Here is a 54,958-nt window from a genome sequence, read left to right on the forward strand (position 1 = left end):
CGGAATCGTCGTCCCGGTGCTGCGGCGGGCCGAGGGGGCGGCTGTGCTGAAGGTGTCTTTCCCGCATCCGGGCAACATCCATGAGCCGGACGCATTCGCCGCGTGGGGCGGGCGCGGAGCTGTACGGCTGCATGAGCGCGACGACCCGCGTTTCGCGATGCTGCTCGAGCGGGTCCACACGGCGACCCTGGCGGAGGTCGAGGACGGCGATGAGGTGGTGACGGTCGCCGCGCACATCAGTCGCCGACTCGCCATCCCCGCGCCGCCCGGCCTGCCCCGGCTGCGAGAACAGGCCGACGCTTGGGAGGAGCAACTGCGCAAAGATGCTCAGGAGCTGACGCACACACTGTCGCGTTACGTGGTGGACGCCGCTGTTGCGACCGTTCGCGAGCTGGGCCGTGTCCAGCCGGACATCCTCATCCACGGCGACCTGCATGCCAGAAACATCCTGCGCGCCGACCGTGAGCCATGGCTGGCCGTCGACCCCAAGGGGTACGCGGGAGACCCCGCTTACGACTGCGGAACACTCCTCAAATCGCGCGCGCTGACGCTCCTCGAAACGAACGACCTGCGCAAGGCTGCCCACCGCACCCTTGACATCTTCGCCGAAGCCGCACAACTGGACCGTGAGCGCGTCCAGCGGTGGTCCCAACTCCACGCCGTCCAGGCGGCGTTCTGGGGTCGCCGGCACGGCTTCCGCAGGGCCCGCAGCGGACCACAGCTGGACTGGCTCACCGCATTCGCCGACAGTCTGGCGGAGTTGCTCACGCGACGCACTCGCCGTACTCCTGCTGATGGGAGGGACGCCGCCCGACGAGCTGGTGGACGCCGCCCGACGCGAATCGCTCAAGACCCTGCGGCTGTCGGGGATGCTGGAGACCCTGGATGCCCGCCGCGAGACCGTCGCCTTCGAACGCCGCCCGCGCAAGGCGAAGTTCCCACAGCAGGCCGTCCTGGAAGGCTTCGACTTCCACGCCTCGCCGAAGCTGCCCGCGGCCCAGATCCGCGACCTGGCCGCCCTGCGCCGACTCCGCGCCTGCAAGTCCGTGATCCTGTTCGGGCCGGTCGACGTCGGAAAGACACGCGTCGCCCGGGCCCTCGGACACCTCGTCATCCGCCGGCGCGGTCGGGGGTTTCGTTCAGATCATCAGTCGCGGTCACAGGGGCGTGTCAGTGCTGCGGTCCAGGGTCACGACATGACCGACACAGACCTTCCCGTATTCGATGCGTCGTGGGACCGCTTCGCGTCCTGGCTGTCCGTGCACATCGCTAGGCGGTTTCGTTTGGATCATCGGGCGAACCAGCGGAAGATACCGGCGATGTGGAGTCCGGCCAGATACATGGTCGCGGTCTTCTGCACCGCTCGACGGTGTTGCACTGCTCATATGCCTCACGGTCGAAGGCCGGTGGCCTGCCCCGCCGCGGCCGATGACGTGGTCGTCCGGTTCGCCTGCCGGGGCCCCTTTCTGCGGGCCCCGGCCGCATGCTGGTGAGCACGCACGATCATGGAGTCCACCGACACGGCCCAGCGCAGGTCCACGTGCGGAGCGCGTCTCGACCATTCGGTACTGACGCGCTCCTGGCCCGCGGCGGCCGGGCATACTCCCGTCAGCGGGTGGCGAGGAGCTCGAGCGTGTCGATCACTCGGTTCGAGAAGCCCCACTCGTTGTCGTACCAGGCGACCACCTTCACGTGCCGGCCGTCGACCCGGGTGAGGGCCGAGTCGAAGATGGACGAGGCCGGATTGCCCGTGATGTCGGAGGACACGAGGGGGAAGTCCGAGTACTCGAGGATGCCGGCGAGCGGCCCCTCCGCCGCGGCGCGGTACGCCGCCAGCACGTCGTCGCGCGTCACGTCACGGGCGACGGTCGTGTTGAGCTCGACGATCGAGCCCACCGGAACCGGCACACGGATCGAGTCGCCCGACAGCTTGCCGTCCAGGTTCGGCAGCACGAGGCCGATCGCCTTGGCGGCGCCCGTCGTGGTCGGCACGATGTTGACGGCGGCAGCTCGGGCGCGACGGGCGTCGCGGTGCGGACCGTCCTGCAGGTTCTGCTCCTGCGTGTAGGCGTGCACCGTCGTCATGAAGCCGTGCTCGATCCCGGCAAGGTCGTCGAGCACCGCGGCCAGCGGTGCAAGCGCGTTGGTCGTGCACGAGGCGTTCGAGACGATCGTGTGCACCGCCGGGTCGTACGTGTCGCTGTTGACCCCGAACGCCAGCGTGACATCAGCGCCGTCCGACGGCGCGCTGACGAGCACCTTCTTCGCACCCGCGTCGAGGTGGGCGCCGGCTGCCTTGGCCGACGTGAAGCGGCCGGTCGCTTCGAGGACGATGTCGACACCGAGTTCGGCCCACGGCAGCTGCGCCGGCTCACGCTCGGCGAGCACCCTGATACGACGGCCGTCGACGACGAGGGCGTCCCCGTCGACGGTCACCGGGCGACCGAGCCGGCCGGCCGTCGTGTCGTAGGCGAGCAGCCGCGCGAGGATGGCGGGCTCCGTGAGGTCGTTGACGGCGACGACCTCGAGACTGCTGTCGCGTTCGAGCAGCGCGCGCAGCACGTTGCGTCCGATGCGGCCGAATCCGTTGATGGCGATGCGAGTCATAAGTGCTGTCCCTTCGGTTCGCCACCAGGCTCGCTCGCGGCACCCGCCGGTGACAGTGGCGGGATCGCCACGGTTCAAAAGGATCGCGCCAGATGGCAGGTCTACTCGCCTTGAGCGAAGGTGCGCCGGTACTCGCTCGGCGTGGTGCCGAGGATGCGTTGGAAGTGCAGCCGCAGATTCGCACCGGTGCCGAGACCGACATCGGCGGCGATCTGCTCGACGCTGCGCTGCGAACGCTCGAGCAGCTCGCGGGCCATGTCGATGCGGGCTCGCATGACCCACTGCATCGGCGTGTACCCGGTCTCCTCTACGAAGCGCCGCGAGAACGTGCGCGGCGAGACCGCTGCCTGCCGCGCCAGTATCTCGAGGGTGAGGGGCTCGTCGAGCCGGTGCAGCGCCCACTCGCGGGTGTCGGCGAACCGCTCACCCAGCGGCTCGGGCACGCTGCGCGGCACATACTGCGCCTGCCCGCCGCTGCGGTAGGGGGCCGCGACCAGTCGCCGGGCCGCATGGTTCGACGCGGCCACCCCGAGGTCGCCACGCAGAATGTGCAGGCACAGGTCGATGCCCGAGGCGGCGCCGGCCGACGTCAGCACGCTGCCCTCGTCGACGAACAGAACATTCTCGTCGACCTGAACGAGCGGATGCTTCGCCACCAGCGCCCGCGCGTAATGCCAGTGCGTCGTGGCACGCTTGCCGTCGAGCAGGCCCGTCGCGGCGAGCGCGAAAGCGCCCGTCGAAATGGCGGCGAGCCGCGCGCCCCGGTCGTGGGCAGCGATCAGCGCGTCGACGACGGCCCGCGGCGGATCGTCACGGTCCGGGAACCGATAGCCGGGAATGAAGACGATGTCGGCCCACGCAAGCGCGTCGAGGCCATGGGCGACGTGGTACGAAAGGCCGTCGCCACCGGTCACGAGACCAGGTGCCGCGCCGCACAGCCGCACCTCGTACGGCATGCTCGCGCGCGTCGTGAACACCTGCGCGGGGATTCCGACATCGAGCGGCTTCGCACCCTCGAGCACAAGAACGGCGACGCGACGCAGGCGGGAGGCTGACACGGAGACAGGGTACGCAGGGATGCGGGCTGCGGTTTCGACAGGCGGGCTGCGCCGACTGCGCAGCCACCGGATGGCGCCGAGGTGCCAAGGGGGACGCCTCGGGCACTTACTCCGAGGAAGCGCGGCGGATCTCGATCGTGCGCCTGAGCCGCGCGGGCGTCAAGGTCGCCGATGTGCTGGGCATGGCCGCCGAGTTGCAGGCGGAGGCCACCGGCGACACGGCAGCTGAGGAAACGGAGTCCTCACATGTCGATGTCCACTGGCCGGCACGCCGGCCGCCCAGCCGCCCACGAACCCGATAGCCGCCCCTCGGCCCGCAGGCACGGCGTCGGATTCTGGATGATCGCCTCGGCGTTCCTCGTCAGCATGGTGTTCGGCGCTGTCCCGACGCCGGAGCCGGCGATGGCGCTGGAGGCACCGCGGCGCGAGCCGGCGTGGCCGTGGGACGGCGGGCGAGCGCGTCGGCGGTGGCGCAGTGGCACGGTTTCCACGACGGAAATCCGGTCGACGCAATGCTCTGCGCACACGGCTGGACGGTCATCGAATACACGCAGCTCACACCACACCACGTAGGTTCCGCACACCTGTTGCCTCCGGAATTCACTCTCCTGGCCCCCTTATGTACCCCGGTCGGAGTGCCTGACCGTGCCTCCCGCTACTCATGGCTGAAGACTCGGGGCCAAAGATCCCGCGGAAAGCGAGAACGGTATGGCAGCATTTCCGGTCCACTCACGGCGCCGAATACGTCGCACACATGTCATGGCGGCCGGGTGCGCCACGGCCCTGTGCACGGCCCTGGCAGCCCCCGTCGCCGCGGACGACGGCACGAGCACGACCAAACCCACCATCGTGCTGGTGCACGGGGCGTTCGCCGATGCCTCCAGCTGGAATGGGGTCGTCGAACGGCTCGAACGCCGCGGTTACACCGTCATCGCCCCCGCCAACCCGCTGCGCGGGCTGTACAACGACTCCGCTTACATCGCCTCCGTGCTGGAGAGCATCAAGGGCCCGATCGTGCTGGCGGGTCACTCCTACGGGGGCGCCCTGATCAGCTCGGCCGCCGAGGGCAACCGGCAGGTGAAGTCACTGGTGTACATATCCGCACTGATGCCCGACGTGGGCGAGAGCGGAATGTCCCTGGGCGCCAGGTTCCCCAGCGAACTCGGCACCGCCACGAAGTCCGTTCCGTACCGAGCCGGCGGCGTCAGCGGGACAGACCTGTACCTCAAGCCCGACAAGCTCCATCAGGTCTTCGCCGCCGACCTGCCGGAGAGCACCACGAGGATCATGGCGGTCACCCAACGACCCGCGGCAACGACCGCGTTCTCGGAAAAGGCAAAGGTGGCCGCCTGGAAGCACATCCCGTCGTGGTTCCTCGTCGCGAAGCAGGACAAGACCATCAACCCCGACCAGGAACGCTTCGAGGCCAAGCGCGCGGGCTCACACACGGTGGAGATCAACTCCTCCCACGTGGCCATGATCGCCCACCCTGGAGCGGTCACCGACCTCATCCTCCAAGCCGCCACGGCGGGCGATTCGACCCGGCCTGCGCTGGCCGGCACCGGATCCACGCATGACACCGGGACCGAGACCGCCCTCACCGGCCTCGCCGCCGCCTCGTTGATCGCGGGCGCAGGAGCTGTCCTCCTGAGCCGCCGCCTGAGCCGCCCCGCGCCCTGACGGCGCTCCGGAACGGCGTTCTGTCCTGACATCGGGCAGGGTTACACGATCATGGTCGCTCTCATGGCGCCGTTCAGCCACGGCGCAGTACGCCGCGCGAGCGCCGCACCCGGTGCGCACCCGCGGATCGACCCCCGGTACTGCACCGACGACCGGGATCTCGGCGCCATGGCCCAGGGCCTGCGCGTGGCCCGTGACGTGGAAAACGCCCCCGCACGGGCCACTTGGCGCGGACAAGAAGTCCTGCCTGGGCCGGACCTTTGGCGGAGACAACGGACGGCAGGACAGACGCGTCGGCCACGCATAGGCCACTGACACCGTGGACGCGCAGGTCGGAGCCGCCCACGGCCGTTTCATCCATACCGATCCGGCATGTACCGGCGTAGTGGCTAGGACACCGACGCCACGGTCTACGCGATCGCCGAACGAGCGGCAGAACTCGTACGTACACGCTCGTGACGCAACAACACAGGTCCGAAGCTCGAAGTGTCAGTCATTACCGTCGTTCCAGCTGCGCCAAGGCGGCACCCGGGCCGACCGTCTCCGACACGGCCTACCCGCACCGCGACGCCACCTTCGTCATCGACATCGGCACCCACTGGGCCCCCACCACCCCGCCCGAGGTCGTCCGTCCGCGTTCCGGCGCTCAGAGCCCACCTGTCCGACCCCGGACGCCAGCGGTGCTCGAAGCCCTCGGCGCCTGCTGGATCGTATGCTGCACCTCACCCCAAGAACGCCAGGACAATGGGACGCTCGCCCGGCTGCTCCGCCAGAGGCGGAGCAGAGTTCCTGGTTGCGCCACGGCGGCACAACACTCTGACCATGGACTCTTTACTTGCATACGCGGGTATTCAGCGGTTGTCGATGCAATTTCGGTCGCCTCGCTTGTCGGATTACATCGGACCGTCCGGCCCTCAGCCGCCACCCGGGCGCTTTTGCCCGGGGCTCCGCATGGAACAGGAGTCCGTCATGCTCGCCGCCCGTCTGCACCACTGGAACACCACGCCGACCCTCGAAGAGGTGACACCCCCGGCCCCGGCGTCCGCCGACGAAGTGACGGTCGCTGTCGAAGCCGCCGCCGTCACCCACCTGGACCTGACGCTCACGTCCGGCACGTTCGCCTACCGGCCCGAACTGCCATTCACCCCGGGTACAGCGGGTATCGGCACGGTCGTCTCCGGGGACACCGCGCTGCTGGGCCGCCGGGTCCTGGTCCGTGGCGCCGGTATCGGGCTAGAGCGCCCCGGCACCTGGGCGGAGCAGGTGACCGCCCCGCGGGCGGCGGTGCGGACCATCCCCGACCACGCCGACGCCGCACTCGCCGCCACCTGCTACTCCCCCATGACCACGGGTTGGGCCGCCGTCGACACCGTCGGCCACATCGTGAAAGGTGAGCGCGTCCTGGTCACGGGGGCATCGGGAGCGGTCGGATCCCTCGCCGTCCAGCTCGCCGCTCAGGCCGGCGCCCACGTCCTCGCCCTCGTACGCGACGAAGCGAAAGCCGCGGCAGTGCCCGCGGCCGCGCACGAAATTCTGATCGGCCAAGGACCCGACACGCTGGCCAGGGCCGCCGACAGCGGAGGCATCGACATCCTCCTCGACACCGTCGGCGGAGACACACTCCCCACTTTCCTCACCGCCATGCGCCCCGGCGGGCGAGCCGTCCTGATCGGCTACGTCGCCGGCAAGACCCTCAGCATCGACCTGCCGTCCCTGCTCGCCCGGGACGTCACCCTGCTTCCGATGAACATGGTCCGCCGCCACGTACCCGACGAGGTCTTCCATGGCCTCCTGAACGACCTGACCGACCGGCGCCTGATCCTGAACACCACCACCTACCCCTTCGACCATCTCCCTGCCGCAGTCGAAGCCCGCCACCAGGGCACCGTGGCAGGCACCCTCGCCGTCACCATGTGAACCCAGCGCACCGGCGGCCCCGGGTACTGACCCCATGCTGACCAGTACGGAGTGTTCCGAGCAGCGGGCAGAGTCACCGTTGGCAGCCGTACGGCACGAGGTTCTCCGCCCGCTGTCGCCGACACGAACGACGAAACGGCACGTAGCCGAGCGTGACCGTCCAGGGTCTCACTACCGGCCGGTTGCGGAGTTGTGCCCGAACCCGCCCGCGTGGATGAGCCGCCCGTGGTGGCGGCCTCGATGATCATCGGGCTCGCGGCGCAGGACGATGAGAGCCGCATCGTCTTCAAGGTGTCCGCCGGTGTGGGCGAAGAGATCTCGCTGGATGTGATGCAGCAGCGATTCGGGTCCTGCGTCGCTCCACCGGGCGGCCCGTGTCTCAAGAGGGTAGAAGCCGCCGTCGGCGTCGCGGGCTTCGATGACGCCATCGGTATAGAGCAGGAGGGTGTCGCCGGGCTCGAACGGAATCACATCGATGGTGTATCCCTCGGGCCCCGTCCCGCCGATCCCCAGCGGTGGCGCGGGGTGCAGGCTGGGGACGGTGAGGGCGTCGCCGGGGCTCAGCAGCAGCGGCGGGGGGTGCCCGCAGCTGACTATCCGGGCGGTGTGGTCCCCGTCGGGGACTTCCAGCAGCAAAGCGGTGGCGAAGCGTTCGCCGACCTCATCGGCCGGCTCGAAGTCCGCCAGGTAGCGGGTCGCACTCTGCTCCAGGGCAGCGGACAGCGCGGGCAGAGTGGTGTGTCGGTGTGCGGCCTCCCGGAAGGCTCCCAGCAGGAGCGCGGCCTCACCGATGGCCGACAGGCCTTTACCCCGCACATCGCCGATCATCACCCGCACACCGCCGACGATGCGGGTGGCCGCATACAGGTCGCCGCCTATCTGCGCCTCGTCCTCGGCAGCCAGGTACAGACAGGCGATCCGCAAACGGCCCATCCGCTCCGGCAACGGCCACAACAGGCCGTGCTGGGCCGCCTGCGCGACCGCCCGCACCTGGTCCAGCTGACGCGCGCGTCGCTCGCGTACCACGCAGAAGAACACGATCAGGGCCGACAGCACCGCCAGCGCGAGGATCTGCACCAGCACGTTACGTTGGAACAACACGCCGAAGTGCCAGCCGATGTACGCCTGGGCCGCCACAGCCATGAGCCCGATCAGCCCCGTCAGCCGGGGACCGGCGAACGAGGCCGTGAACGCGGGGGCGGTGACCAGCAGTGGACCGAGGTGGATGTCGGCCGGGACCAACTGGTCCACCACCGTGATCACCACGATGAGCACGATCGGGATCAACAGCAGCGTATGGCTCGACTGCCACAGACGCCGCGCATCAGCCACGCCGTGCCGGACCTCCACGTCCTCCACACTGCCACCATCGCAGTCAGCTGACGAACGCGTCCCGAGCGCGGCAGACAGGCCCCGGCCTGTCTGCCGCACAGACGGTTACCGCGTGCCGGTGAGGTCCCCCATCACCTCGTACAGCTGCGCGAGGTCAGCGGGCCGGAGGGGAGCGGGTGGGCGGCTTCGGCACGCAGGCCGTCAAGCATGAAGCCGACACCGCAGCGCCATACGCCGGGCGCGGCGTCCTTGGAGGCACGGGCCGGCAGGGCGTTGGTACCGAAGATGAACAGCAGGTCCTCGCCGGTGAAGTCCGGGCGCAAGGCACCGGCCTGATGGGCGCGCTCGATGATGCGTGCGACGTCGTCGTGGGAGCGTTCGCAGAGGGTCATCAGGCGTTCGGCGCCCAGTCGGCCGACACCTTCCTCTCCACCCTGCGCACCGCCCACACGGACTCCGCACCGCAGGTCCGCTGAAGTCGCCGGCCGTACCGCGCAGTACGGCGGTCGGCCGACCGGGCCAGGACACGGACGAAGCCGCACGGACGGATCGCCGTACACCAGTCGTCCGCGCCGCCGACGCTGCCGACGCACACGCCCACGCCCCCCAGCCCGCCGACAGTGGGCGGACTGGAGGGGCGCGGCCGTGTGCCGCATGAGCCCGGTATCCGTCGTGAACGCCGACGGCTCTGGCGGCCGAGCCGTCCCGGATGCGCATGGCCAGGGGTCAGGCGCGCAAGGAGTGCACCATGTCGCCGCGGTAGACCGTGCCCCCAGGTCCACTTCGACTTCCCGGCCGCGCAGCGACCAAGAGTGTACGTTCGTCCGCTCTTGTCTGTAGGCTCGCCCGTATGCCGACGGACTACTTCGGGCAAGACCCGCGCACGAACCTGGAACGCATGCTGGCCGGGGATCTCTACATCGCCGACGACCCCGAGATCGCCCGCCGCCAGCAGCAGGCCGTGCGCCTGGCCGCCCGCTACCAGGCCACCTACGCCGAAGATACCGACGCCGCCCAACCGCTCCTCGCAGAGCTGCTGGGTTCCGTCGGCGACGCGGTGCACGTGCGACCGCCCCTGTACGTCGACTACGGCAGCAACATCACCATCGGCGCGCGCACCTTCGTCAACTACAACCTGACCGCACTGGACGTCGCCGCGATCGTCATAGGCGAGGACTGCCAGATCGGCCCGAACGTTCAGCTGCTCACACCCACCCATCCCCTGGAACCGCAGCCCCGGCGCGACAAGCTGGAAGCCGCCAAGCCGATCACCATCGGCAACAACGTATGGCTCGGCGGAGGCGCCATCATCCTGCCCGGCGTGACCATCGGGGACAACTCCGTCATCGGCGCCGGCGCGGTCGTCACCAAGGACGTGCCCGCCAACGTCGTCGCCGTCGGCAACCCCGCCCGCCCGGTCCGCACCCTCTGAACACACCGACATGGCCACCGGACACACCGACCCGCAGCGCCGCGAACGCATCATCGCCGCCACTCTCGATCTCATCGCCGAAGAGGGCCTCGCCGGCGTCTCCCACCGTAAGATCGCCGCACGAGCCGGCGTACCTCTGGGATCGATGACGTACCACTTCAGCGGTATCGACCAGCTGCTGCGCGAAGCCTTCGGCCGCTTCACCGACCATATCGTCGCGGTCTTCGACGCCTACCTCTCCACCCCGACCGATCGTGACCAGGCCAGAACAGCTGTCGCCGAACTCGTCCACGCCCTGTCCGAGGGACCCCAGCGCGACCTCGTTCTCACCCAGGAGCTGTACACCCTCGCCGCTCGGCAACCGGACTACCGGGAACTCACCCACGAATGGATGCGCCGCAGCCGCACCCACCTGGAACAACACTTCGACCCGGACACCGCCCGCCAACTCGACGCCCTCATCGAGGGCCTGACCCTCCACCGCGCCCTGGCTCGCGAACCGCACGACCACGCCCTGACGCTTGAGGCCATCGCCCGCATCACCGCAACCGAGAAGCGGGCTCCCTGACCGCCCGTGCGGCACAGGCCTGACCACTGTGCCGCACGGGCCTGCCTGAACCTGCTTGGGTTCGGCTTCGTCGAGCACAACCCGGACACGGTGTTTCCCGTGCTTCCGGGCTGGGCTGCGCCGGCCGGCAGTCCCGTGCCCGCGCGGCCACAACGCCCAACTCGCCGTCCACGGCGGCCTCCTGTCGTTCCGCGACCACGCCGCGATCGACGAGCACGGCTTGGCGGCTTCCGGCGGCCTCGGAAGCCGGAGTGTCACATCCGATGGGGTCGGCCGACCGCTGTCAACGGCGGCCTGACCACCCGCCCGGCGATCCTCTCCGTACCACCCTCCCACCCGAGACCTACGTCCTGGGTGTGCCGTCCCACCGCCATGTGTTCAGACGAGGGTGTCCTGGCAGGTCACCCCGTCCGGTGGCCCACAGCAAGGTGGGCCACGGTTCCGTCGCCCCCGACGCCTGCGGGAACAGCCGGGCCAGCACCCGCGAGCACAGATCCTCAGGAGGGTTCCACGCGAGCCCGAGCCCTTGCGCCAGGTCGTACGCGTGTACCAGGGTCTCCACGATCCCCATCGCGGCGAAGCCCTCAGGGTCGGAGACGCCGAAGGCGTGGTAGGCGCGGGCCTGCGGGGGTGTCGTCCGCACCATGGCGATGAGCAGCGCACCGCACGCTTCCAGCACCTGCAACAGGCCGGCGGGCCCCGCCGCACGGTCCGCGTGAACGGCGTTCGCCGGGCCGCCAGGCCGCCGACTCTCCCAAACGAAGGGCACCTCGCCGTCCAAAGGCGGAGCCTTGGGGCCCAGTTGAACGGCGTAGGCGAATAGATCGTCGCTGAGGTGTTCGACGGTCTCCCAGCAGTCCCATTCCAGCGAACCGGCCTTGCCGGCCCAGGCCGTGGGGGGCGCCTCACGAAGGAACGCCACAGTCAGTTGCAGGGCAAGGTCGAGGTCGTCCGCAGTGACGGGCGACAGGGAGGACTCACTGTCTGATTGCAACATGACAGAACCATATCGGCGGCCCCGTCGTGGTCTTCAGTGGCGGCAACAGCCCGACCGCCGGGCCGGCTTCCCGCGCGGCGAGGCCGTGCCGGCCCGACGCCGACAGCCCAGTCCGTCAGTTCCGTGGCCAGAGCCCGGAGTGCGGGCACGAGTTCGGGATGGTCCCCGCGCGAAGCCGACTGCGGCAGTTCGGTGACGCCCGATCATCTGTGCGACGCGCCCCGCCTGCGTCTTGAGCACGGGAAAGGCGTCCCGCACGGGGTCCACTGTCGCGTGGACGATGACCTCGTAGGCGCGCATGTAGCCAGGGAGGCATGCGAACAGGCAGCGCAGGGCCAGATTCGCATCACAACTCCTCCCCCCTGCAGAGCACTTCGAAGCCCGCAGCCTGACCGCGCGCCAGTCCGTGCATGCCCGGACGTCAGCCGGCGGTCTCCGGGGTGATGACCAAGGTCTGCAGGGCGCGGATCAAGCAGTCTGCGTCCGAGCCGGAGAGCGGGGCGAGGAACTGACGCTCCATCTCCTGGCGTGCGTGCTCGGCTCGACGGAGGAAGTCCTGGCCCGTCGGGGTCAGCTGCACGGTGTTCTTGCGCCGGTCCTGGGCGCTGCGTCGGCGCTCGACGAGGCCCTTTCCCTCCAGCGCGTCGATGAGCGCCACCATCGTCGTGCGGTCGACGCCGAGCTTGCCGGCCGCCTCCAGTTGAGACAGCGGGGAGTCGGTCGCGAGCACGGTCAGGACTGCCAACTCACGGCCGTCGATCCCGAATGGCGCCAGCGCGTGCGCGGACGCCTCCGTCAGTTGCAGATACGCGTGTTTGAGCAGATAGCCCAAGCGGGAGGCGAGGGGATTGGACGGTGCGTCGCCAGTCATGCCCACCATCTTACCCAAGCACTGATAGTCAGTTCCGCTGACGATCAGCTATCGTGATGGCATCGTCGCCTTCAGGCGGCGGCACGTCGAGCCGAAGGGCGCGTATACGCCGTGAGCGACCAACACCAGGACAGGGTGACGTTCGGCATCAAGACCACCCCGATGCGCGTCACCTACGAGGAGATCCTGCGCGTATGGCAGGACGCCGACGCTCTGCCACAGATTGCGGACGCATGGCTGTGGGACCACCTGATGCCGATCGCAGGCCCAAAGGACGGGCAGATCCTCGAAGGATGGACGCTGTTGAGCGCCCTCGCCGCGCAGACCCAGCGGTTGCGGCTGGGTCTCCTCGTCACGAGCAATCGAATCCGTCAGCCCGCCGTCCTGGGCAAGATCGCCACGACGGTCGACGTGATCTCCCGAGGCCGTCTGGTCATGGGCCTCGGCGTGGGCGGCACCCATCAACCGCCCAGCGCCGGAGGCGTCGCAGGAGAAAACCCCGCCATCGCGGAGTACGACGCCTACGGCCTGACCTTGGTCCCACCCGCCGAGGGCATCGCCCGCCTGGCGGAGACCATCACCATCCTCAAGTCCATGTGGACACAAGAAGTCTTCGACTTCCACGGCCGCTACTACACCCTCAAGGGCAACCGCAACGAGCCCAAGCCCATCCAACGACCGGGCCCACCGCTGCTGGTCGGCGGCTGGGGAACCCGGACCCTGCGCCTGGCAGCTGAGCAGGCGGACATCTGGAACATCCCCGGCCCCCCGCACAACACCCTGGACTACATCACCCAACGCAGCCGCGTCCTGGACACACACTGCGCGGCCATCGGCCGGGACCCGCAGGCGATCACCCGCTCCGTGCAGTACATCGTCTCCTACGACGACCCCGCCGGTGACCGCAAGACGATCCTGGACCTCATCGCCGCCGGCCTGACACACATCGTGCTCAGCCTGCGAAGCCCCTACCCCCCACGGGTCGCACAGTGGCTCGTCGACGAGATCATCACCCCTGTGCGCGAAGCCCAACGCGCCCTGAACTCCGACACCAATCCCTGACCGATGACTTCGCCGCCGAACGGCCGATGCCGCAGCGACTGCCGGACCAAGCATGCGAGACGGGACGGCTGTTCAGTCTGATCAGGCGGTCATCACCCTGCCCGCTCTACAGATCAGCCGGGACCGATCCAACACCGGTCCCACCCGGGGACGAACAACACACCCCGCGCCCAGGCAACGCAGGGCACCCTCCCCCATCAGACCTCCGGGTCCGGCGGGCCGGCGTCCAGAGGGACACGCACCAACGGACCGGACCCAACCGCCCGCGCAGCCCACCGGCACCAGGGCGTGACAACGATCAGCACACCCTCCCCCAGACTTCGTCCGGGGGACCCCCATCCAACCGGGCCGGCGAGCCGATCCGGACGACGGACACGGCGGAGCCGCCCTCGGACTGCTCGCACGGCGCCTGACCCGCTCCGCAGGCGGCGAGGTGTCCTACGACGCCCGGCACGCGCCCGGCGCACGGCTCAAGGTCAGCCTGCCCGCCGGGTGACCGCGTCCCGCTCCGGGGTATCGAGCTACGCAACGGTGCGGCCGCGCTCCCGGGCGTGGGCGTAGCCCATCATGCCGACCAGGACCGCCAGGAGGGCGGCCGACGAACCCGCCGTCCCAAGGTCGAGGCCGCCCTTGGCAACCGGCTTGGTGAGGAAGTCACCCGCTGTGGCGCCGAGCGGGCGGGTGAGAACGAAGGCGAACCAGAACAGCAGCACGTTCGGCACAACGGGCACCCGCATCAGCGCAGCGAGTACGGCGAGCGCACCGCAGACGACGAGGGCACCGCCCGCATACCCCAGGCCGGAGCTGTCGGACAGGAAGTCGCCCATGGAGGTGCCGAGGGTGTTGGAGACGAGGATCGCCGACCAGAACAGGGTCTCGCCACGGAACGTGACGATGTCGCGGATCACGAACGTCATCCCAGTCAGCTTCCAGACCGCGAAGATGGCGATGAGGATCGAGATGAGAATCGCAGCGCCGGTGGGGTAGCCGAGGCCCAGGCCCTGGGGCCCCAGCCGAGCGAAGTAGCACCGTTCGAGAGGTACTTGGTGCTGGCGTCGCGGTTCATGAAGTCGGACATCGTGGTGCCGGCCATGCTCGTGGACAGGATCACCGTCCAGTAGAAGAACGGGTTGTAGCGCCGGGACCTGAGCTGGACCAGCAGGGTCACCACGAAGATCAGGAACAGGGCGATGGTGGTGAGGAAGTAACCCAGCTTCAGGGTCTGGGCGAAGAGGTCACCGGCCGTCTCGCCGAGCGTCGTCGCGGCGATCTTCATGATCCAGAAGGCCAGGGTCACTTCGGGGAGTTTTCGCAGCGCGTACCGACCGCCGCCGCCATCCAGGTCGGTGAGTGCTTCCGACTTCTCCAACGTGGCCGGCTCCTGTCAGTCATGGACAAGGACGCCCGGCGAAGGCGGGCGTCCTTCCGAGGCGGAATGAGCGAGATGTCCGACATCTCAACTCTTCCGCCGCGGGCCTTCGTTGGTTACGTATCCTGCCGCGCCGGACCTGCCGAGCACGCTCGTTGAGCGGGTCACCACGCCGATCGTCACCCGGGAGGGTGACCACCGCGGCAAAGATCTCCTCGCTCGCCGCGCACGCTGACGATCGGCGGCGAGGAGTAGCCGCCTCCCTGGATCGGGTGATCGGGTTGGTGACGGGCCGGCCGACCACGACCGCGGCGCCTGCGGGGTCCAGGCCTGAGGACCGCGGAGCGCCCGGCTTCCTCGATGATCGCTTTTACCACGCGGTCCTGCTGGATCCGCCTGGATTCAGGTAGAGCAGCTTGGCCAGGATGGTCCCGTCCAGACCCTTCGTGATCCGGTCGAGCCGCGCCAAGGGTGTCGCCCCGATGGCCTCCACGGCGGACGGCAAGACATCGTTCTTCGTCAATCCTTCGATGCCCTGTGAACCAGGTGCCATTCCTCGGACGGTACGGACAGCCGTTGGCTTGGTTCTTGTACGATCTTGCGCCCCCAGAGCACGCCGTGCGTCCCTCGTTCAGGTGCAGCTGCCGGCTTGCGGCGACTCGCTGTCGGAACGGGTCAGCGGGCGAAGAGGGTGCTGGCCAGGGCCACGTTGACGGCGGTGCCGCCGAGGATGCTCAGCAGCGCGCTGCGGCGCCACAGGTGCAGCCCGGCGGTGACGGCCAAGGCCGCCAGGGGTGCGGCTGCGCGCGGCTGGGGCAGCGGAAGGTCGCGCAGGCAGTAGACGAACAGGATCACCATGACACCGGCCGGCATGCGGGCGCTGAGGTACTGGACGGTCTTGCTGGCGCGCAGGGGTGCGAGGACGGTGAAGGGCAGGGCCCGCAGAGCCCAGGTGACGGCGGCCGAGACGGCGACGGCCATGAGCAGGTAGGGGGTGTCAGGCATGAGGCAGCCTCTTGCTGGTGGCGAGGTGTTGGGCCAGGAGAGCGGCGGTGAACAGGGTGAAGGCGGCCAGCAGCATCTGGCCGGGGAAGACCAGGCGGGCGGCCAGCGCGCTGAGCAGCGCGAGGACGGGAGTGGGCAGGTCGCCGCGCCGTTCCGCGACGGCGTCGAGGACCAGGACGGCGAACAGGGCGGTCATCGCGAAGTCCAGGCCGGTGACGCGGTCGGGTATCAGTGAGCCGAGCAGGGCACCAGTGGTGGCACCGCCGACCCAGTACAGCTGCATGAACGCCTGCAGCCACAGGATGCGCGCACCGGACCACGACCGGGCCTGCTCGCCGGTGGTCAGGGCGTATGCCTCGTCGGTCAGGGCGAAGGTGCTGTAGGTCCTGGCCAGGCGCCCGTGCACGCGCTGCAGGGGGAAGGACAGCGCGTAGAACACGTGCCGGACGTTGACCAGGAAGGCGGTCAGCGCGACCGTCGCCAGGGGCGCGGCCGCAAGAGCCAGGCCCACGAGAAGGAACTCGAACGAGCCGGCGTAGATGACGGCGGTGAACAGGCTTGCACACCACCAGGGCAGGCCGGCATGGGTGATGAACACTCCGAAGGCGAGGCCGAGCGGCAGCAGGCCCAGCCCCACGGAGCCGGAGTCCTTGAGGGCCGCCAGTGCCTCGGACCACAGCCGAGGCGGGGGCGCGGGGGCAGGACGAGGGGGATCGCTCACAGCGACCGGAGGCATGCGCATGCTGAAATTTTAGGATGAATCTCGCCACATATGGTTGCCAATCATTCCCGTACGCTGCCTCTATGAGCAATGATTTCAGCCTGGACGCGATTGACCGAGAAATTTTGTTTCATCTGCGTCAGGACGGGCGGCTCACCAACGCCGAACTGGCCAAGCGGGTCGGCCTGACCCCGCCGCCGTGTCTGCGCCGTCTCAAGCGGCTGGAGGCGGACGGCGTCATCACCGGCTACCGTGCCGTCATCAATCCCGAAGCCGTCGGCCGCGGCCTGGAAGTCATGATCGACGTCGAGGTCTACGCCAACGACCTCAAGACCATCCAGGCACTGGAGGACACACTGGCCTCCTACGAGGAAGTCGTCGAGTTCCGCCGGATGTTCGGCCGCCCCGACTACTTCCTCCGCGTCGCCGTCGCCGACCACGCCGCCTACGAAGCCTTCCTCACCGGCAAGCTCACCGGCCTGCCCGGGATCCTGCGGGTCGAATCCCACCTGACCATGAAGAAGATCAAGACCGACTCCTGACCGCCACCGCGGGAGCCTTCCCCGTACACCGCCGACGGCGCCGTTCCTGTCGGTGCCGGGGCAGGTGGCCGGCACCGACGCGAAGCTGGGCTGACCGCTTCGGCTGCTGGTGCGTGCCTTTCAGTGGCCCCGGTCGATCCACTCCTTGAGGTGCGGGGCCTCGGGGCCGATGGTGGTCGGCTCTCCGTGGCCGGTGCGGACCACCGTCACGGGCGGCAGGACCAGCAGGCGGTCGCGGATGGAACGGACGATCGTCGGGAAGTGGGAGTACGACCGCCCTGTGGCCCCCGGTCCGCCGGCGAACAGGGTGTCGCCGGTGAAGACCGTACCCAGTTCCGGGGCGTGCAGCGAGATCACTCCCGGGGTGTGGCCAGGGGTGTGCAACACCGTCAGTTCGGTGTCGGCCACGGTGATCCGGCGCATGTCGGAGAGGTAGCCGCCGGGTTCCGGTCCGGGTGGGTGTGCTTCCACAGCAGCCGGTCGTCGAGGTGGATCAGGATCGGCGCACCGGTCGCGTCGGCGAGCGCGGGTACGGCGTCTATGTGGTCGTCGTGGCCATGGGTGCAGCTCCACGACGCCGGGCTCCTCTGGCTCCTCTGGCCTCCTCAGACGCGATCTGCCGAATCGCCGGGCCCGCGGGACATGGCGCGGAGGTCATCGCTGACCGGTTGAGGTACACCTTCGCCACGGCCACACTGGAAGCTGGGAGAGGGTTATTACAGCAGGCCGCTCAGCTCGCCGCCGCGACGGGTGATGCGGCCGGACTCGCGCTCCAGCCCCTGAAGGCGGACTCGTTGCTCCGCATGATGCTTGACGAGGGGATCACCCGGTGGGGACTGCCGGCCAGGAGGCGATGGCGATGATCGCCCTCAAGATGATCGCCATCAACCCGACGAACAGCACCTCGGTGCTGGCGGCCTTCGGTGCGCTGGGCGTCCTGGTGGTGATCTTCGCGGAGTCGGGCCTGCTCGTGGTCGGCTTCTTTCTGCCCGGCGACGCTTTGCTGTTCCCGGCCGGTGTGCTGTGCGCGGGGACCGTGCACCGGGCGCCACAGCTGGAGCTGTGGCAGGTGCTGGTGTGCGCGGCCGTCGGAGCCACGGCCGGGGCACAGGTGGGTTTCCTGCTCGGGCGGCGTGGCGGACGGGCACTGCTGGCCCGCATGTCGAACCGGCGGGTACGGCAGGGGGCGACGCGGGCGGAGGAGCTACTCGCACGGTACGGCTACGGCAAGGCGATCGTGCTCGGCCGCTTCATTCCCATGCTGCGGACCGTGCTGCATCCGGCGGCCGGGGCGCTGGGAGTGCCAGTGCGCACCTTCACCCTCTGGCAGATGGTCGGCGGCCTGCTCTGGTCGCAGACCCTCGTCCTGGCCGGCTACACCCTCGGTTCGTCGGTGCCCGATGCCGACCGCTACCTGCTGCTCCTCGTCGCCGTGATCGTCGCGGTCTCGCTACTGCCGCTGGTGGCGGAGGCACGACGCGTACGGCGCGGTCGGCGGTCGCCCTCGCGCTCGTCCTGAACGCGTGCGGAGCGTCGCTGCTGCGGCGTCGGTGCTGCGGCCGGTGCTACGGGGGCGGTACTACGGCGTCGGCGCAGGTGCCACCCGGCCGGTGCAGCCATGACGGCGGCGGCCAGTGCCACGGCTATGCCCCGGCCGACGAGGCCCTCGATACGGGTGTAGGCGCCAACGATGCCCTACGCCTCTTCAGGCTTCGCCGGCACGCACCGCCACGCGAAACCTGCGGCGATCAGGTAGGCGAGCGCGCCGATGGCCATGCTGGTACGCAGCCCGGTGCTGTAGTCGGTGCCACTGGCGAGCAGGCTGCCTCCCAGCGCCACGCCGGTGGCGCTGCCGATCTGGCGGGTGGTGTTGAACAGGGCGGAAGCGGCCCCTGAGTACGCCGGGGGTGCCGCACTCATCACGGTGGCGGTCGAGCCGGTCAGAGCGAAGGAAGTACCGAACCCTGCGGCCATCATCGGAGCCACCAGCAACCAGTAGGTGGGATCGACTCCCGCCGCGGCCCAGCCTGCCAGCCCCAACGCAGCCAGGAGCATGCCGAAGACCACCAGTGGACGGTCGCCGGTGCGGCGAGTCAGCCGCCCCGACAGCACAGAGGCGAACGTGGTCATGGCCACCGCCGGGAACAGTGCCACCCCGGTCTTCAGGGCGCTGAAGCCGCGCTGGTGCTGGAAGTCCAGGCTGGCGGTGAACACCATGCCGTAGAAGCCGAAGTTGAACAGCAGGCCGACGAGGGCCGCACCGCTCATCGCACGCGAGCGCAGCAGGTTCAGCGGAAGGGCGGGAGACCGGGCCAGTCGCTCGCGCACCGCGAACGCAGCGGTGGCCAACGCGGCGAGGCCCAACCCGGCGAGCACAGCAGGATCCGACCAGCCGCGCCGTCCGGCCTCATTCAGGGCGCCGGTCAGCAGGGCCACCGCCGCCACCACCGCGCACTGCGCCGGCCAGTCCAGAGCCCGGGCGCCGTGCCGGGGCGAGGGTGTCACGTGCCGAAGGGTCAACACCAGGCAGGCCACGCCGACGGGCAGGTTGATGAGAAAAACCCACCGCCAGCCCACCGTGGAGACCAGCAGCCCGCCCAGCAGCGGCCCGGCGGAGGCCGCGATCCCCGCCATCGAACCCCACAGCCCGAAGGCCCGCGACCGTACGGCCGGCGTCGGGTAGGCCTGTTGGAGCAGGGCCAGGGATCCAGGCACGATCAGCGCCGCCCCGAGCCCCTCCACCAACCGGGCCGCCACCAGCAACGGCGCGCTCGGTGCGGACGCGCACGCGGCCGAGGACACCGTGAACACCAGCACGCCCCAGCAGAAGACCCGACGGTTGCCCAGCCGGTCGCCCAGCGCTCCCCCGGTCATCAGGAACCCCGCGAAGACCATGGTGTACCCATCCGTGATCCACTGAATGCCGGTGAGCGAGGCAGACAGTTCCCGGCCCACCACAGGCACAGCGACGTTGATGATCGTCACGTCCAGGATCACCATGAAGTACCCGGCGCACACCGCAAGCAGCGGCGCCAACGCCCGCCGCCCGGACTCCGGGGCCGACTCGGGAGGGGGTACCGACTCATCCCCGGCCGACTCCGCGAACGCCACGCCTCAGCTCCATCCCATCAACGGAGACTCCACGCAAAAAGCCACAATAATGGACATATATAGCCCACGCCCGGGGTCGTGCCGACTCACCGCGCCTCAGGCGAGGAAGAGAGCCCGACGGACTTGGCCTGTCGGAGGCGGGCGCGTGTCCGGCTGCCTCGTCATCGTGGCTGCGCGGGTTTCCAGCCCCAGGCAGTCAGCATTCCGGGAGACAGCCCGGCGGATGCCGGAGAGTCCAGCCACCGCTCGGCTTCGTCGATCGCGGCGTCGTCCACCATGCTCGTCGCCACCATCGCGGCACGGGCCCGGTCCCAGGTCCGGACCCAGAACCGGCTGATGGGGCTGCCCGCCACCAGAGGCGGCACATGGATTTCGGCGGCCACGGACTCCAGCCCGGCCGCAAGGATCAGCTGGGGACAGCGGGGTACCCACGAGACGTCGGTGCCGATCGTCTGACGCAGTCCTTGCCACATCGCCCGCATGGCCAGGGTGTACGGCGTGTCCGGAGCGTCATCGGTCGTCAGGTCCACCGCGTCGCTCAGCACGAGTACACCTCCCGGCGCGAGCAGCCCGGCGAGTCGCTCGACCATCACAGCGGGAGACGGCAGGTGCATCAGCACGAACCTGGCGTGGACGAGATCGAAGAGACCCGGCTCGAAGCGGTCGGAGGTCACATCGGCCTCGAGCGCGGTCAAGCCCGCGACGGGCTCGGACGAGAGGAACCGGATGTCCTGGTCCACCGCCACGACCTCGGTGACGCCCGCTTCACGCAGAAGCAGGCGCGCCACTGTCCCGGTTCCGGCGCCTACGTCCAGACAATGCCAGCCCGGGCCGACACCCAGCTGCCGCAGCCGCGCGATCGTTGTGGCGTCGTAGACGAGGGCTCCGAGGTCGGTCCGCTCCGACTCATCCTCGTCCTGCGGGCGGAACAACTGCTCGCCGTAGCGCCCGGGACTCACGGATCCTTGAGGGACCCTGGAGCCTGCTTCACGTGCCACGCATCCATTGTCGGGGCAAAGCAGGACAGGTACATCTTGTGGGGCTCCGGCATGGAGCCCCGCCCTCGCCCTGCTTACGCCCCCGGCGCCCCGGCGCCCCGCCCAAAGGCCCCACCGCGGCTCGGGCCCGAACGCACCAGGGCTGATGGCGCCGGCCAGGCCACCGCCCCGCTCGGCGCCGCGTGGAGCTGGCCTGTCCCGTGCAGTTGAGCCGAGCGTCGGCCCAGTCCGCGTGGTCGTGCGCGTTGCCGTCGCCGCCGTCCTGCGCCACGAGAGGAGTCTCGTTCCACCAGGCCCCAGCCATTGGTGCTGGACCCGAAGGACAGGTCGCTCAGGTAGGGATTCCCGGTGGGGGCGGAATCGGTACCTCGGTCTTCGTGGTGCCGTACGTCCAGTGCTGCACGCCGCCGCGGATGTAGGTGGCGAGCGGCGAGAAGGTGACGGACACGGGCGTGTCGGTGTCCGTGGGGGCGGTGACGGTCCAGGTCGCCGTGACCGAGTGCCCCGGGGCGACCGGCGTGAAGCTCACCGGTGTGGTGGGGGTGACCGTCCAGCCCTTCGGGGCGGCGGGGTTCAGGGTGAGGCCGGATCAGCGAGAGGACCAACCAGTCTGCCTTGCGGGGACCAGGCAGCTCGTTCGAGCAGGACTGGTGCCGTGCGGAATTGGTGATCAGTGCTGCCGACGGACGGCTAACGTGTCCAGCGACACCTGAAGAACTGCACTGAATCGGAGACGGAGTTGACTGAACGCCTGAACGGAAGGCGCCCCACACTCGAGGACGTGGCGCGCAGGGCAGGGGTGTCGAAATCCACCGTGTCGCGTGTGATCAACGGCGAGCCGAGGGTGCGGGCGGAGGTCGCCGAGCGCATTCGAGGAGCGGTGGCGGAGCTGGGCTATGTAGCGAACCAAGCCGCCCGAAGCCTGGTCACCCGCCGCAACAACGCCATTGCCGTTGTGGTCACCGAACCTCAGAACCGGCTCTTCGTCGACCCCTACTTCGACTCCCATCTCCGTGGCATCCGACAGGAACTCGTCCGCCAAGGAGCCCAGCCGGTACTCCTGTTCATCGAGGAGCCGGACGACTATCCGCGCGTCGGTAACTTCCTCGGCGGCGGCCACGTCGATGGCGCGCTGCTGTTCTCGCTGCGTGCAGACGACCCGTTGCCGGGCATGGTCGAGCATATGGGGCTGCCCGCTGTCTTTGGCGGTCGTCCGGTCCTTGGCTCCGGACACCGCAGCGAGGTCTACACGTACGTCGACGCCGACAACCGCGGCGGTGCCCGAGAAGCCGTTCGGCATCTCGTGTCGCTGGGGCGTCAACACATTGCGACGATTGCCGGGCCGCTCAACCAAGCTGCCGCGATCGACCGCCTGGACGGCTACTGCGACGTGCTCATCGACCCCCCGCCCCAGTTGATCACCGAGGCCGACTTCACACTGCAGGGCGGGGCCGATGCCATGGCTGTGCTCCTTGATCGGTCTCCTGATCTTGACGCGGTGTTCGTCGCCTCGGACCTGATGGCGTCCGGTGCCCTGCGGGTGCTGCGGGAGCGGGGACGCAGGGTACCGGAGGATGTGGCCGTCGTCGGTTTCGACGACCTGGCGCCCATCGCCGAGGCCGCAGAGCCCCCGCTCACGACGGTGCATCAGGACGTCGAGGGAATGGGCCGGTTGATGGCTCGGCTGCTGTTCAACCGCGCGGCGGACAAGCTCGCGTCGGGAAGCGGCACCCACCCGCTGTCATCTGTGGTCACCCCGACCCATCTGGTCATACGGAAGTCGGCCTGACCACCAGCTCGCCCCGTGCAGAGGGCGCGGCCGACGGTGAACCGACACCGGCCTCGATCACCGGGCCGTGCAACGTCATTGGCAAGCCGCTCTGGCGCTCGGAGCGGGAGGCCCGGACGTCCTGATGTCCCGGCCCACTCCACTTGGTTATCCCAGTCGCTCGTCGAGCTCGTGGAATCATCGGCGGCCGGACAGTTGCGGATCTCTGTGAAGGTGGTGGGCGGACGTGGCGGCCGGCTGGGAGTGGGACGACATGTTGTTCTCGGGTACTGCCGCCTACTATCGGCGCGGGAGGCTTCCCTATGCCCCCGGGCTGGTGGACGTGCTCGCCGAGGTTCTGAAGCTCGACGGGCAAGGGCGCCTCGTCGACGTGGGATGCGGACCGGGCATCCTCGCCCTGAGTCTGGCCCACTTGTTCAGCGAGGTCATCGGTGTGGACCCGGACAGGGAGATGATCGCCGAAGCCAGACGTGAGGCCACAGAGCGAGGAGTGGCCGAGAAGGCGCAGTGGGTGCAGGCTCGGGCCGAAGATCTTCCCGCAGGACTGGGAACGTTCACCGTGGCCACCTTCGGCCAGTCCTTCCACTGGATGGATCGCGACCTGGTGGCGGCAACCATCAAGGACATGCTTCAGCCCGGCGGGGCCCTGGTGCACATCTCGGACTTGAAGTCGGAGACCCGCTCCGTCGACGGTCTTCCCTATCCGGCCGAACCCCAAGCGGCCATCGAGGAGCTGGTCAGGCACTATTTGGGACCGGTCCGACGGGCCGGCCGAGGGGTGCTGCCGCACGGGACACCCGGCAATGAGGCGGCGGTGCTAGCCCGGGCGGGATTCTCGGGTCCGCAGCGCCACGTCGTTCCAGGCGGGCAGGCGATGGAACGCACGAGTGACGACATCATCGCGGGGGTGTTCTCGATGTCGTTCTCGGCTCCGCACTTGTTCGGCCCGCGCCGCGACGACTTCGAGGCAGACCTGTGTCGGCTGCTGCGGGAGGTCTCTCCGTCGGGCCGGTTCTCCGAGCGCCGGCCGAGCACCGAAGTCTTCGTCTGGCGGAAAGGCGCCGCCGAACTGTGCTGAAGCGACCAGGGGCATGAGCTGTGGCTCTTCCCGCGGGGCCGCATCGGATCGATGGCGATGATCAGCATCGATCTGCTCGGCGAGCTTGTTCGCGTCGCGTTCGTGGAGTGCGCGGTTTGACTTGCTCACCCGTCTTCCAGCGGGCGTTCCAGATGAACCGGATCGTCTGCCGGGCGCCCCGCCTGGACTTGAGGCGCGGCGGGCCCGCCCGCGCCCCGTGAGGCCATCGCGTCCGGGATCGCCTCACCGGCGGCAGGCATTTTGCGGCCGCACCGCCGGCCCGTTCCACGGTTGGTCACTTCTCGATGGCCGCGAGGGCCGCTTCCGCCTTCTTGCGGTAGACCGCGAGTTTGTCCGCCGGGGCGACGATCTGGTGGCTACGGGACTTGACCGACACATCATGTCCAGCGGCGGCCCTGCGCAGCGCGCCCACGGTGGCCTGTTCGCGCGGGATGTGCGCGAACGGGTCGAACGAGTACCAGCGCATGGCGTTCTCGTGCGTCATCTTGTTGATCTCCGCGTCCGACACGTCGTTCGCGGTGAGGACGTCGTGGAGTTCCTCGGGGGCGCCCGGCCACATGGAGTCGCTGTGCGGGTAGTCGGCCTCCCAGCAGATGTTGTCGACGCCGATCTCGTGGCGCAGTTTGACCCCGATGGGGTCGGAGATGAAGCAGGTCAGGAAATGCTCGCGGAAGATCTCCGAGGGCAGCTTGCCGCCGAAGTCCTGGAGGGTCCAGGTGGCGTGCATCTCGTAGGTGCGGTCAATGCGTTCCAGGAAGTACGGGATCCAGCCGGTGCCGCCCTCCGAGAGCGCGATCTTGATGGTGGGGTACTCCTTGAGGACGCGGGACCAGATCAGGTCGGCCGCTGCCTGTACGAGGTTGATGGGCTGCAGGGTGATCATCACGTCCGGCGGAGCGTCGGCGGAGGTGACGGCGAGGCGGCCGGAGGAGCCGATGTGCAGGTTCATCACCGTGCCGCAGTCCGTCAGCGCCCGCCATACCGGGTCCCAGTACTCGGAGTGGAAGCTCGGGTATCCGAGGGGGACCGGGTTCTCGGGGAAGGTAAGCGAGTGACATCCCTTGTCCGCCACCCTCCGTATCTCCTGGGCGCACAGTTCGGCGTCCCAGATCGCGGGCAGGGCCATCGGGATGAAACGGCCGGGGTACTTGCCGCACCACTCGTCGATGTGCCAGTCGTTGTAGGCGCGGACCAGGGCGAGCGAGAAGTCCGAGTCCTCCGTCGCGAACAGACGGGCGGAGAAACCAGGGAACGACGGGAAGTTCATCTGGGCGAGGACGCCGCCGGCGTTCATGTCGGCGACCCGCTCGTCGACGTCGTAACAGCCGGGCCTGATCTCGTCCAGGCCCTGCGGCTCCATGCCGTACTCCTCCTTGGGCCGTCCGGCGACCGCGTTGAGCGCGGCATTGCCGACGCTGTTGTCCCGGAACTGCCACACGTCGGTGCCGTCCTCGCGGTGGACCAGACGCGGGGCGTCGTTCTTGTAGCGGGCCGGGAGGTGGTGGGCGAACAGGTCGGGCGGCTCGATGATGTGGTCGTCGACACTGATCAGGATCATGTCGTCGCGTTCCATGCGGCTCCTTCTGTCTGCGGGGGCGGATCAGTCCGAGGCGGGCAGCGCTTTGGGCGCCTTCATCTGCAACGGCTCGCCTCGGTAAGTGAGTTGGCCGGCACCGGAGGCGGCGCAGAGGAGTTCGAGGGCGTCGGCGGTGTAGACGTAGCGCTTGCCGATGAGCGTGTCGGGTGTCCCGTCGGCGCCCTGCGGGGCGGGCGTCGTGTCCTGTGGAGGGCCATCGGGCTGCCGCCGCACTCGATGGGGCCCCTGGCGTCCTGCGGTGCCCGGATCACGATGACGCGGGTGGTGGAGGTGGCGGAGGCGAGTTGGTCACAGGGGCGCGGGGTCGGTGCGGGCCAGCGGCCGACGTGCACGGCGGAGGGCAGCACGAACCCACCGCGCGCCCGGATTCGCTCGCGCTCGGAGGCGGCGTGCCCACTGAACGCCCGGGTCTGCGCGCAGCGGTGACCGCGCAACGGCTCGGGCGGGTACGGAAGCAGCGCGCGGACCCGCTCGACGAAATCGGCAGCCTGCGGCGTTCGTTCAGGCCCGGCAGCCGGCATTCGAAGATCCCCTGGACCAGACGGTCCTTCGAGCCGAAGTGGTACTGAACCGCCGTGTTGTTGCCGTTCCCGGCAACCGCGCTGATCTGACGCAGGGACACACCGTCGAGGCCCGTGCTCGGCGAACGGGAGCTCGGCGACAGGGACGATCTGCTCCTTCACGGACAGTTGCACCACGACACCGAACCCCTTGAAAGAGTGATGTTTCGCGTATCCGAGAATGTCATTTCCGTATGGCGGGCATCGAATCACGGCAGCTTGACGAAGTCAACTGCCTCAGCAGGCAGGCAGCTGCGGGTCAGGCGCCGCACCGGAAGGAACCGGCCGCGAGCTCCCCGACGAGGACCGCCAGCGCGACGGAGCCGCGCAGCGGCGCGTCCGGCAGGATCGAGGCGCCGGCGACCCGCAGGCCGGCGACGCGCGCACCCGCCCGTGGACGTCGACCGCTCCCGGCAGGCCCATCAGGACGGTGCCACAGGTGTGCTGGGCTGCGCCCAGACGCTCCCCGGTCCAGCCATCCAGGGCGCGGTCGCCACGACAGTCCCGGGGTTCCCTTCCCCGCTCGACGGAAATAGCATTCTCAATATTAGAGAACCGAGCCATTCGCATCGGGCTCGACCTCGGCGCCCGTACCCCGCAGGAGACCGCGGTGGCCATCGCCGCCGAGGTGGTCGCCGTCCGGCGCGGCGGCAGCGCGCTGTCCCTGCGGCACACCAGCGGGCCTCTCCACCACGACCACCCCGACGACGTCGCCGTCCGCACCCGCCCCGGGCCGGCGGCCCGACGAGCCGATGGATCCGCTACGCGATGACCACAACCGCCCAACCCCAGCGCCTGACCAGACCGTTCGAGTCCGCTCTCGACGCACCCGCCTGCCTGACCTGGGAACTGACCTACGCCTGCAACCTGTCCTGCGCCCACTGCCTGTCCAGTTCGGGGCCGTGCGATCAGCGCGGCTGACCACGGCCGAATCCAGGGCCGCCATCGACGAACTGGAGGCGATGCAGGTCCTCGGTCGGGGCGCTCGGCCGGCTCGCCCCCACCCATGTTGACGTAGGTGCGCATCACCCCCGAAGCCGCCCGCGGCTCGCCGCCGACGACTACGGGCGGCACGCTGCTCTCATCGGTGGAGCCGAGATTCGCCCACCCCGACCGCGACGGCGCCGAGGGTCAGGCGGGATGGCGGAGCACGCCGCCGATCAGAGTTTCGAGCTGCTGTGCGACCTGGTCCAAGGGTTGCGTGCTGCGTTTGGCACGGCACATGGCGGTGGCGCCCTCGACGGAGGCCACGACGAGGGCCGCGAGCCCCACAGCCTGGTCGGGAGCGATGCTGTGCTCCCGTAGGGACTGGTCGAGCAACCGCTCCCAGCTCTCGAACGCCTCGGCGGCGGCGACGAGCGCCGGCGGGGTCTCGTCGGCCGGCGGCTCCTCGACGGCGACGGCCAGTACGGGGCAGCCGGCGCGGAAGTCGCTCTCGACAACGACGCCGCGCCACAGGGCCATGAAGGCACGCAGCCCGGCCACCGGGCCCGCGTCCAGCTCCTTGCGCAGGATGCTGGCGACGGTTGTGCCCGCGTACCGCACCGCCTCGGTGGCCAGTTGCTGCTTGCCCTCGGGGAAGTAGTGGTAGGTCGAGCCGAGCGGCGCCTCGGCGTGCTTGGCCAGCTCCCGGATGCTCGTGGCTTTCAGGCCGCGCCTACTGATCAAGTCCGCCGCACCGGCCACGATGCGCTCGCGAGACGGCGCTGTGGATTTGGCCAAGACCGTGCTCCTCTTCTGGCTATAACGCTCGTCATAGTCTAGCGTGAACCCCGGTTATAACGACTGTCATAGACCCTGCTGACGGCACTGTGCCCACAGCGGAAGGGAGACTCCGTCATGCCGATGATCCGGCTCACCGTCCCGTCCGGTTCCCTGACCGAGGAGGGCCGCAAGACCGTCCAACGCGACCTGGCCGCCGTCCTGCTGCGCTGGGAGGGAGCGCCCGACACCGCGTTCTTCCGCGCCCAGGCGTGGAGCTACCTCGTCGAGCTGCCCGAAGGTGCGCAGACCACCGCCGAGGACGACACGCCCCGCTTCCTCGTGGACGTGACGGTCCCCCAGGGCGCGCTGTCCGAACGGCGCAAGGCCGGCCTGGTCGAGGACGCCACCAAGACCGTGCTCGAAGCCGCCGCGCTCTCCCCGGCGGACGCCCTGCGCGTGTGGGTACTGGTGCACGAACAGCCCGACGGCACCTGGGGCGCCGGCGGCTCCGTCATCCGCTACGCCGATCTCGTGGCCCTGGCGAAGGGGCAGCAGACCGATGCGTGAACTGACCTACGTCGGCCGGCACGCCGTCGAATGGCGCGAGGCTCCCGACCCCGAGCTCCGGTCCGGCCAGGAGGCGATCGTCGCCCCGGTGGCCGCCACCTCCTGCGACGTCGACTCCGCGATCCTGGCCGGTCATGGCTTCATCGACCCGCCTTTCGCCCTCGGACACGAGTGTGTGGCGAGGGTCGTCGAGACCGGTGACTCCGTCACCACGGTGGCCCCCGGCGACCTGGTGGTCGTCCCCTGGTCCATCAACTGCGGCGCCTGCGACCACTGCCGTGCCGGACTCACCGCGCACTGCACGGCCGTACCGCACATGGCCATGTACGGCGCACCCATCGGCGGCAACTGGGGCGGCCTGTTCTCCGACCTGGTCCGCGTGCCGTGGGCGGACGCCATGCTCGTACCCCTGCCCACCGGCCTCGACCCGGTCGCCATGGCCTCGGCCAGCGACAACTGGTCCCTGTCCTGGCGACTGGTCGCACCCCACCTGAAGAACAGGCCCGGAGCCCGTGTGCTGGTCGTCGCGCGCGGCAGCATCGGTCTGTACGTGTGCGACATCGCCCGCGCGCTCGGCGCCTCCGATGTCCTGTACGTCGACCCCGAGCCCGAGCACCGCAAGCTCGCCGAGGGCTACGGCGCCCGCACCGCCGAGGCGATCGAGCCCGTCCGGCACGGATTCGACATCGTCGTCGAGGCCACGGGCCGCGTCGACCAGCTCACCCAGGCCGTCAAGTGCCTCGCCCCGGAAGGCATCTGCGAGTCGGCGGGCAACCACTTCCGCCCCGGCGAGCTGCCGCTGCTCGACATGTACCTCACCGGTGTCACGATGCGCATCGCCCGCGACAACGTCCGCAACCACATCCCCGACGCCCTCGAACTCGCCCGCTCCGGCGACGTCGACCCCGCCCGGGTCGTCTCCCACGTGCTCGACTGGGAACGACTCCCCGACGCACTGCCCGAGAAGCACCTGAAGCCGGTCTTCGTCCGAGCCGACGGCTGACCGCGTCGCTCCCACGGGGTTGAGCCAAAGCATCACCCCGGCGGTCGCACCATGAAGACATCGACCGGGTCCTGGGCTTCCACGACGAATCCGTGGCGCTCGTAGAGCCGACGCGCAGCACTGCCCTGCAAGACATTCAGACCCACGGTCATGCCCTGCGCGTCGGTCCGCCCCAGCACCGTGCGCAAGACAGCGGATCCGAGCCCTCGGCCCTGATGATGCGGAGCAAGGTAGAAGTGCTCCAGCCACTGCCTTCCTTCGGCGGGCCGGACCGTGACGCATCCCGCGATTTCACGGTCGACCATGATGATCGACGTGTACTGCTCGGAGAAGGAATCCCGCAGCCGCTGCCGCACCCGGTGCTCGTCGTAGCGCCCGAGGCGTTCAAGATCAGCACGCATGACTGTGGCCCGCAACTCCACGAGCACCTCGAGGTCCGCTGCCGCCGCAGAACGCAGCGCCCAGCCCGTCCCCTGCGCCGACGTGGTCCGTGCAGGCACCGCCACGTCCGATCGCGTCCCATTCCCCATCACCCCGGCATCCATGACCGGAGTATCCCAGTCCGCCTGTTCCGACCGGGCACAGGGGTTCGGAAGTCTTGTCGCTTGAGCTTTCGGAGGCGCCGCGGCCGGTCTCACCTCAGCCAGGTCACGTCAGGCGTCCCATGCGCACCGGAAGCCCAGATTCCCGGTGCTGCTGTCGGGGGTGTTGGCCGTGCGGGCCGCCACGCGGTAGCGGTTGCAGTACGAGTGGTGACACAGATAGGAGCCGCCGCGCATGACGCGGGACGCGCCCCGGGCAGGCCCCTTGGGGTCGGTGCGCGCGCGGCCCGTGTGCTCGGTGCCCCACCAGTCGGCGCACCACTCCCACACGTTGCCGGACATGTTGTACAGCCCGAAACCGTTGGGCTGGAAGGCGTCCACGGGGGCCGTGCCGCGGAAGCCGTCCTCCGCGGTGTTCTTGGTCGGGAAGTGTCCCTGCCAGATGTTGCACCTGTGCTCGCCGTCCGGCGTGAGGTCGTCGCCCCATGGATAGCGGCGCTGGACAAGTCCGCCCCGGGCCGCGTACTCCCACTCGGCCTCGGTGGGCAGCCGCGCACCGGCCCACCGGCAGAAGGCGACCGCGTCACCCCAGGACACGTGCACGACGGGGTGGTCTCCACGGCCCTCCACCGTGCTGCCCGGCCCCTCGGGGGCGCGCCAGTAGGCACCCTCGACCCCGCACCACCAGGGCGTCTGAGGAGGTCGCGCTGCGCAGCGGCGCAGCGCAGCGGGCAGGAAGCCCGCGAACACATAGGACCAGCCGAACAGTTCCGCCTCCGTGCGGTGCCCTGTCTCGTCGACGAACCGGGCGAAGCGCTCGTTGGTCACCGCGTACGCGTCGATCCGGAACGGGGAGAGAGTCACCTCCCGCACCGGCCCCTCTCCGTCCGCGGAGAAGCCGTCCACGTCCTGGGTCCCCATCAGGAAAGCGCCCCCTTCGAGCAGCACCGTCCCACCGGTGCTGGTGTCCGTTGTCGCCGTTGTCGCCGTTGTCGCCGCTGCGTCGCGGTCGGGACCGGGCTGGAGGTTCGGCGCCGTAGGCCGGAGCGGGACGGCGACGTCACCCCTGCCTCGGGATGGCGCACAGCAACTCCTGGCCTCGGCCTCGCTCTCCGCCACCGGATCTCCCTGCCTCGAACTGATCTTTGGTCCGAGGGTCTCCAACGGTGCGGCGATTGGTTCAGTGAAGCTGCCGAAAGCTGATTCAGGCTCAGGCGTAACCATATGGACTGCCTCTCGTTCTGGCTGACATACCCGCCGCGTGCTTGAAATGCCCGCGGTCCCCGCCACTGGCATCGTGCTTCACCTGCGGTGATCGGTTCAGCGTCCGGCGGGGCGGCGATCCCAGGGTGTGCCCGACTCGAAAGAGCCGGGCACAGTCCAGACGCCGACACCGCGTCACCGCCAGTGACGCCGCACACGGGCTCTACCCAAGGATCGGCCCGGACTCGTCCGCGCTCGTCACCGCTTCCACCCTTCGAGGCCACGCGCGATGACCCAGGATCCTTAAGAGTCTCAGAGACGCTACGACACATGCCCCCGGCCGGACTCTGCCGGCGCCGTCCGCGCGCTCCACCGGTTGCCGGGAACCGATGGAACCCGGTTGCCGGGCTCCATCGGTTCCCGGGAACCGGGTCGACGTCCGTCGAGGTCAGGAGTTCGTGCCGGTCACCGAGCTCCCCGACTTCGTCACGTGGTAGGTCACGGTGGCGCCGCTCCAGAAGTGGAAGGTGAGCGTCACTGGTGCGCCGTCGTTGACCGCGGTGAAGAAGTCGGGGGTGAGGGTGATGGCTTTGCCGGCGTAGTCCGGGGAGAAGGCGGTACCGAACTGCTGGTAGGAGGTCCAGTTGGCGGGGCCGGCGTTGCTGCCGTCGGCGTACTTGGCCTCCATGGTCGCCAGCATGTCGCCCCGGAACTGTGCGGGGAGGGCGAAGGAGCCGGTCGTTCCGGTCGCGTCGGACAGCACCGGCGTGTCGTACGTGATCACCTTGATCTCCCAGGGGACCCCTTGGGAGAACCGAGCCTGGAGTGTCGCGTTGATCCCGTAGGCCCGGTCGCCGGTCAGCCGGGTGAGGGCGGACGCCGTCAGCGTGACCTGGTCGCCGGAGACGGTGTAGTCGCTGCCCTCGGTGAGTCGGGTGGTGCCCTGCCAGAGTCCCCGGAAGGTGGTGCCGTTGGGGTTCAGCGTAAGGGTTCGGGCCTCGATCGCGCCGGCCTTGGGCACGAACACGCTGTCCGAGGAGGCGGTTCCCGAGCGCGTGGTCCAACTCGACTTGATCTGGGCGAACAGGCCGGGGTCCCGCCACTGCAGGGTGTTGCGGTTCAGGAACGAACCGGCGTCCCACAGGGCGGTGGTGACCCCGTTGATCCGCGCCTCGTGGCCGAGCGCCTCGAAGTACTTCAGGGCCTCGCCTCGCCGGACGTAGTCCTGGTGGGTGTAGTCGGGGTAGCTGAGCAGGCCGTACTCGCCGAGGTAGACGGGGATGCCCTTGGCGACGAAGGTGTCGTGCATCCGGGCGAAGGTGTCACTCATGTCCTGCTGGACGGTGGCGTCGAACCGGGTGTAGCCGGCGATGTTCACGCTGAACGGCCAGAAGCTGTAGTAGTGCACGGTGGCGACGAGGTTGGGGTCGTGCAGCGAGCTCATCGTGGCGGCCAGGTTGTCCATGAGGTTCTGCTCCGGCGTACAGGCCTGGGTGGGCAGCACGAGGAGGCGCGTGGCGTTCCCGCCGCCCGTCTGGCGCACGACGGTGTGGAACGAGGTGTTCAGTTCGTCCAGCAGCTGGGCCTTCCGGGTGTCATCGGCGTTGTCGAAGACCGGTTCGTTGACGCTCTCGAAGAGCAGCCTGCGTGGTTCGTCCTTGAACTTGGTGGCGATCTGGGTCCAGGTCGCGTTGTAGCGGGCCAGCACCTGGTCGTGGTCGGTGGCCATCTTGTTGATCCACTGCCAGGAGTCGTGATGAATGTTGAGTATGACGTAGAGACCGTCGGCCAGCGCCCAGTCGACCACCTGCCTGACCCTGTTCAGGGACGTCGGGTCGATCGTGTAGGGGGCCGTCGCCGACTGGTGGTTGCTCCAGGTGACGGGTATGCGGACGCTGCGGAAGCCCTGGGCGCGGATGGTGTCGAACAGCGCCTTGGTGGCCGGGGGGTTGCCCCAGGACGTCTCGTCGGGGATGGCGTCCAGGGAGTTGCCCAGGTTCCAGCTGGGCTGCATCGCGGCCACGGCGTCCACCGCGTTGTCGGGAACTTGGGGTATGGCCGCCGAGACAGTGGGTGCGGTCCCGGCGTGGGGGGCCGCGAACGCGGGGCCGGTGGTGAGGCCGACCGTGGCGAGCAAGGTCAGCACGGCCAGCAAGAGGCTCGTCACCCGTCCGGACCTTCGTCTGCGGTCTCGTGCGGTCGGCGGAGTGTCCTTCATGTCTCGTCCCTTGCCTTGGATGGGATCGGCTCGATGGGATCTGTGCTCGGCTGCCGGGGATCAGGAAGCGGGGGCTGCTTCGATGAGCGTGTCGCCGCCTACGTCGATGTCGCCGTCGCGGGCCGTGTGGTTGCCGCTCCGTGGCACCCGGTTCAGTCGTCGAGCCCCTCGTAGTCGAACCAGTCGAAGTGGACGGCGCCGCCCGAGGCGTACATGCCGATGACCCGGCCGGTGAAACCGCCGGCCACCTCGGTGGACAGGTAGCGGCCATCGAGGGTGCCCAGCACGGTGAACGTGCCGTCCGGCTCCTCGAAGCCGAGGCTGAGGGTGTCGGGCCCGGAGCGCGCGTCGCGCAGCGTCTGCGTGGGCGTCACCTCGATGCCGAGGACAAGAGGCCCGGCCGGCACCGTACGGGAGGCGACCACCGTACGCAGCGGGCCGATGCGGGCGAGCACCCTCACTTCCCCGGAGCCCGCCTCTATCTCGTAGTGGTGGTCCTCGTCGAGCCGGACCGCCAGACCACCGCGTCCTTCCGCGGGGTCGATGAGTGTGCGCGCCCGGCACGACAGGTGCTGCTGGCGGCGTCCGACGAACACGACGTCGGGCTCGTCCAGGGAGCTGCCGCGGGCGTGGAGGGTCAGCCATCCGGCCCGCTCCTTCGTCGTGCAGTGGCGGGCGGAGCGGTCGCGCAGCGAGACCCAGCACGGCTGGAGCGCGCTGAGGTCGAAGTCGTCCCGGTGCGGCTCGACGGGGCCCGGCCGGAGCGGCCACGCGGGCGCGGGCATGTCGGGTTCCAGGTCGCCGACGACCGGCCAGCCGTCCACCCAGGTGACCGGCGCCAGGAAGGTCTCGCGGCCGAGCACGTGCCAGCCGGGGGTACCGCCGCCGGGGCGCACCCCCAGCAGCACCATCCACCAGGAACCGTCGGGTGCCTGCACCAGGTCGGCGTGGCCGGTGTTCTGGATGGGGTGCTCGGAGCCGCGGTGCGTCAGGATCGGGTTGGCCGGGCACGGCTCGAACGGTCCGGTGGGCGTGCTGCCGCGGGCGACCGAGACACCGTGTCCGCGCTCGGTGCCGCCTTCGGCGATCAGCAGGTACCAGTGGTCGCCGATGCGGTACAGGTGCGGTGCCTCCGGGGCCTTGGCGCCCGGCGTACCGGACCAGAGCCGGTGCGGCGGGCCGAACGACTCCCCGGTGTGCGGGTCGATGCGGACCTGTGCGACTCCGGCGACCGTGCACCAGCAGGTGCCGTCCTCGTCCCAGGCCAGATCCGGGTCGATGCCGGGGACGCCGGGCAACCGGACGGGGTCGGACCATGGTCCGGCCGGATCGGTGGTGGTGAAGAGCAGGTTGCCGCCGCCCTCGCAGACCAGGGTGACGATCAGCCAGAAGCGGCCGTCGTGGTGGCGCAGCGTGGGTGCGTAGATCCCGGCGGACGAGGGTGTGTCGGTGGGGAGGGGCAGTTGGCTCGGCCGGTCCAGGGCGTTGCCGATCTGCGTCCAGTGCACCAGGTCGCGGCTGTGGAAGACGGGCACGCCGGGGAAGTACTCGAAGCTGGAGCACACGAGGTAGTAGTCGTCGCCGACGCGGCAGATGCTCGGATCGGAGTGGAACCCGGGGATCACAGGGTTGGCGAAAGTCCCGGGGTTGGCGACGGCCCCGCCCGTCGGGTGGATGTCTGACACTTCATCAATTCCTTTCATCGGTGGGTCGCAGGTTGCTGCCGACGTGGACAGCCGGTTCTCCGGAAGCGCCCCGGTGTGGAGTGGGCCGGGGTGTCGCCGGTCGCAGTGTCCAGCGCCCGACCAGTGGCGACCGTGGCCTGCTGTCACGAGCTCCGCCGACGGCCACGGCAGCGCCGACCGGGGCGGTGCCCTTGGGCTGCCTCGCCGGGCGGTTCCGAGGCGGTCCGAGGCGGTCCAGCCGGGCGGTAGGCCTCGCCCAGGCTGATCTCAGGTCCCGGGGCCCCGTGGCCCTGGCAGATCGCCTCTGTTCAACTCGGGTCTCATGGTGGAGCCGGCCCTCTCTCCGCAGGTGTCGAAGCGCTTGAATTTTTGCGGCGACATTAACGACATGCGAACCGGTTCGACAAGCCCTGGACAAGCAAAAGTCCGCCGATGCCCAGGAAATCGACAGACCGCTGGGTTCGTGTCAGCGTCGAAGCGCTTCAACAACGCCGCCGATTCCGACCCATCTGAGAGGTTCGGAACTGTTGCCACTTGGACTCACTCCCGCTCAGTCCCCAGGAACGGTGTGGCGCGCGCCGACCACGGCGGGCCTCCGGTACTCGGGGGCCCGGACGGCCGCGCATTGACCGTGCGTCATCGAACACCGCGCAGCGCACCAACGCCTGCGAAAGGCCGGTGAAGGACCGTTCACGCATCGATGGTCTTTCGAGCGTGCTCAACAAACTGCTTGCGCTTCGCGGATGCGTGATTCAGGAACCGTCTGATCCGTGCGGACTCCGACGTGGAGACGGGGCCGCCGGCACCACGCCCGAGGGTGACCGCGTGGACATGGAGGTGGGGCGTGGCGCCGAACCATCGTCCACGCCGTCCGTCTTCAGGTAGCCGTGCAGGGCTCGAGTCCATCGGCCTCGCGGGCCTCCCGCGTGCGGGATACCGATAGTACGAGCGCCTGAATGACCGCTCCGGACAGCCCCACCCACAGAGCGAACCGATAGCTGGCCTGGTCGGCAAGCAATCCGCCCACCGGCGCCCCTACCGCTACCATGCCCCAGTTGAACGAACGGATCGTGGCGTTCATCCGCCCCCGCAGCCGGTCGGGCGTCACTGACTGGCGATAGCTCATCTCCACCGGGCTTTCGATCGAGATCGCCAAGGACACCACGAAGAAGGCCAGCGACACCGAGAGCAGCCCCCAAGGCCCTCGCTCAGCCAGGACCAGCGGCAGCCAGCCGACGGTGGCAAGGAGACGGAACGCGATCAAGGTGGCACCGACGTCCAGCTTTCGCGCCACCCGCCCCGAGAACGCACTACCGAGGACCCCACCGAGCCCCGCGCAGGCGTAGGCCACTCCAAGGCCGAAGTCCCCGATTCTCAGCTCACGCAGCGCGAACACCACGAAGACCGTACTCACGATGGTGTTGAAGAGGAGCATCGCGTGCGAGGTCAGCGCGATGGACGCCAGCGTCCGATGACGGTAGACCCAGGCCACCCCCTCACGCAGCTCGCTGCCGAGGCTGCGCCGCGCGCCTCGGTCGGGAACCGGATCGTGAGCCCGTACTGAGGTGCACCCCGAAGGCGAAGACGCAGACGCACAGGGCGGCGATGCCAAGCCGGTCCAGTGCGTACAACAGGGGGATCACACCGAGCAGGGCGGCCCGGCCGAGATCCGTGGCCACCATCATCGGCTTGCGCCGGCAACGATCCACCAACACCCCGGCCATGAGCCCGAAGAGCAGGTAGGGAGCCCAGCGGGCCGCGTTGACCAAACCCGCCTCTGTGGCGGCTGTCGCTGAACGTGCTCTGTGTCACCGAACCTTGAGTTCGTGCCATCGCAGTTTGAGTGCATGGGTCACTGGGGGACTGTGGCGGCAGGCGGGGTCCACCGGTGGGTTCGGGGCAGCGTGCCGGGGATGCCGTAGTCCTTTTTGAGCTGTTCGGGGATGGCGTAGTGCATGACGCGTCCGCGGGTGAGGGAGGAGAGCTCCAAGATGGCGGTGAGGTGGCCGAGGCGATCCAACGCCCAGGCCCCGAGGGGGGATCGGTCCTCAATGGTCTCCAGTACGCCGAGGAGGCGGGGCACGGCTTTGACGAGGGTGTCCCACGGGGTGTGGGGGACCTCAAGCCAGTCGGCGCACGTGTCGCCGACGAGGTGGCGGATGAGTGCGGAGACGATCGGGTCGAAGAAGGTCCCGGGCACGACCTCCTCGTAGAGGTCGATGAGCTGTCGGGTCAGGTGAGCGCCTTCCTCGGACGGCCCCATGTGCCGGATCATGTACAGGTCGAGGAACTGGCGGGCGTCATCAAGGGCCTTGGGCACGGCGTCCTGGTCGACTCCGAGCATGGCACCGACCACGCGCCAGGCGTAGTAGTAGGCTTCCGCGCCTTCCGTCGACATGTGGATGCCGAGACGGTGCAGGCTGTCCAGGACGAGCAGGGAGAAGAACATCTGCCCGCCGATCATGTCCTCCTGACAGATCGGCGTCCCGAGCACGTCGGTGTCCCAGAGGTTCTCACGCTTGAGGTGGTGGCGGACGGAGGCGTGCAGGAGGCGAACCTTCTGGGCGGCGGGGATGAAGCGGCTGCCGGCCTCGAAGGCGCCGGGCTGCATCAGGTAGACGGTGAACTGGCCGGTCTCCGCCATCCGTTTGGAGGGGTACTTCAGCCCGTGGGTGGTCGACAGCAGCTTTGCCACGTGTGGGACGACGTAGCACGCGGGCATGGAGGCGAAGGACAGCGCGGTGGAGATGTGCACGTTGTTGTCGATGAAGAACAGCCGGGCCTTCTCCATCTCCCCCCAGTCCACCCAGGCCGGCGGAACGCTTGTGGCCTGAAGGTACTCCCGGGCGACATCGGGCAGCCCGTCCGGCAGAGGAGCGCCGACGGTGGAGACAAAGCGCATCAGGGAGTTGAACTTGCTCACCTCCCCGTGCTCGAAGAGGGCGGCGACGGTGGCGTCGGCGAGTTCGTCACCGGCCTGCCGGAGGGCGTCCATGGATGCCTCGGTGTAGGTCATGGCACGACTCCTTGTCATTTACGGGTCATCCACGACAGGCGGGGCGGCGGCCGGGGACGACATGGGTTGCGCCCCGCTGTGCGGGGGTCAGGACAGGCGGACCGCCGCCGAATTCGCCAGCGTGGTCAGGGCTGCGGCGGCGTGCGCGGGTGCGTCCAGCTCGTGCAGAGCGTCGAGGGCCTCCTCGACCCGCGCGGTGATCATGGCCTCGATACGGTCGGGGGTCTTCAGCCGACGCATCACCTCGCGGACAGCGTTGACACCATCCGCGTCCAGATCGCGTCGGCCGAGGAGGGCGCGCAGCTGCTCCCGCTCGTCGTCACCGGCGATGCGCCAGGTCTCCGCCAGCAGGGTCGTGGGCCGGTGGCCGCGCACGTCGTCGGCGTTGGCCTTGCCGGTGCGTTCCGGCTCTCCGAACAGGCCGAGCAGATCGTCCCGCAGCTGGAACGCCTCGCCCAGCGGCAGCGCGTACGCGGAGTAGCCCTCGCGCAGCCGCTCGCCGGCCCCGGCCAGGGCTCCGCCGATCAGCAGAGGCTGCTCGACGGTGTACTTGGCGGTCTTGTACCGGATCACCTTCAGCGACGCCGTGGTGTCCGGATCGGCCCCGGTACGCAGGATCTCCAGGCACTCGCCCGCGATCAGCTCCCGGGCCAGCACTGACCACAACGGGCGGGCCCGTGCCAGGTACGCGGCAGGCAGACCGCTGGTGGCGAACAGCTGCCCGGCCAGCGACATCAGCAGATCCCCCACCAGCATCGCCAGCGACCTGGCGGCGGCGACGGCACGCGGGCGCCGGTGTACAGCACCGCGCAGGGCGATATGTGCCGTGGGCCGGCCATGCCGTAACGGGCTGTCGTCGATGAGATCGTCATGCACCACCGCTGCGGCATGCACCAGCTCCATCGAGGCCGCCGCCCGCACCAGCGCGTCGCTGTCCGGCTGCCCCACCGCGCGCCAGCCCCAGTAGCAGAACGCCGCCCGCAGCCGTTTGCCGTCCGCGACCGCCGCTTCCAACTGCTCGGCCACCGGGCCCAGGACCGGATCGATCGTCGACAACTGCTCGGCCTCCTGGGCGACGAAGTGGTGCAGCACCTCGTCGATGCGGGTCTTGAACGCGGCCGGCTCCCACCGGTCAGACATCATCGGCGGCCTGCCGATCAAGGGCGTGCCGGGCGAGAATCTCCAGGTGGGCCGGGGGGACGGCGGCGTACCGGTCCAGCACCAGACGCCCGCGCGCCATCAGATCGTGCTCAGCCTCCGCCGCCAGCTCTGCGGCGTCCGAGCGGCGCAGCAGCCCCCGCACCGTCCCGAGCGCCGAACCCAGTGTGCTCACCGCCAGATCGGCCAGCCCAGCCGCCAGCAGCACCGCCTGCTCGTCCAGGCCCCCGCGTCGTCCCGCTCCTTGCGTCATCCCATCCCCCCACCCACAGCACATCCGGGCGGCGCCGGTCACGCGCCGTCCTGCCCAGGATCGCGTCACGTCGGGCACATGAGGGAAGAACTCACGATCGAGTGATCACATCGCTTGTCCGTACGGATCGCTGCTGTCGCAGTCCAGCACCGGAAGCACTCCACCGTTGTGCCTGGGCTGCTCTGCTTCCCGCCTCGCGTTGTCGTACGGCAGGCACGGGCGAGCGCTCGATGCCTTGCGGCAGGCAGGTGCCGCCAGGTACGTACGGCCGGCCGGATACCGCGCTGGGGCGGTGCTGAGCCCCGGACCGCGTTCCCGTGGTGCCGGGGCTCAGCCGCGTGCGCCGTTCACTGACCGCTTGTCGGCGGCCCTGCCGTCCTGGTGTCGTCCACCCGCTCGCCCTCCGCCTGGGACGGCTCGGTCCTGGGGACGTCCGGATGCATGGCCGCCCGCTCGGCAGGTTCGTCGCGCTCGCCCTCAGCCTGAGAGGGCGTGTGAGAGTACAGCCAGGGGTCGTAATCCGAGGCTCCTGTTTTCATGGCGGTCCTCCCTCGGTCGCTTGCCTCCCATGGTCCTCCGTGGACCGCTGCAGGGCGAGGGCAGCCGGTGGTCGTACCTCCGCCGCCCGCCGGGCGGCGGCCGACAAATGGCTCCTCCATAGAGGACAGCAATCGCTTCAGCCATCGCCTCAGGCACCGAAAGCCCGAGCCGGCGGCCTTTGACGCCGCCTCGAAGCGACTGGGCACGGGCCCCGGCGAAATCCTCTTCATCGACGGCAGAACGACGGGGGCGGGCGACGGTCAGCGCCAGTCGGGAGCGCCTGAGGCGGGTGACAGGGCGCTCTCGATCTTCGTCCGCATCTCCTGCATGACCGCGACGACCCGCGCCTCGTGCTCCTTGCTGAGCCGCGCCACCGGCACCGAGCAACTGATGGCGTCGGTGGCCGGTGAGTCGTACCGCAGGGCGCAGCCGAAGCCCGCGATGCCGGTCACCGTCTCCTCGCGGTCTATGGAGTAGCCGCGCTCGCGCACTCCGGCAAGGTCGGCCAGCAGCGTGCCACGGTCGGTGTGCGTGTTCTCCGTGAGGGCCGGCAAAGGGCCGTCGGGGAGCGGGAGTTCGTCGTCGGGGCGCTCGGCGAGCAGCGCTTTGCCGAGGGCGCCGGCATGCGCCGGGACCCGGCGGCCGACGCGACTGATGGTGCGCGGGTACTCGTGGGACTCGCGCGTCGCGAGGTAGACGACGTTCGGGCCGTCGAGCCGAGCCAGATGGATCGTCTCGCCGAGTGCGTCCGAGGCCTCGTCGAGACAGGGGCGGACCGTGCGCACGTGCGGGTCGCTGTCCAGGTAGCTCGTGCCGGTGAACAGGGCGCGGATTCCGATGCCGTAGAGGGAGCCGGTCGTGTCGGAGCGCACCCAGCCGCAGCCGACCAGGGTCTGCAGCAGCTGGTACATGCTGCTGCGCGGTACGCACAGCTCCCCGGCGAGTTCGTCCAGGCGGGCAGGCCGGTCGCCCCGTGCGGCGAGCAGTTCGAGCAGTTCGACGGTACGGGCCGCCGACTTCACCCCACGGACCCCGCTGCTCTCCGGCATGGCCTCATCGTAAATCCGCACCGCCGTACCCATTGACCGCGCCCGTTCACCCACCTAACCTCCGTTCTCATACATGTACGCTATCTGCATATAGAGATGAGATTCAGGGTGCGGTTCATAGCGGAGACCGAAGACGTGGTCCAGCGGCTGCGGGACGGCATGGCGCGCGGGGTACTGTCCTTCCCGCTCACAAGCCTGCGCGACGACGGCGGCCTTGACCTGGAGTCCTACCGGGCTTACCTGACGGGCCAGTTGGCCGCCGCTCCGGGCTCGGTCACTCCGGGCGCGGTGTTCCCCGCCTGCGGCACCGGAGAGTTCTTCTCACTGAACGAGGACGAGTACCGCGCGGTCGTCGAGGCCACGGTCGAGATCGCGGACGGCCGGCTGCCCGTGGTCGCGGGCATCGGCTACGGCTGGGCGCAGGCGCTGCGGTTCGCCCGGATCGCGGAGGATGCGGGTGTCGACGCCCTGCTGGTGTTGCCCCACTACCTGGTCGGAGCCCCGCAGGACGGTCTGGTCGAGCAACTGCGCCGCATCGCCGCCGGCACCCGGCTGCCGCTGATCGCGTACCAGCGCGGCCAGGTTTCCTTCACCGCCGAGAGCCTGCGCCGGATCGCCCGGATTCCCACGGTCATCGGACTGAAGGACGGGCACAGCGACCTCGACCGGCTCCAGCGCCTCACGCTCGCCGCACCCGAGGGCTTCCTCTTCTTCAACGGCGCCGCCACCGCCGAGATCCAGGCCCGCGCGTACGCCACTGTGGGCGTCCCGGCCTACTCGTCGGCCGTCCATGCCTTCGCGCCCGAGATCGCGGGCGCCTGCTTCACCGCCCTGCGCGACGGCGATGACGCGACGGTGAACAAGCTGCTGCGCGACTTCTACGTCCCGCTCGTCGAGCTGCGCGACCGGGTGCCGGGTTACGCCGTCTCCCTGGTCAAGGCCGCCGCCCGGCTGCGCGGTCTGCCGGTCGGACCCGTACGCGCCCCGCTCACCGACCCCGGCCCGGCCGATGTCGCCGACCTGGAGAAGATCCTCGACGACGGGCTGAGTCTGGTCGGAGCCGTACGCCGACGCACCGCCTGACCGCCCACCACCCGCGGCACCCCTTCACCCACCGCCACCCGCTCCGCCGAGGAGCCGTGGCGCCGCCGCGTCCACCGGCCACTCGCGCCACGGCTCGGCGGTCCAGCAGCTCAACTGCTCAACGGTTCGACAGTTCGACAGTTCGACAGTTCAAAGGGGAACTGACATGCCTCTCCTCGTAGTCGGGATCAGCGTTGTGGTCCTGCTGCTCCTCATGACCCGGCTGAAACTCAACGGCTTCGCCGCGCTCCTGCTCGTGGCGGTCGGCGTCGCCCTGGTCCGGGGGATTCCGGTGGCCACCATCCCGGACGTCCTCTCGGAGGGCATCGGGGACCAGATCGGCGACACGATGCTCACCATCGGACTCGGCGCCATGGTCGGCCGGGTCATGGGCGACTCCGGCGCCGCCCAGCGGATAGCCGGCAAGCTGCTCGACGCGTTCGGACCGCGCTGGGTCCAGGTGGCCATGGTGGTCACGTCCATGCTCATCGGCGTGACCATGTTCTATGAGGTCGCCTTCATCATCATCGTGCCCATCGCGTTCACGCTCGTCCGGGTCACCGGGGCGAAACTGCTGTGGGTGGGCCTGCCGATGTCCATCGCCCTGTCCACCATGCACAGCTTCCTGCCGCCGCACCCCGGCCCCACCGCCGTGGCCGCGACCTTCCACGCCTCCGTCGGCCACACCCTCTTCTACGGACTCTTCGTCGCCGTACCCGCCGGTGCGCTCATCGCGCTCGCGTGGCCGCGCCTGCCGTTCGTCAAGGCGATGAACCCCTCCATCCCCAAGGGCCTCGTCAGTGAGCGTGAGTTCGCCGACGAGGAGATGCCCGGCATGGGCTGGTCACTGTTCGTGGCCCTCTTCCCCGTACTGCTGATCGCCGGCGCCGCCGTGACCGACATGGCCACCTCCGGCGAGAGCCCGTTCCTGCACTTCGTCGCCTTCATCGGCTCGGCACCGATCGCGCTCATGCTCACCCTGCTGCTGGCGATCTGGGCGTTCGGACCGCGGATCGGCCGCAGCATGGCGGACGTCAGCTCCTCCTGCGCCTCGGCAGCCCAGGCGATGGCGATGATTCTCCTGGTGATCGGCGCGGGCGGCGCCTTCAAGAACGTCCTCGTCGAAGGCGGGATCTCCGACTACATCAAGGACGTCACGGACAGTTGGTCCATCTCGCCGATCATCCTGGCGTGGCTCATCGCGGTCATCCTCCGCGTGGCCCTCGGCTCGGCGACGGTCGCCGTCGTCACGGCCTCCGGCGTGGTGCTGCCGCTCCTCGCGGGCAGCGGCATCCACCCCGAGATCATGGTGCTTGCCGTGTCCTGCGGGTCGATCGCCTTCTCCCACGTCAACGACCCGGGATTCTGGCTGTTCAAGGAGTACTTCAACCTCTCGGTCATCGAGGCGATCAAAGTCCGGACCACCTATACGACGGTGCTCGCGATCCTCGGCCTGGGCGGCGTCCTGGCGCTCGAGTGGGCCCTCGACATCCTCAGCCTCTGAAGAACCTTGAGGCCCACGAAGCCTCTGTTCACTGCCCCGCCTCACCCTCGTACGCAAGGACCTCGACACGCATGAGCCAGCCGACCATCACCCACTTCGCCGTCTACCCCGTCGCCGGCCGTGACTCCATGGAGCTGAACCTCTCCGGCGCCCACGGCCCCTACTTCACCCGCAACATCGTCGTCCTCAAGGACTCCGACGGCCGTACGGGACTGGGGGAGGTGCCCGGCGGCGAGAAGATCACCCGGACCCTGCAGGACGCCGAGTCACTCGTCGTCGGCGCGAAGGTGGGCGACTACAAGCGCGTCCTGCGTGAGATCGGGAACCGGTTCGCGGACCGCGACTCGGGCGGACGCGGCGCCCAGACCTTCGACCTGCGGACCACCGTGCACGCCGTCACAGCTGTCGAGTCGGCCCTGCTCGACCTGCTCGGCCAACACCTCGACGTACCGGTCGCCGCCCTGCTCGGCGACGGCCAACAGCGCGATTCCGTACGGGTGTTGGGATACCTCTTCTACATCGGCGACCCCGACCGCACCGATCTGGACTACGTCCGCGAGCCCGGCTCGGACGTGGACTGGTACCGCATCCGACACGAGGAGGCCCTCACGCCCGAGGCGATCGTCCGCCAGGCCGAGGCGGCCTACGACCTGTACGGCTTCCGGGACTTCAAGCTCAAGGGCGGAGTCCTGGCGGGAGCCGAGGAGGTCGAGGCGGTTCGAGCACTCAAGGACCGCTTCCCCGGGGCGCGCATCACCCTGGACCCGAACGGCGCCTGGTCGCTGCGCGAGGCGATCGAGCTCTGCGAGCCCCTGACCGGCACCCTCGCCTACGCCGAGGACCCTTGCGGAGCCGAGGGCGGCTACTCAGGGCGAGAGATCCTCGCCGAGTTCCGCCGGGCCACCGGACTGCCGACCGCGACCAACATGATCGCCACCGACTGGCGGCAGCTGACCCACGCCCTGGCCCTGCAGTCGGTCTCCATCCCGCTGGCCGATCCGCACTTCTGGACCATGCAGGGCTCTGTGCGCGTGGCCCAGCTGTGCAACGCGATGGGCCTGACCTGGGGCTGCCACTCCAACAACCACTTCGACATCTCGCTCGCCATGGTCACGCACTGCGGCGCCGCGGCCCCCGGCGAGTACAACGCCCTGGACACGCACTGGATCTGGCAGGAAGGCCTGGAGCAGCTCACCGTCACCCCGCCGCGGATCGTCGACGGCGAGATCGCCGTTCCCGATGCCCCCGGCCTGGGCGTCGAACTCGACATGGACCGCCTCCTCGCGGCCCACGAGCTCTACCAGAAGAAGGCACTGGGGGCGCGGGACGACGCTGCCGGGATGCAGTACCTCGTGCCCGGCTGGACGTTCGACGCCAAGCGCCCCTGCCTGGTGCGCTAGCCGTATTGCCCGCCCCCCACTCGCCCCCGATTTGAACGTGTTCAAATCGGGGGGTTACGCTTGTGCCCCACCGAAGCCAAGGGGGCTCGATGAAGATGGTGCTGCCCGGGGGAACCGGACAGGTAGGCACGATCCTGGGCCATGCGCTGACGGCGGCGGGCCATGAGGTCACGGTGTTGACCAGGCACCCCGAACGGGAGCACGAAATCGGCTGGGACGGGGTCACGCTCGGCCCCTGGGCCGAAGCGGTCGACGGCTGCGATGTCGTGATCAACCTGGCCGGGCGCAGCGTCTCCTGCCGCTACACCGCCGAGAACCTGCGGGCCATGATGGATTCCCGGGTGGACTCGGCGCGGGTCATCGGCGAGGCGATCGCCGCCGCCGCGCGGCCACCGCGCGTCTGGCTGCAGATGAGTACCGCGACGATCTACGCCCATCGCTTTGATGCGGCGCACGACGAGGCAACGGGGGTGATCGGCGGCTCGGAGGCCGGAGCTCCGGACTACTGGGCGTACAGCGTCGAGATCGCGAAGAACTGGGAGCAGGCGCAGGCCGAGGCTCGGACACCGGCGACGCGGAAGGTGGCACTGCGCTCGGCGATGGTCATGAGCCCGGATCGGGGCGGGGTTTTCGACGTCCTGCTGCGGCTGACGCGGCTCGGGCTGGGCGGGCCGGTTGCGGGCGGTGCGCAGTACGTCTCCTGGATCCATGACGAGGATTTCGTGCGCGCGGTGGAGTTCCTGATCGCCCGGGACGACCTCGCAGGGCCGGTCAACCTCGCCTCCCCTGGTCCCCTCCCGCACCGGAAGTTCATGCAGACGCTGCGCGCGGCCTGGGGCGTCCCGGTAGGGCTGCCGGCGACGCGACGGATGGCGGAACTGGGGGCGTTCGCGCTGCGCTCAGACACGGAGCTGCTGCTCAAGAGCCGCCGGGTGGTACCGGGCCGGCTGCGCGCGGCCGGGTTTGGCTTTGCGTATCCCGAGTGGGAGAGGGCTGCTGCGGACCTCGTTCGGCGGGCGCGTGTCCTGCGCCGGAGATCCGTCGCAGGGGTATAGACAGATCGGCTCTTCGCTCCCCATGTCACAACCGGCCGGGCTGTCTCGTCTGAGGTCTCGGAGACAGACTTCGGGATCAGGAAGGTGATGGTCATGCGGGTGTTCGTGGCGGGCGGGACCGGAGTCCTGGGGCGGCGGCTGGTGCCGCAGCTCGTGGCTCGGGGACACCAGGTGACGGCCACGACGACGAGCGCGGCCAAGCTCGACTTGGTGGAGCAACTGGGCGCGCAGGGGGTGGTGATGGACGGGCTGGACGCGGTGTCGGTCGGTGAGGCGGTGGCCGCGGCCCGGCCGGATGCGATCGTGCACCAGATGACCGCGATCTCCATGGCGCACGCCGGCAAGCCCGATATCAAGCACCCTGATCGATGGTTCGCCACCACGAACCGGCTGCGCACCGAGGGGACGGACCACCTGCTGGCCGCCGCCGAGGCGACCGGCGTATCTCATGTCGTCGCGCAGGGCTACGCCAGCTGGAACGGCATCCGCGAGGGCGGATGGGTGAAGACCGAGGAGGACCCGCTGGACCTGATGGCGGGGACGGCGGCGCAGGCCGGGATGGAGGCGATGCGCCACGTCGAGGACGTGGTCCGCAAGGCCGGCGGCGCGGTCCTGCGATACGGAGCGTTCTACGGGCCCGGCGCCACCGACGATCAGGTCGAGCTGGTGCGCAAGCGGCAGTTCCCCCTCGTCGGGCGCGCCACTGGCTACAGCTCGTGGGTGCATCTCGACGACGCGGCGAGCGCTACCGTCCTGGCCGTGGAGCAGCAGGCGACGGGCGTGTTCAACATCGTCGACGACGAACCGGCCCCGGCCGGCCAGTGGCTGCCCCACCTGGCCGCGTGCGCGGGGGCCAAGCGGCCGTTACGGGTCCCCAAGTGGCTGGCCCGACTGCTGGCCGGGGAACAGGCGGTGGTGATGATGACGGAGGGGCGCGGCTTCTCCAACGCCAAGGCCAAGCGGGAGCTCGGCTGGGAGTTGCGTTACCCCTCGTGGCGGCAGGGCTTCGAGGAGGAGCTGGCGTGATCCGGCCCGAGGAGTTCGAGGAGCTGCGGCCGCTGCTGTTCTCGATCGCCTACCGGATCCTGGGCAGTGTGAGCGAGGCCGAGGACGCGGTCCAGGAGACCTGGCTGCGCTTCGCGTCATCTGCGACACAACCCGCGTCAACGAAGGCCTTCCTCTCGGCCGTGGTGACCCGGGTCTCCATCGACGTGCTGCGCTCGGCCCGCGTCCGGCGGGAAGACTACGTCGGGCCGTGGTTCCCCGAGCCATTGCTGACTGACCCCTACGAGGATCCGGCGCGGTCGGCGGAGCTGGCCGACTCGGTGTCGATGGCGGCCCTGTTGCTGCTCGAGCGGCTGACCCCGCTCGAGCGGGCGGTCTTCGTGCTGCGGGAGGTGTTCGGGTTCGGCTTCCCCGAGATCGCGTCGGCGGTGGGGCGCTCGGATGCGGCGTGCCGCCAGCTCGCCGTACGGGCGCGCCGCCACATGGACGCGGGCCGGGCCCGGTTCGAGGCCGACCGAAAGGAGCGTGAGGAACTCGCCGGACGGTTCTTCGACGCCTTCAGGGAAGGGGACGTCGACGGGCTGCGGGAGCTCCTGGCCGCCGACGTATCGATGGTCGGCGACGGCGGCGGCAAGGCACCGCAATGGACCAGGGGCGTCTTCGGCGCCGACAACGTGGCCCAGGTGCTCGCCGGGATCGCCCTGCCGTTCGCCCGGATCGGCGTCGTCGTGGAGCCGCACTCGGTGAACGGCCAGCCTGGCGCCATCGTCCGCGACCGGGACGGCAAGGTCCTCAACGCCCTGGCGCTCGACGTACTCGACGGACAGATCCAGACGATCCGCTCGGTGAACAACCCCGACAAGCTCGGGCACGTGGGTCCGGTGGCGGACGCCTGGGCGGTCATGCGCGAGGCGCACCAGGCTCGCCGACCCGCGCACTGACCGGAAGAGTCGACTGCTGCAGACCGCTACGAGCAGCTCAACGACGAGCGACGGGAGTTTGAGTGGTAGCTGCGGACGGTCGGGTCGGCGGCTTCGGGACGCTCGCCCACAGGCGCGCGGCCAGGGCGATGGCCACTGTTCGGTGGGCGGGCGGGGAGGGAGGGCGTCGGGCCACGGCGGGAGAACCGGTGACGTACACACGGTACGGCGGCAGAGAGGGCGGCGCGGGCGAAACGTGCGGCGGCCTCGGCCGCGGCTGCTTCACGGTTCACGACGGCCATCGGTCGGCGGCGAAGTACTGAACGGCTGGTGGGGCTGTTGGTGCTGCTCGCCCAAGGAGGACCGGCTCGTCGGCGGAGACATCCAAGGCGCCGTCGCCTCGCCCAGGGGGACCCGCGTGCTCACCGGGGACAAGCCAAGGGACTGGCCGCGATGGGCGCCGGGTTCGCCGTCATCGGGCCTGCCACGAGGCGGCCCACCCGAGAGCCACACTCACCGCGCTCGTCGACACCCTGCACGCGTCGGACGTCCGGCACAACTCCTGTGCTGAGCAGACCGAAGACGACGAACGGTTCGTCTCCGCCCCCATCATCGGCGTCGACGCCGACACGGAGGCACCGGCCTCAACTACGGGCGCATACCGCCCCCGTTGGTGCACGAGGGCAACGTGATCACACCTTTGCTGGACATCCGCCGTCCCGCTCGGCCTCGCCGAACTCGCCGCTGAACCCACGACGGTGGACCGGTTCGCGTTCCCCGCCGGTTCGACACTGCTGCTGAGCACCGGCGGCCTCACCGAGACCCGCGCCGCCGACGACACCTTCCTCCCTGGCGACGAGAGGCTGAAGGGCCGCCTCGACCTCTCCCCCGCCGACCTGTCCCAGGCCCTGTACGAAGACGCCCCGGTGGCATGTTGCCCGCTCCGATGGACATCGAGGTGCAGCGGAACATCCTCCCGGAGAAGGTGCTGGGGCTGCCGTGTGAGCCCAGGAACGCGGCAGGTCAGGGCCTGTCGTCGGTCGGTGCCGTTGCACGATGTCGCCATGCCCGTTGGGCCTGCGACCCGGGTAGGTCTATCGTCTGAATCGTGGGCCAGAGTGATGGAGGGCGGCCGATGATGCCGCAGGACGAGGCCGTGATCGGCTGCACGGGGAAGATACTCGTCGGAACCCGCGGATCCGCGGGCCCCGGCGAGATCCTGGTGCGGGTCAGAGGCGGCTCCGAGACCTTTCTCGCCTGGTCGGAGGATCCTCTGCCGACGGGGGCGACGGTGCTCGTGATCGAGTCGCGCGGATGTCGTGAGGTCGGCGTCGTCGAGTGGGTGGATCCGTTGGACGCGCTTGGCGACCTCGCCGACGCCGACTGAGGAGTAGAAGAGAAATGTTCGGATACCGCGTTCCCGCTCCCGACGAGGCGATGCTGATCTCGGGGGGCCGGCGGGGACTGGGGGGCGCGCCGTTCCGAGTGGTGACGGGGCACGGCAAGTTCGTGCTTCCGATCTTCCGAAAGACCCGTTTCCTCACCCTGTCGATGTGCGAGTCCGAGGTCACCGAGACCTGTGTGACCAGGCAGGGCATCGCACTGCACGTCCGCGCCGTGATCGCCTTCAAGGTCGGCAACGACCATGAGAGCATCATCAACGCGGGCCAGCGCTTCCTCTCCGACCAGGACCAGATGTCGGTGCTGACCGGCCGGATCTTCGCCGGCCACCTGCGGGCGATCATCGGCTCGATGACGGTCGAGGAGATCGTCACCGAGCGGCAGAAGCTCGCCGCGGAGGTCCTGGACACCTCGAAGACCGAGATGGCGAAGATCGGCCTGATCGTGGACTCGCTGCAGATCCAGTCGATCGACGACGGCGACACCGGCTACATCGACGCGATGTCCGCACCGCACAAGGCTGCCATCCAGCGGCAGGCCCAGATCGCCCAGGCACAGGCCACCCAGGCCGCGGCCGAGGCGGAGCAGGCGGCGGCCCGCAAGCAGGCCGAGTACGCCCGGCAGACCGCCATCGTCAAGGCGGAGTACTCGGCCGAGGTGAACCGCGCCGAGGCGCAGGCCGCGCAGGCCGGACCGCTGGCGCAGGCCCACGCCCAGCAGGAGGTGCTCGCCGCCCAGACCGAACTGGCGCAGCGCCAGGCCAAACTGCGCCAGCAGCAGCTGGTCGCCGAGATCGTGAAGCCCGCCGAGGCCGAGGCCGAACGGATCAGGCTGCTCGCCGCCGCCGATGCGCAGCGGATGAAGATCCAGGCCGAGGCGGCGGCCTCCTACGACCGGGTCGCGCTGGACCGGATGCTGATCGACCAGCTGCCGCAGATCGTGAAGGAGGCCGCCGGCGGCCTCGCCGGAGCCAACGTCAATGTCCTGAACGGCGCGGACGGCCTCGGCGAGATCGCCGCCGGCCTGGTGTCCCAGGGCCTGACCATTCTCGACTCGGTCCGGCAGAACCTGAACGGCCAGGACTCCTCCGACGGCCGCCGCTCCGAGCAGGGCAGTGGCAACGGCCTGCTCGAGCTGCACCCGGCCAAGGAGAAGCAGGCGAACGACGGCCCGGTGGACGTCGACTGAGCGCTCCGCTGGAAGCGCGGTGACGAACCCGCGGGCCGGTGGGGGCTGGTCGCGCCCACGCGGCGGAGCCGCATATCGGCACAGCCCCGCGCCCCTTACGGGGCGCGATACCGCACCGGACTTCGTCAAGGCTGCTCAGTCGGAGCCCTCGAAGGCTCTGAGCTCGGGGAACCGGTCGCGGGCCGGTCCCCGCCAGGGGCGCGCGCAACTGTTCCGAGTGGCTGGCGCAGCTCCCACAGGTGGATGTCCGCAGCTCGGGAGATACCGGCCGCAGCCGAACAGCGACGTCACTGGTCGCGCCGATCGTACGTCTGGCGTCGGCCGGCTTCATGGTCGAAGACACGTCGACGCGCCAGCCAAACCTGACCGGGCGGCTCACCAACGACCACCTCACACATGCCGTCAACTCGGCGCGCCAGTGCGCCCGCGCACCGGCCACGCTCGCCGAGGTCCCGACAGGTGACAGGGGCGGGGCACCAGGGCCTGTCCGGGTCAGCCGGACGTCTGCCGCAGCACCATGCAGGCGAAGCCCCAGGTGTCCCGGTAGATTCGCAGCCATTCGGAGCGCCGGATGGTGGCTGTCTGAAGCACCTGCGGGCTGTCCGGGTCGGCAGGGTGGTCCAGGGCCCATGAGGCCAGCGCCCCCCAGCAGGCCCACTCGTAGTCGTCCAGCTCGCGGCGCGTGCTGACGTGCCCGTGGACAGGAGTCCACCCGTCGGCGACGACGTGGTCCACCGTGGTGGCCAGGTCGGTGACGTCCCCCAGCATCTCCACAGCCTCCGGAGAAGGCCGGCGTTCCCAGATGCCCTCACCGATCAGCACGTGTCCCCCAGGGGCCAGATGCTTGCGTGCGGCCGCGAGAGTGGGGAGCAGGCCGCCGAAGGCATGCGTGGCCCCGACACTGAGCACGAGGTCGAACGAGTGCGGAGAGGAGAAGCTTTCGGCTTCTTGGCAGTGGAGTTCGAGGCGTTCTTGGACGCCGAGACTGATCGCGGCCTGGCGGGCCTGCGCCAGGGCGTCCTCGGAAATGTCAACGCCCTCGGCATGAAGCTGCGGGTGCGCAGCCAGGGCACGCAGAAGCCATTCCCCGCTGCCGCAACCAAGGTCGAGCACACGCTCGCTGCCGCGTGGCAGGCCGCGTTCCAGTAATCGGCACACAGAGTCGTCGTCGAGCGGGGACTTTATCGGGTGGCCGGAATGGGCGAGCCTGGAGATCTGTTCACGGTTCACCAGCGCAGCTTGACAGCGTCAGAGACCCCACACACCTGGTTTTCCTCCCTGCACTTGACGCCTACCAGGCAACGGCCGACCGCAGGTATTGACGATTACTCTCCTCACCCGTTCGTGCGATCACTCCCCTCACCGGGCTGAGGAGCTTCTTGACCGGCTGGTGGCCGCACGCCCGCTGACAACCCGGAAGCACCACTGAGCCTGTGGGTAACCGCTGTCCGCACGGTGTCATGCGCGGCCAACTCCGCCTCCGATCGGCCCGCAATTCCCGCTGGATAGGAACAGTCGGCTCCAGTCGTGCGTACTATCTCTACGCTGAAGCACACTGCAACATTCGCAGCCCGGCCCAAGCAGTCAGGAATGAGCCGTAGGTCCCCTGCGGCCGCCCTGCAGTTCAACTCTCCGCAGCCGCGAACCGAGGAAAGGTCAGCACACCATGTCCGAGACCACCCCCACGACCACCGAACTCACGTCGCAGTACATCGCACAGGTAGCAAGCGACCTCGAGCGCAATGCCAAAGACCAAGAACGCCTTGGTGCGGAAATCGCCGCGCTGCAGGACCAGTTGCTCGCTCTGCAGCACGACCACACCGTGCTGGTGAACATGCAGAAGGCACTCGGCGCCACAGCCGCACCCACCGAGGCCGCGACTGCGTCCGAAGACGCCGCAGTGCCCGCTCCCCGGCAGGAGAAAGCCGCCAAGTCCGAGACAGGCAAGCAGGCCCGCGTAAAGAAGGCCGGCGCCGCGCAGGTCAGCAAGGCGGCCAAGAAGCCCGCAGCCAAGGCTGCGACCGCCAAGTCGGCCAAGCCCACCCTTGTGGAGCTCATCCGCGGCCACCTCACCGGACAGAGCGAACCGCGCTCCGCAGCGGAAATCGCCACCACACTCAGCCAGACCCACCCCGAACGCGGCATCAAGACCACCGTCGTGCGCACCACGCTCGAAGGACTTGTGGCCAAGAGCCACGCCCAGCGCACCAAGCAGGGCTCCTCCGTCTTCTACACCACCGCAGACGCTCCCGCGCAGGCCGAGGCCGAGGCACCCGCACACGAAGCGCAGCCCGCTCAGGCCGACCGCTAAGGCCACAGGCAGCAGCACCGGAGACCCTCGCTGACGGAGTACGGCGCGCCCTGGGCCGTACCGTGCTCGGTCACCGCGTAGACAGGAAGGTCCAGTCGGCTGGCGCTCGTACCTACGACGTGGAGACGAGCGCGGTGCCGAAATCTCAACTTCCTCGCGTTGCAACCGCGTCGCCGCTTCGCAAAGGACACGGTGCTCGTCGTGCGCGGCACCCTGGTGCCCACCCACGACCACGCCATCGACGAGCAGTCCAAGAATTACCGGTACTTGACCAGGCCGGCGTCCATCGACCAGTTGGTCAAGCCGGTAATTGAGGTGTGCGAGTACTACGACGTCGTGCCGTGAGAACGGTGTCCTGGTCGAGCGAGAGGAGCCGGCAGCATGAGCGACCACGTCCGAGTGTGGTGCCTGCGGCACGGCGAGTCGGAGAACGTCACTGCTGCGATCGCAGGAGCGGTCCTCAGCGCACCACTGACCGAGCTCGGGCGGCGCCAGGCGGAGCTCGCGGCCCAAGCCCTGACGGACGAGCCGATTAGCGGGATCTACGCCAGCACGGCCCTGCGTGCACGGCAGACCGCGCAGTCGCTCGCCGCCGCGGGCGGCATTTCGGTCCAGGCGATGCCGGAGTTGGTCGAGGTCGGCATCGGCCGGCACGAAGGAAGCAGCGATCCGGCCGTCCGACGGCAGACGGCGGACGTGCTGCGCGCCTGGGTCGTCGACGACGACCTGGAGCAACGGGTCGCGGACGGCGAGACCGGACGCGAGGTCGTCACCCGCGTGACCACGGCCTTCCTGCACATCGCCGAGCAGCACCCGGGAGAGACCGTCGCCGTCGTCGGCCACGTTGCCAGCCTCACCGCCGCACTCGGCCGACTCTGCGCGCTCGGCCCCGCTGTCTGGGGAACACCTCTGCCCCACGCGCAGCCGTTCCTCGTCGAATGGACCGGCGCCACCTGGCGCTGCCCCTCATGGCCGGGAACACAGACCTTACGCGGCACCAGTCTTGCTGACCTGATCCACAACTCTTGACGATTGCTCGGCCATCGATCACCGCGAGCAAACGGGTTTCCAGACCCTGACGAAAGCGCCTCATCCATGGCCTGGTGATCAGCACCGCGAGCCAGGAACACGGCACTCTCACCGCCCGCGACGGCGCCGTCCTGCCCGACCTGCCCGTCGGCACCCGCCTGCGCATCCTGCCCGACCACGCGTGCGCGACCGCGGCCCAGCACCGCGGCTACCACGTCATCGACAGCACCCAGACGGCGAACGACGCGCCCGCCATCCAAGCAGTCTGGGACCGCGTCAGCGGCTGGTGACCGTCGGACATCCGGCAGATCCCCCACGGCCCGAGCGGTTCCGGTTCCGGGAATCCCGGCGGCGAGGGGGAGGACGGCCAGGATTCTCCAGGTCAGGGGTCAGGCGACCTGGCCGCCGATTCCGGAGCGCCCTTCGGGAACGGCCAGCAGGCCGACCGCCGCCTGCTCGCGGACCTGTTCGCCGAGCACGCTGACCAGCGCGTCCGTGATCGCGGCGATCAGGCGCGCGGATGCGTCTGGTACATCCGGGTGCTGGTAGGCCGCCTCGCGCAGACTCAGTGTGACGTGTGGGGCGGTCTGGTCGGTCGGCGCCCCGCCGATGCCACGCCGGCTCTGGGGGATCCCGATGAGGTCGACGGCGACCAGGCGACTGAACGGCTCGCCGTAGACGGATCCGACCGCGTCCGCGAGTCCGCGGATCAGGCCCTCTTCGACCTTCCTGTCAAGGGCGGTTTCGCTGATGTGCACAGTGAAGTGGGGCATGGTGGAATCTCCGTCCGTGTCCGCGGTGGCGGGCAG

Annotated in this window: 55 protein-coding genes and 8 pseudogenes (1 of these 63 running past the window's edge); 31 read left to right on the forward strand and 32 right to left on the reverse strand. The window is 69.4% G+C overall.

The genetic code is table 11. The features are described 5' to 3' along the window. A pseudogene (locus tag ABT114_RS26375) lies at nt 1-787 on the forward strand (aminoglycoside phosphotransferase family protein) (its annotated part extends 152 nt beyond the left edge of the window); the annotation flags it as partial. Nucleotides 788-869: 82 nt separating this feature from the next. After that, on the forward strand, nt 870-1,493 hold the full coding sequence (locus ABT114_RS26380) for an ATP-binding protein (RefSeq protein WP_351145513.1): 624 nt from the start codon (nt 870-872) through the stop codon (nt 1,491-1,493). 115 nt (nt 1,494-1,608) lie between these two features. Here ABT114_RS26380 and gap read toward each other — a convergent pair whose 3' ends face one another. Both gap and ABT114_RS26390 read right to left on the reverse strand, forming a co-directional pair. Then, on the reverse strand, nt 1,609-2,607 hold the full coding sequence (gap, locus tag ABT114_RS26385) for a type I glyceraldehyde-3-phosphate dehydrogenase (RefSeq protein ID WP_351145340.1): 999 nt from the start codon (nt 2,605-2,607) through the stop codon (nt 1,609-1,611). Nucleotides 2,608-2,708: 101 nt separating this feature from the next. After that, entirely contained in the window at nt 2,709-3,665 is a 957-nt protein-coding gene (locus ABT114_RS26390; protein ID WP_351145341.1) for a GlxA family transcriptional regulator, read from the reverse strand. Between the two features lie 759 nt (nt 3,666-4,424). Here ABT114_RS26390 and ABT114_RS26395 point away from each other — a divergent pair. Then, on the forward strand, nt 4,425-5,345 hold the full coding sequence (locus ABT114_RS26395; RefSeq protein WP_351145342.1) for an alpha/beta fold hydrolase: 921 nt from the start codon (nt 4,425-4,427) through the stop codon (nt 5,343-5,345). Nucleotides 5,346-5,408: 63 nt separating this feature from the next. Then, complete coding sequence (locus tag ABT114_RS26400; protein ID WP_351145343.1) at nt 5,409-5,660, forward strand: GMC oxidoreductase; 252 nt, start codon at nt 5,409-5,411, stop codon at nt 5,658-5,660. Here the strand turns inward: ABT114_RS26400 and ABT114_RS26405 are convergent. Beyond that, nucleotides 5,620-5,796, reverse strand: a pseudogene (locus ABT114_RS26405) (GMC oxidoreductase); the annotation flags it as partial. The gene ABT114_RS26400 and the pseudogene ABT114_RS26405 sit on opposite strands and share 41 nt — an antisense overlap. Nucleotides 5,797-6,296: 500 nt before the next feature. Here ABT114_RS26405 and ABT114_RS26410 point away from each other — a divergent pair. Next, nucleotides 6,297-7,262: a quinone oxidoreductase family protein gene (locus tag ABT114_RS26410; protein WP_351145344.1), complete on the forward strand. Its 966-nt coding sequence runs from the start codon at nt 6,297-6,299 to the stop codon at nt 7,260-7,262. A 171-nt stretch (nt 7,263-7,433) separates the two neighbouring features. Here the strand turns inward: ABT114_RS26410 and ABT114_RS26415 are convergent, their stop codons facing one another. Further along, on the reverse strand, nt 7,434-8,621 hold the full coding sequence (locus ABT114_RS26415) for a PP2C family protein-serine/threonine phosphatase (RefSeq protein ID WP_502988390.1): 1,188 nt from the start codon (nt 8,619-8,621) through the stop codon (nt 7,434-7,436). A gap of 104 nt (nt 8,622-8,725) precedes the next feature. Next, the gene (locus tag ABT114_RS26420; protein WP_351145345.1) at nt 8,726-9,043 is read right to left on the reverse strand and encodes a hypothetical protein; all 318 of its coding nucleotides are present in this window, start codon (nt 9,041-9,043) and stop codon (nt 8,726-8,728) included. Nucleotides 9,044-9,444: 401 nt separating this feature from the next. Here ABT114_RS26420 and ABT114_RS26425 point away from each other — a divergent pair, with 401 nt between their 5' ends. Then, nucleotides 9,445-10,026, forward strand: coding sequence for a sugar O-acetyltransferase (locus ABT114_RS26425; protein ID WP_351145346.1), 582 nt, complete (start codon nt 9,445-9,447; stop codon nt 10,024-10,026). A gap of 10 nt (nt 10,027-10,036) precedes the next feature. After that, a complete protein-coding gene (locus ABT114_RS26430; RefSeq protein ID WP_351145347.1) occupies nt 10,037-10,594 on the forward strand; it encodes a TetR/AcrR family transcriptional regulator in 558 nt (185 codons plus the stop codon). A 343-nt stretch (nt 10,595-10,937) separates the two neighbouring features. Here the strand turns inward: ABT114_RS26430 and ABT114_RS26435 are convergent, their stop codons facing one another. Together ABT114_RS26435 and ABT114_RS26440 are read right to left on the reverse strand one after the other, a co-directional pair. Then, nucleotides 10,938-11,591 (reverse strand): maleylpyruvate isomerase N-terminal domain-containing protein, encoded by a 654-nt coding sequence (locus ABT114_RS26435; RefSeq protein ID WP_351145348.1) that lies wholly within the window; start codon nt 11,589-11,591, stop codon nt 10,938-10,940. A gap of 421 nt (nt 11,592-12,012) precedes the next feature. Further along, a complete protein-coding gene (locus tag ABT114_RS26440) occupies nt 12,013-12,462 on the reverse strand; it encodes a MarR family winged helix-turn-helix transcriptional regulator (RefSeq protein WP_351145349.1) in 450 nt (149 codons plus the stop codon). A gap of 162 nt (nt 12,463-12,624) precedes the next feature. On the opposite strand from ABT114_RS26440, the gene ABT114_RS26445 reads away from it, so the two are divergent. Continuing rightward, nucleotides 12,625-13,524 carry an LLM class flavin-dependent oxidoreductase gene (locus tag ABT114_RS26445; protein ID WP_502988397.1) on the forward strand — a complete coding sequence of 300 codons (900 nt, stop codon included), beginning with the start codon at nt 12,625-12,627 and terminating at the stop codon, nt 13,522-13,524. Nucleotides 13,525-13,858: 334 nt separating this feature from the next. Continuing rightward, a pseudogene (locus ABT114_RS26450) lies at nt 13,859-14,020 on the forward strand (sensor histidine kinase); the annotation flags it as partial. A 25-nt stretch (nt 14,021-14,045) separates the two neighbouring features. On the opposite strand, the gene ABT114_RS26455 reads toward ABT114_RS26450, so the two are convergent. The 5 genes from ABT114_RS26455 to ABT114_RS26480 all read right to left on the reverse strand — a co-directional run bounded on the left by ABT114_RS26455 (nt 14,046) and on the right by ABT114_RS26480 (nt 16,634). Further along, entirely contained in the window at nt 14,046-14,441 is a 396-nt protein-coding gene (locus ABT114_RS26455) for a COG4705 family protein (RefSeq protein ID WP_351145351.1), read from the reverse strand. 5 nt (nt 14,442-14,446) lie between these two features. Next, nucleotides 14,447-14,893, reverse strand: coding sequence for a COG4705 family protein (locus ABT114_RS26460; RefSeq protein WP_351145352.1), 447 nt, complete (start codon nt 14,891-14,893; stop codon nt 14,447-14,449). Between the two features lie 370 nt (nt 14,894-15,263). Then, nucleotides 15,264-15,446, reverse strand: a complete 183-nt coding sequence (locus tag ABT114_RS26470; protein ID WP_351145353.1) for a hypothetical protein — start codon at nt 15,444-15,446, stop codon at nt 15,264-15,266. Nucleotides 15,447-15,568: 122 nt separating this feature from the next. Further along, complete coding sequence (locus tag ABT114_RS26475) at nt 15,569-15,898, reverse strand: branched-chain amino acid transporter permease (RefSeq protein ID WP_351145354.1); 330 nt, start codon at nt 15,896-15,898, stop codon at nt 15,569-15,571. Then, complete coding sequence (locus ABT114_RS26480) at nt 15,891-16,634, reverse strand: AzlC family ABC transporter permease (RefSeq protein ID WP_502988398.1); 744 nt, start codon at nt 16,632-16,634, stop codon at nt 15,891-15,893. Before ABT114_RS26480 ends, ABT114_RS26475 begins: the two co-directional genes overlap by 8 nt. Before the next feature lie 68 nt (nt 16,635-16,702). Here ABT114_RS26480 and ABT114_RS26485 point away from each other — a divergent pair, with 68 nt between their 5' ends. Next, nucleotides 16,703-17,161, forward strand: coding sequence for an Lrp/AsnC family transcriptional regulator (locus tag ABT114_RS26485; protein ID WP_351145355.1), 459 nt, complete (start codon nt 16,703-16,705; stop codon nt 17,159-17,161). Nucleotides 17,162-17,281: 120 nt separating this feature from the next. On the opposite strand, the pseudogene ABT114_RS26490 reads toward ABT114_RS26485, so the two are convergent. Continuing rightward, a pseudogene (locus ABT114_RS26490) lies at nt 17,282-17,671 on the reverse strand (MBL fold metallo-hydrolase); the annotation flags it as partial. Continuing rightward, a pseudogene (locus tag ABT114_RS26495) lies at nt 17,659-17,703 on the reverse strand (hypothetical protein); the annotation flags it as partial. The pseudogenes ABT114_RS26495 and ABT114_RS26490, both read right to left, overlap by 13 nt. Before the next feature lie 332 nt (nt 17,704-18,035). Here ABT114_RS26495 and ABT114_RS26500 point away from each other — a divergent pair. After that, nucleotides 18,036-18,680: a DedA family protein gene (locus tag ABT114_RS26500; protein ID WP_351145518.1), complete on the forward strand. Its 645-nt coding sequence runs from the start codon at nt 18,036-18,038 to the stop codon at nt 18,678-18,680. A 176-nt stretch (nt 18,681-18,856) separates the two neighbouring features. Here ABT114_RS26500 and ABT114_RS26505 read toward each other — a convergent pair whose 3' ends face one another. The 3 genes from ABT114_RS26505 to ABT114_RS26515 form a co-directional block, all read right to left on the reverse strand. After that, on the reverse strand, nt 18,857-20,272 hold the full coding sequence (locus ABT114_RS26505) for an MFS transporter (protein ID WP_351145356.1): 1,416 nt from the start codon (nt 20,270-20,272) through the stop codon (nt 18,857-18,859). Between the two features lie 161 nt (nt 20,273-20,433). Further along, the gene (locus tag ABT114_RS26510; protein WP_351145357.1) at nt 20,434-21,231 is read right to left on the reverse strand and encodes a class I SAM-dependent methyltransferase; all 798 of its coding nucleotides are present in this window, start codon (nt 21,229-21,231) and stop codon (nt 20,434-20,436) included. Between the two features lie 370 nt (nt 21,232-21,601). Then, nucleotides 21,602-21,847 (reverse strand): NEW3 domain-containing protein, encoded by a 246-nt coding sequence (locus ABT114_RS26515; RefSeq protein ID WP_351145520.1) that lies wholly within the window; start codon nt 21,845-21,847, stop codon nt 21,602-21,604. Nucleotides 21,848-22,009: 162 nt separating this feature from the next. Between ABT114_RS26515 and ABT114_RS26520 the strand changes: the two genes are divergently transcribed. Next, a complete protein-coding gene (locus ABT114_RS26520; protein ID WP_351145358.1) occupies nt 22,010-23,059 on the forward strand; it encodes a LacI family DNA-binding transcriptional regulator in 1,050 nt (349 codons plus the stop codon). A 253-nt stretch (nt 23,060-23,312) separates the two neighbouring features. Then, entirely contained in the window at nt 23,313-24,137 is an 825-nt protein-coding gene (locus tag ABT114_RS26525) for a class I SAM-dependent methyltransferase (protein ID WP_502988399.1), read from the forward strand. A gap of 295 nt (nt 24,138-24,432) precedes the next feature. Here the strand turns inward: ABT114_RS26525 and ABT114_RS26530 are convergent, their stop codons facing one another. Both ABT114_RS26530 and ABT114_RS26535 read right to left on the reverse strand, forming a co-directional pair. Further along, the gene (locus ABT114_RS26530; protein WP_351145360.1) at nt 24,433-25,731 is read right to left on the reverse strand and encodes an amidohydrolase family protein; all 1,299 of its coding nucleotides are present in this window, start codon (nt 25,729-25,731) and stop codon (nt 24,433-24,435) included. 27 nt (nt 25,732-25,758) lie between these two features. Beyond that, entirely contained in the window at nt 25,759-25,968 is a 210-nt protein-coding gene (locus ABT114_RS26535) for a hypothetical protein (protein ID WP_351145361.1), read from the reverse strand. Between the two features lie 176 nt (nt 25,969-26,144). On the opposite strand from ABT114_RS26535, the gene ABT114_RS26540 reads away from it, so the two are divergent. From ABT114_RS26540 to ABT114_RS26550, 3 genes are all read left to right on the forward strand, one after another. After that, complete coding sequence (locus ABT114_RS26540; protein ID WP_351145362.1) at nt 26,145-26,324, forward strand: hypothetical protein; 180 nt, start codon at nt 26,145-26,147, stop codon at nt 26,322-26,324. 601 nt (nt 26,325-26,925) lie between these two features. Next, on the forward strand, nt 26,926-27,087 hold the full coding sequence (locus ABT114_RS26545; RefSeq protein ID WP_502988391.1) for a hypothetical protein: 162 nt from the start codon (nt 26,926-26,928) through the stop codon (nt 27,085-27,087). Next, nucleotides 27,084-27,236, forward strand: coding sequence for a hypothetical protein (locus ABT114_RS26550; RefSeq protein WP_351145363.1), 153 nt, complete (start codon nt 27,084-27,086; stop codon nt 27,234-27,236). The genes ABT114_RS26545 and ABT114_RS26550 overlap by 4 nt, the downstream gene beginning before the upstream one ends. Nucleotides 27,237-27,446: 210 nt before the next feature. Here ABT114_RS26550 and ABT114_RS26555 read toward each other — a convergent pair whose 3' ends face one another. Beyond that, a complete protein-coding gene (locus ABT114_RS26555) occupies nt 27,447-28,037 on the reverse strand; it encodes a TetR/AcrR family transcriptional regulator (protein ID WP_351145364.1) in 591 nt (196 codons plus the stop codon). A gap of 117 nt (nt 28,038-28,154) precedes the next feature. Between ABT114_RS26555 and ABT114_RS26560 the strand changes: the two genes are divergently transcribed. Both ABT114_RS26560 and ABT114_RS26565 read left to right on the forward strand, forming a co-directional pair. Further along, nucleotides 28,155-28,586, forward strand: a complete 432-nt coding sequence (locus tag ABT114_RS26560; protein ID WP_351145365.1) for a tautomerase family protein — start codon at nt 28,155-28,157, stop codon at nt 28,584-28,586. After that, nucleotides 28,579-29,589, forward strand: coding sequence for a zinc-dependent alcohol dehydrogenase (locus tag ABT114_RS26565; RefSeq protein WP_351145366.1), 1,011 nt, complete (start codon nt 28,579-28,581; stop codon nt 29,587-29,589). The genes ABT114_RS26560 and ABT114_RS26565 overlap by 8 nt, the downstream gene beginning before the upstream one ends. Before the next feature lie 32 nt (nt 29,590-29,621). Here the strand turns inward: ABT114_RS26565 and ABT114_RS26570 are convergent, their stop codons facing one another. The 10 genes and pseudogenes from ABT114_RS26570 to ABT114_RS26615 all read right to left on the reverse strand — a co-directional run bounded on the left by ABT114_RS26570 (nt 29,622) and on the right by ABT114_RS26615 (nt 41,253). Further along, nucleotides 29,622-30,134 carry a GNAT family N-acetyltransferase gene (locus tag ABT114_RS26570; protein ID WP_351145367.1) on the reverse strand — a complete coding sequence of 171 codons (513 nt, stop codon included), beginning with the start codon at nt 30,132-30,134 and terminating at the stop codon, nt 29,622-29,624. A 108-nt stretch (nt 30,135-30,242) separates the two neighbouring features. Next, nucleotides 30,243-31,250: a formylglycine-generating enzyme family protein gene (locus tag ABT114_RS26575; protein ID WP_502988392.1), complete on the reverse strand. Its 1,008-nt coding sequence runs from the start codon at nt 31,248-31,250 to the stop codon at nt 30,243-30,245. Between the two features lie 532 nt (nt 31,251-31,782). Then, a complete protein-coding gene (locus ABT114_RS26580) occupies nt 31,783-33,552 on the reverse strand; it encodes a cellulase family glycosylhydrolase (RefSeq protein WP_351145368.1) in 1,770 nt (589 codons plus the stop codon). 152 nt (nt 33,553-33,704) lie between these two features. Beyond that, the gene (locus tag ABT114_RS26585; RefSeq protein ID WP_351145369.1) at nt 33,705-35,237 is read right to left on the reverse strand and encodes a glycoside hydrolase family 43 protein; all 1,533 of its coding nucleotides are present in this window, start codon (nt 35,235-35,237) and stop codon (nt 33,705-33,707) included. Between the two features lie 877 nt (nt 35,238-36,114). Beyond that, nucleotides 36,115-37,030: pseudogene (locus tag ABT114_RS26590) on the reverse strand (MFS transporter); the annotation flags it as partial. Nucleotides 37,031-37,089: 59 nt separating this feature from the next. After that, nucleotides 37,090-38,253 carry an oxygenase MpaB family protein gene (locus ABT114_RS26595; protein WP_351145370.1) on the reverse strand — a complete coding sequence of 388 codons (1,164 nt, stop codon included), beginning with the start codon at nt 38,251-38,253 and terminating at the stop codon, nt 37,090-37,092. 87 nt (nt 38,254-38,340) lie between these two features. Further along, nucleotides 38,341-39,396, reverse strand: a complete 1,056-nt coding sequence (locus ABT114_RS26600) for a polyprenyl synthetase family protein (protein ID WP_351145371.1) — start codon at nt 39,394-39,396, stop codon at nt 38,341-38,343. Beyond that, nucleotides 39,386-39,664, reverse strand: a complete 279-nt coding sequence (locus ABT114_RS26605) for a polyprenyl synthetase (RefSeq protein ID WP_351145372.1) — start codon at nt 39,662-39,664, stop codon at nt 39,386-39,388. Before ABT114_RS26605 ends, ABT114_RS26600 begins: the two co-directional genes overlap by 11 nt. A gap of 347 nt (nt 39,665-40,011) precedes the next feature. After that, nucleotides 40,012-40,203: a hypothetical protein gene (locus ABT114_RS26610; protein WP_351145373.1), complete on the reverse strand. Its 192-nt coding sequence runs from the start codon at nt 40,201-40,203 to the stop codon at nt 40,012-40,014. Between the two features lie 261 nt (nt 40,204-40,464). Further along, nucleotides 40,465-41,253: an IclR family transcriptional regulator gene (locus ABT114_RS26615; protein WP_351145374.1), complete on the reverse strand. Its 789-nt coding sequence runs from the start codon at nt 41,251-41,253 to the stop codon at nt 40,465-40,467. Between the two features lie 108 nt (nt 41,254-41,361). Here ABT114_RS26615 and ABT114_RS26620 point away from each other — a divergent pair, with 108 nt between their 5' ends. From ABT114_RS26620 to ABT114_RS26660, 9 genes are all read left to right on the forward strand, one after another. Then, a complete protein-coding gene (locus ABT114_RS26620) occupies nt 41,362-42,336 on the forward strand; it encodes a 5-dehydro-4-deoxyglucarate dehydratase (RefSeq protein WP_502988393.1) in 975 nt (324 codons plus the stop codon). Between the two features lie 166 nt (nt 42,337-42,502). Then, on the forward strand, nt 42,503-43,840 hold the full coding sequence (locus tag ABT114_RS26625) for a gluconate:H+ symporter (protein WP_351145375.1): 1,338 nt from the start codon (nt 42,503-42,505) through the stop codon (nt 43,838-43,840). Nucleotides 43,841-43,911: 71 nt separating this feature from the next. Further along, nucleotides 43,912-45,240 carry an enolase C-terminal domain-like protein gene (locus ABT114_RS26630; RefSeq protein ID WP_351145376.1) on the forward strand — a complete coding sequence of 443 codons (1,329 nt, stop codon included), beginning with the start codon at nt 43,912-43,914 and terminating at the stop codon, nt 45,238-45,240. 89 nt (nt 45,241-45,329) lie between these two features. Then, nucleotides 45,330-46,295: a TIGR01777 family oxidoreductase gene (locus tag ABT114_RS26635; protein WP_351145377.1), complete on the forward strand. Its 966-nt coding sequence runs from the start codon at nt 45,330-45,332 to the stop codon at nt 46,293-46,295. An 87-nt stretch (nt 46,296-46,382) separates the two neighbouring features. After that, nucleotides 46,383-47,321 carry an NAD-dependent epimerase/dehydratase family protein gene (locus ABT114_RS26640; RefSeq protein WP_351145378.1) on the forward strand — a complete coding sequence of 313 codons (939 nt, stop codon included), beginning with the start codon at nt 46,383-46,385 and terminating at the stop codon, nt 47,319-47,321. Next, nucleotides 47,318-48,241, forward strand: a complete 924-nt coding sequence (locus tag ABT114_RS26645) for an RNA polymerase sigma-70 factor (protein WP_351145379.1) — start codon at nt 47,318-47,320, stop codon at nt 48,239-48,241. The genes ABT114_RS26640 and ABT114_RS26645 overlap by 4 nt, the downstream gene beginning before the upstream one ends. 737 nt (nt 48,242-48,978) lie before the next feature. Then, on the forward strand, nt 48,979-49,359 hold the full coding sequence (locus ABT114_RS26650; protein ID WP_351145380.1) for a hypothetical protein: 381 nt from the start codon (nt 48,979-48,981) through the stop codon (nt 49,357-49,359). Further along, entirely contained in the window at nt 49,359-49,607 is a 249-nt protein-coding gene (locus ABT114_RS26655) for an NfeD C-terminal domain-containing protein (RefSeq protein WP_351145524.1), read from the forward strand. Before ABT114_RS26650 ends, ABT114_RS26655 begins: the two co-directional genes overlap by 1 nt. 14 nt (nt 49,608-49,621) lie before the next feature. Continuing rightward, complete coding sequence (locus ABT114_RS26660; RefSeq protein WP_351145381.1) at nt 49,622-50,809, forward strand: flotillin family protein; 1,188 nt, start codon at nt 49,622-49,624, stop codon at nt 50,807-50,809. Nucleotides 50,810-51,301: 492 nt separating this feature from the next. Here the strand turns inward: ABT114_RS26660 and ABT114_RS26665 are convergent, their stop codons facing one another. Next, complete coding sequence (locus ABT114_RS26665; RefSeq protein ID WP_351145382.1) at nt 51,302-52,039, reverse strand: SAM-dependent methyltransferase; 738 nt, start codon at nt 52,037-52,039, stop codon at nt 51,302-51,304. A gap of 436 nt (nt 52,040-52,475) precedes the next feature. On the opposite strand from ABT114_RS26665, the gene ABT114_RS26670 reads away from it, so the two are divergent. The 4 genes and pseudogenes from ABT114_RS26670 to ABT114_RS26685 all read left to right on the forward strand — a co-directional run. Continuing rightward, nucleotides 52,476-53,120 (forward strand): hypothetical protein, encoded by a 645-nt coding sequence (locus ABT114_RS26670; RefSeq protein WP_351145383.1) that lies wholly within the window; start codon nt 52,476-52,478, stop codon nt 53,118-53,120. 153 nt (nt 53,121-53,273) lie between these two features. After that, a pseudogene (locus ABT114_RS26675) lies at nt 53,274-53,393 on the forward strand (IS5/IS1182 family transposase); the annotation flags it as partial. 108 nt (nt 53,394-53,501) lie between these two features. Further along, nucleotides 53,502-54,149: a histidine phosphatase family protein gene (locus tag ABT114_RS26680; RefSeq protein ID WP_351145384.1), complete on the forward strand. Its 648-nt coding sequence runs from the start codon at nt 53,502-53,504 to the stop codon at nt 54,147-54,149. Nucleotides 54,150-54,211: 62 nt separating this feature from the next. Continuing rightward, nucleotides 54,212-54,439, forward strand: a pseudogene (locus ABT114_RS26685) (DSD1 family PLP-dependent enzyme); the annotation flags it as partial. A 99-nt stretch (nt 54,440-54,538) separates the two neighbouring features. Here ABT114_RS26685 and ABT114_RS26690 read toward each other — a convergent pair. Beyond that, nucleotides 54,539-54,922 carry a hypothetical protein gene (locus ABT114_RS26690; RefSeq protein ID WP_351145385.1) on the reverse strand — a complete coding sequence of 128 codons (384 nt, stop codon included), beginning with the start codon at nt 54,920-54,922 and terminating at the stop codon, nt 54,539-54,541. Between the last annotated feature and the right edge of the window lie 36 nt (nt 54,923-54,958).

Source organism: Streptomyces sp. NPDC002088 (assembly GCF_040296605.1).
In the GTDB taxonomy this organism is placed as follows: Bacteria; Actinomycetota; Actinomycetes; order Streptomycetales; family Streptomycetaceae; genus Streptomyces.

Bases quoted from the DNA above. Each gene is read 5' to 3' on its own strand.
- ABT114_RS26380 (WP_351145513.1), top strand. From the start codon at position 870: ATGCTGGAGACCCTGGATGCCCGCCGCGAGACCGTCGCCTTCGAACGC.
- gap (WP_351145340.1), bottom strand. From the start codon at position 2,607: ATGACTCGCATCGCCATCAACGGATTCGGCCGCATCGGACGCAACGTG.
- ABT114_RS26395 (WP_351145342.1), top strand. From the start codon at position 4,425: ATGGCGGCCGGGTGCGCCACGGCCCTGTGCACGGCCCTGGCAGCCCCC.
- ABT114_RS26400 (WP_351145343.1), top strand. From the start codon at position 5,409: ATGGCGCCGTTCAGCCACGGCGCAGTACGCCGCGCGAGCGCCGCACCC.
- ABT114_RS26410 (WP_351145344.1), top strand. From the start codon at position 6,297: ATGGAACAGGAGTCCGTCATGCTCGCCGCCCGTCTGCACCACTGGAAC.
- ABT114_RS26425 (WP_351145346.1), top strand. From the start codon at position 9,445: ATGCCGACGGACTACTTCGGGCAAGACCCGCGCACGAACCTGGAACGC.
- ABT114_RS26430 (WP_351145347.1), top strand. From the start codon at position 10,037: ATGGCCACCGGACACACCGACCCGCAGCGCCGCGAACGCATCATCGCC.
- ABT114_RS26435 (WP_351145348.1), bottom strand. From the start codon at position 11,591: ATGTTGCAATCAGACAGTGAGTCCTCCCTGTCGCCCGTCACTGCGGAC.
- ABT114_RS26440 (WP_351145349.1), bottom strand. From the start codon at position 12,462: ATGACTGGCGACGCACCGTCCAATCCCCTCGCCTCCCGCTTGGGCTAT.
- ABT114_RS26445 (WP_502988397.1), top strand. From the start codon at position 12,625: ATGCGCGTCACCTACGAGGAGATCCTGCGCGTATGGCAGGACGCCGAC.
- ABT114_RS26455 (WP_351145351.1), bottom strand. From the start codon at position 14,441: ATGACGTTCGTGATCCGCGACATCGTCACGTTCCGTGGCGAGACCCTG.
- ABT114_RS26470 (WP_351145353.1), bottom strand. From the start codon at position 15,446: ATGGCACCTGGTTCACAGGGCATCGAAGGATTGACGAAGAACGATGTC.
- ABT114_RS26475 (WP_351145354.1), bottom strand. From the start codon at position 15,898: ATGCCTGACACCCCCTACCTGCTCATGGCCGTCGCCGTCTCGGCCGCC.
- ABT114_RS26480 (WP_502988398.1), bottom strand. From the start codon at position 16,634: ATGCCTCCGGTCGCTGTGAGCGATCCCCCTCGTCCTGCCCCCGCGCCC.
- ABT114_RS26485 (WP_351145355.1), top strand. From the start codon at position 16,703: ATGAGCAATGATTTCAGCCTGGACGCGATTGACCGAGAAATTTTGTTT.
- ABT114_RS26500 (WP_351145518.1), top strand. From the start codon at position 18,036: ATGATCGCCATCAACCCGACGAACAGCACCTCGGTGCTGGCGGCCTTC.
- ABT114_RS26525 (WP_502988399.1), top strand. From the start codon at position 23,313: ATGTTGTTCTCGGGTACTGCCGCCTACTATCGGCGCGGGAGGCTTCCC.
- ABT114_RS26530 (WP_351145360.1), bottom strand. From the start codon at position 25,731: ATGGAACGCGACGACATGATCCTGATCAGTGTCGACGACCACATCATC.
- ABT114_RS26550 (WP_351145363.1), top strand. From the start codon at position 27,084: ATGACCACAACCGCCCAACCCCAGCGCCTGACCAGACCGTTCGAGTCC.
- ABT114_RS26560 (WP_351145365.1), top strand. From the start codon at position 28,155: ATGCCGATGATCCGGCTCACCGTCCCGTCCGGTTCCCTGACCGAGGAG.
- ABT114_RS26565 (WP_351145366.1), top strand. From the start codon at position 28,579: ATGCGTGAACTGACCTACGTCGGCCGGCACGCCGTCGAATGGCGCGAG.
- ABT114_RS26570 (WP_351145367.1), bottom strand. From the start codon at position 30,134: ATGGATGCCGGGGTGATGGGGAATGGGACGCGATCGGACGTGGCGGTG.
- ABT114_RS26580 (WP_351145368.1), bottom strand. From the start codon at position 33,552: ATGAAGGACACTCCGCCGACCGCACGAGACCGCAGACGAAGGTCCGGA.
- ABT114_RS26595 (WP_351145370.1), bottom strand. From the start codon at position 38,253: ATGACCTACACCGAGGCATCCATGGACGCCCTCCGGCAGGCCGGTGAC.
- ABT114_RS26600 (WP_351145371.1), bottom strand. From the start codon at position 39,396: ATGATGTCTGACCGGTGGGAGCCGGCCGCGTTCAAGACCCGCATCGAC.
- ABT114_RS26605 (WP_351145372.1), bottom strand. From the start codon at position 39,664: ATGACGCAAGGAGCGGGACGACGCGGGGGCCTGGACGAGCAGGCGGTG.
- ABT114_RS26610 (WP_351145373.1), bottom strand. From the start codon at position 40,203: ATGAAAACAGGAGCCTCGGATTACGACCCCTGGCTGTACTCTCACACG.
- ABT114_RS26615 (WP_351145374.1), bottom strand. From the start codon at position 41,253: ATGCCGGAGAGCAGCGGGGTCCGTGGGGTGAAGTCGGCGGCCCGTACC.
- ABT114_RS26625 (WP_351145375.1), top strand. From the start codon at position 42,503: ATGCCTCTCCTCGTAGTCGGGATCAGCGTTGTGGTCCTGCTGCTCCTC.
- ABT114_RS26630 (WP_351145376.1), top strand. From the start codon at position 43,912: ATGAGCCAGCCGACCATCACCCACTTCGCCGTCTACCCCGTCGCCGGC.
- ABT114_RS26635 (WP_351145377.1), top strand. From the start codon at position 45,330: ATGAAGATGGTGCTGCCCGGGGGAACCGGACAGGTAGGCACGATCCTG.
- ABT114_RS26640 (WP_351145378.1), top strand. From the start codon at position 46,383: ATGGTCATGCGGGTGTTCGTGGCGGGCGGGACCGGAGTCCTGGGGCGG.
- ABT114_RS26655 (WP_351145524.1), top strand. From the start codon at position 49,359: ATGCCGCAGGACGAGGCCGTGATCGGCTGCACGGGGAAGATACTCGTC.
- ABT114_RS26660 (WP_351145381.1), top strand. From the start codon at position 49,622: ATGTTCGGATACCGCGTTCCCGCTCCCGACGAGGCGATGCTGATCTCG.
- ABT114_RS26670 (WP_351145383.1), top strand. From the start codon at position 52,476: ATGTCCGAGACCACCCCCACGACCACCGAACTCACGTCGCAGTACATC.
- ABT114_RS26680 (WP_351145384.1), top strand. From the start codon at position 53,502: ATGAGCGACCACGTCCGAGTGTGGTGCCTGCGGCACGGCGAGTCGGAG.
- ABT114_RS26690 (WP_351145385.1), bottom strand. From the start codon at position 54,922: ATGCCCCACTTCACTGTGCACATCAGCGAAACCGCCCTTGACAGGAAG.